This is a genomic window from Kitasatospora brasiliensis (assembly GCF_032654805.1).
In the GTDB taxonomy this organism is placed as follows: Bacteria; Actinomycetota; Actinomycetes; order Streptomycetales; family Streptomycetaceae; genus Kitasatospora; species Kitasatospora brasiliensis.
The window spans coordinates 279295-336028 of sequence record NZ_JAUOOW010000008.1; the positions used below are offsets into that span (position 1 = coordinate 279295).

Annotated in this window: 50 protein-coding genes, 1 pseudogene and 2 CRISPR repeat arrays (2 of these 53 running past the window's edge); of the genes and pseudogenes, 20 read left to right on the forward strand and 31 right to left on the reverse strand. The window is 73.9% G+C overall.

The window, feature by feature from the left end:
* Positions 1 to 178, forward strand: partial view of an alkaline phosphatase family protein gene (locus QWJ13_RS29925; RefSeq protein ID WP_316528395.1) — the end only. 1262 nt of this gene lie to the left of the window's left edge; 178 of the gene's 1440 nt are visible here — the last part of the coding sequence; the start codon falls outside the window, past its left edge; its stop codon occupies positions 176 to 178.
* A gap of 259 nt (positions 179 to 437) precedes the next feature.
* On the opposite strand, the gene QWJ13_RS29930 is transcribed toward QWJ13_RS29925, so the two are convergent.
* The 3 genes from QWJ13_RS29930 to QWJ13_RS29940 all read right to left on the reverse strand — a co-directional run bounded on the left by QWJ13_RS29930 (position 438) and on the right by QWJ13_RS29940 (position 1925).
* On the reverse strand, positions 438 to 836 hold the full coding sequence (locus QWJ13_RS29930; protein ID WP_316528396.1) for a DUF2267 domain-containing protein: 399 nt from the start codon (positions 834 to 836) through the stop codon (positions 438 to 440).
* Between the two features lie 58 nt (positions 837 to 894).
* A complete protein-coding gene (locus QWJ13_RS29935) occupies positions 895 to 1299 on the reverse strand; it encodes a DUF2267 domain-containing protein (protein WP_316528397.1) in 405 nt (134 codons plus the stop codon).
* A 191-nt stretch (positions 1300 to 1490) separates the two neighbouring features.
* Entirely contained in the window at positions 1491 to 1925 is a 435-nt protein-coding gene (locus QWJ13_RS29940; protein ID WP_153463985.1) for an Hsp20/alpha crystallin family protein, read from the reverse strand.
* A 109-nt stretch (positions 1926 to 2034) separates the two neighbouring features.
* Between QWJ13_RS29940 and QWJ13_RS29945 the strand changes: the two genes are divergently transcribed.
* The 7 genes from QWJ13_RS29945 (at position 2035) to QWJ13_RS29975 (ending at position 8740) form a co-directional block, all read left to right on the forward strand.
* Positions 2035 to 2721: a type III effector protein gene (locus QWJ13_RS29945; RefSeq protein WP_316528398.1), complete on the forward strand. Its 687-nt coding sequence runs from the start codon at positions 2035 to 2037 to the stop codon at positions 2719 to 2721.
* Positions 2696 to 3061: a hypothetical protein gene (locus QWJ13_RS29950; protein WP_316528399.1), complete on the forward strand. Its 366-nt coding sequence runs from the start codon at positions 2696 to 2698 to the stop codon at positions 3059 to 3061. The genes QWJ13_RS29945 and QWJ13_RS29950 overlap by 26 nt, the downstream gene beginning before the upstream one ends.
* Positions 3062 to 3344: 283 nt before the next feature.
* The gene (locus QWJ13_RS29955) at positions 3345 to 4490 is read left to right on the forward strand and encodes a polyprenyl synthetase family protein (protein ID WP_316528400.1); all 1146 of its coding nucleotides are present in this window, start codon (positions 3345 to 3347) and stop codon (positions 4488 to 4490) included.
* The gene (mvaD, locus tag QWJ13_RS29960; protein WP_316528402.1) at positions 4487 to 5530 is read left to right on the forward strand and encodes a diphosphomevalonate decarboxylase; all 1044 of its coding nucleotides are present in this window, start codon (positions 4487 to 4489) and stop codon (positions 5528 to 5530) included. The genes QWJ13_RS29955 and mvaD overlap by 4 nt, the downstream gene beginning before the upstream one ends.
* Positions 5527 to 6516, forward strand: a complete 990-nt coding sequence (locus QWJ13_RS29965) for a mevalonate kinase family protein (RefSeq protein ID WP_316528403.1) — start codon at positions 5527 to 5529, stop codon at positions 6514 to 6516. Before mvaD ends, QWJ13_RS29965 begins: the two co-directional genes overlap by 4 nt.
* Complete coding sequence (locus QWJ13_RS29970; protein ID WP_316528404.1) at positions 6513 to 7601, forward strand: terpene synthase family protein; 1089 nt, start codon at positions 6513 to 6515, stop codon at positions 7599 to 7601. Before QWJ13_RS29965 ends, QWJ13_RS29970 begins: the two co-directional genes overlap by 4 nt.
* 23 nt (positions 7602 to 7624) lie before the next feature.
* Positions 7625 to 8740: a terpene synthase family protein gene (locus tag QWJ13_RS29975; RefSeq protein ID WP_316528405.1), complete on the forward strand. Its 1116-nt coding sequence runs from the start codon at positions 7625 to 7627 to the stop codon at positions 8738 to 8740.
* A 292-nt stretch (positions 8741 to 9032) separates the two neighbouring features.
* Here QWJ13_RS29975 and QWJ13_RS29980 read toward each other — a convergent pair whose 3' ends face one another.
* Together QWJ13_RS29980 and QWJ13_RS29985 are read right to left on the reverse strand one after the other, a co-directional pair.
* Complete coding sequence (locus QWJ13_RS29980) at positions 9033 to 11246, reverse strand: catalase (RefSeq protein WP_316528406.1); 2214 nt, start codon at positions 11244 to 11246, stop codon at positions 9033 to 9035.
* Positions 11247 to 11619: 373 nt separating this feature from the next.
* Positions 11620 to 12483, reverse strand: coding sequence for a 2OG-Fe dioxygenase family protein (locus QWJ13_RS29985; RefSeq protein ID WP_316528407.1), 864 nt, complete (start codon positions 12481 to 12483; stop codon positions 11620 to 11622).
* Positions 12484 to 12855: 372 nt separating this feature from the next.
* On the opposite strand from QWJ13_RS29985, the gene QWJ13_RS29990 reads away from it, so the two are divergent.
* Positions 12856 to 13413, forward strand: coding sequence for a hemerythrin domain-containing protein (locus QWJ13_RS29990; protein WP_316528408.1), 558 nt, complete (start codon positions 12856 to 12858; stop codon positions 13411 to 13413).
* Positions 13414 to 13486: 73 nt separating this feature from the next.
* Here the strand turns inward: QWJ13_RS29990 and QWJ13_RS29995 are convergent, their stop codons facing one another.
* Positions 13487 to 15118: a phytoene desaturase family protein gene (locus QWJ13_RS29995; RefSeq protein ID WP_316528410.1), complete on the reverse strand. Its 1632-nt coding sequence runs from the start codon at positions 15116 to 15118 to the stop codon at positions 13487 to 13489.
* Positions 15115 to 15576, reverse strand: coding sequence for an SRPBCC family protein (locus QWJ13_RS30000; RefSeq protein ID WP_316528411.1), 462 nt, complete (start codon positions 15574 to 15576; stop codon positions 15115 to 15117). The genes QWJ13_RS29995 and QWJ13_RS30000 overlap by 4 nt, the downstream gene beginning before the upstream one ends.
* Before the next feature lie 419 nt (positions 15577 to 15995).
* On the opposite strand from QWJ13_RS30000, the gene QWJ13_RS30005 reads away from it, so the two are divergent.
* The gene (locus QWJ13_RS30005) at positions 15996 to 16652 is read left to right on the forward strand and encodes a HemK2/MTQ2 family protein methyltransferase (protein WP_316528412.1); all 657 of its coding nucleotides are present in this window, start codon (positions 15996 to 15998) and stop codon (positions 16650 to 16652) included.
* A 46-nt stretch (positions 16653 to 16698) separates the two neighbouring features.
* Positions 16699 to 16944: a CDGSH iron-sulfur domain-containing protein gene (locus QWJ13_RS30010; protein ID WP_432277631.1), complete on the forward strand. Its 246-nt coding sequence runs from the start codon at positions 16699 to 16701 to the stop codon at positions 16942 to 16944.
* Here QWJ13_RS30010 and QWJ13_RS30015 read toward each other — a convergent pair.
* The 10 genes from QWJ13_RS30015 to QWJ13_RS30060 form a co-directional block, all read right to left on the reverse strand.
* Positions 16918 to 17913 (reverse strand): iron-containing redox enzyme family protein, encoded by a 996-nt coding sequence (locus QWJ13_RS30015; protein ID WP_316528413.1) that lies wholly within the window; start codon positions 17911 to 17913, stop codon positions 16918 to 16920. The genes QWJ13_RS30010 and QWJ13_RS30015 overlap by 27 nt on opposite strands.
* Entirely contained in the window at positions 17910 to 18215 is a 306-nt protein-coding gene (locus QWJ13_RS30020) for a hypothetical protein (RefSeq protein WP_316528414.1), read from the reverse strand. Before QWJ13_RS30020 ends, QWJ13_RS30015 begins: the two co-directional genes overlap by 4 nt.
* Positions 18216 to 18364: 149 nt before the next feature.
* The gene (locus QWJ13_RS30025) at positions 18365 to 18613 is read right to left on the reverse strand and encodes a hypothetical protein (RefSeq protein ID WP_316528415.1); all 249 of its coding nucleotides are present in this window, start codon (positions 18611 to 18613) and stop codon (positions 18365 to 18367) included.
* Positions 18614 to 18665: 52 nt separating this feature from the next.
* The gene (locus QWJ13_RS30030; RefSeq protein WP_316528416.1) at positions 18666 to 18953 is read right to left on the reverse strand and encodes a hypothetical protein; all 288 of its coding nucleotides are present in this window, start codon (positions 18951 to 18953) and stop codon (positions 18666 to 18668) included.
* 411 nt (positions 18954 to 19364) lie between these two features.
* The gene (cas3, locus tag QWJ13_RS30035) at positions 19365 to 22037 is read right to left on the reverse strand and encodes a CRISPR-associated helicase Cas3' (protein WP_316528417.1); all 2673 of its coding nucleotides are present in this window, start codon (positions 22035 to 22037) and stop codon (positions 19365 to 19367) included.
* A 262-nt stretch (positions 22038 to 22299) separates the two neighbouring features.
* Positions 22300 to 22953 carry a type I-E CRISPR-associated protein Cas6/Cse3/CasE gene (cas6e, locus tag QWJ13_RS30040; protein ID WP_316528418.1) on the reverse strand — a complete coding sequence of 218 codons (654 nt, stop codon included), beginning with the start codon at positions 22951 to 22953 and terminating at the stop codon, positions 22300 to 22302.
* Positions 22954 to 23019: 66 nt separating this feature from the next.
* Positions 23020 to 23784, reverse strand: coding sequence for a type I-E CRISPR-associated protein Cas5/CasD (gene cas5e / locus QWJ13_RS30045; RefSeq protein WP_316528419.1), 765 nt, complete (start codon positions 23782 to 23784; stop codon positions 23020 to 23022).
* The gene (cas7e, locus tag QWJ13_RS30050; RefSeq protein WP_316528420.1) at positions 23781 to 24926 is read right to left on the reverse strand and encodes a type I-E CRISPR-associated protein Cas7/Cse4/CasC; all 1146 of its coding nucleotides are present in this window, start codon (positions 24924 to 24926) and stop codon (positions 23781 to 23783) included. Before cas7e ends, cas5e begins: the two co-directional genes overlap by 4 nt.
* A complete protein-coding gene (casA, locus tag QWJ13_RS30055) occupies positions 24926 to 27097 on the reverse strand; it encodes a type I-E CRISPR-associated protein Cse1/CasA (RefSeq protein ID WP_316528421.1) in 2172 nt (723 codons plus the stop codon). Before casA ends, cas7e begins: the two co-directional genes overlap by 1 nt.
* Before the next feature lie 269 nt (positions 27098 to 27366).
* Positions 27367 to 27700: direct repeats of the CRISPR family, unit length 29 nt; unit sequence GTCCGCCCCGCCTGCGCGGGGGTGACCCG.
* A gap of 62 nt (positions 27701 to 27762) precedes the next feature.
* On the reverse strand, positions 27763 to 30402 hold the full coding sequence (locus QWJ13_RS30060; protein WP_316528422.1) for an NB-ARC domain-containing protein: 2640 nt from the start codon (positions 30400 to 30402) through the stop codon (positions 27763 to 27765).
* Between the two features lie 520 nt (positions 30403 to 30922).
* Positions 30923 to 31500: direct repeats of the CRISPR family, unit length 29 nt; unit sequence GTTCGCTCCGCCAGCGCGGAGGTGACCCG.
* 41 nt (positions 31501 to 31541) lie between these two features.
* On the opposite strand from QWJ13_RS30060, the pseudogene QWJ13_RS30065 reads away from it, so the two are divergent.
* Positions 31542 to 32087 (forward strand): annotated as a pseudogene (locus tag QWJ13_RS30065) (DUF7003 family protein); the annotation flags it as partial.
* Positions 32088 to 32141: 54 nt separating this feature from the next.
* On the opposite strand, the gene QWJ13_RS30070 reads toward QWJ13_RS30065, so the two are convergent.
* Complete coding sequence (locus QWJ13_RS30070; protein WP_316528424.1) at positions 32142 to 32885, reverse strand: alpha/beta hydrolase; 744 nt, start codon at positions 32883 to 32885, stop codon at positions 32142 to 32144.
* Between the two features lie 330 nt (positions 32886 to 33215).
* On the opposite strand from QWJ13_RS30070, the gene thpR reads away from it, so the two are divergent.
* Complete coding sequence (gene thpR, locus QWJ13_RS30075) at positions 33216 to 33794, forward strand: RNA 2',3'-cyclic phosphodiesterase (RefSeq protein WP_316528425.1); 579 nt, start codon at positions 33216 to 33218, stop codon at positions 33792 to 33794.
* Between the two features lie 142 nt (positions 33795 to 33936).
* Entirely contained in the window at positions 33937 to 34716 is a 780-nt protein-coding gene (locus QWJ13_RS30080; protein ID WP_316528426.1) for an SDR family oxidoreductase, read from the forward strand.
* 16 nt (positions 34717 to 34732) lie between these two features.
* Here QWJ13_RS30080 and QWJ13_RS30085 read toward each other — a convergent pair whose 3' ends face one another.
* The 5 genes from QWJ13_RS30085 to QWJ13_RS30105 all read right to left on the reverse strand — a co-directional run bounded on the left by QWJ13_RS30085 (position 34733) and on the right by QWJ13_RS30105 (position 40673).
* Positions 34733 to 37339 carry an ABC transporter permease gene (locus tag QWJ13_RS30085; RefSeq protein ID WP_316528427.1) on the reverse strand — a complete coding sequence of 869 codons (2607 nt, stop codon included), beginning with the start codon at positions 37337 to 37339 and terminating at the stop codon, positions 34733 to 34735.
* Positions 37336 to 38145 carry an ABC transporter ATP-binding protein gene (locus QWJ13_RS30090; protein WP_316528428.1) on the reverse strand — a complete coding sequence of 270 codons (810 nt, stop codon included), beginning with the start codon at positions 38143 to 38145 and terminating at the stop codon, positions 37336 to 37338. Before QWJ13_RS30090 ends, QWJ13_RS30085 begins: the two co-directional genes overlap by 4 nt.
* A 194-nt stretch (positions 38146 to 38339) precedes the next feature.
* The gene (locus QWJ13_RS30095) at positions 38340 to 39287 is read right to left on the reverse strand and encodes an SDR family NAD(P)-dependent oxidoreductase (RefSeq protein ID WP_316528429.1); all 948 of its coding nucleotides are present in this window, start codon (positions 39285 to 39287) and stop codon (positions 38340 to 38342) included.
* A 121-nt stretch (positions 39288 to 39408) separates the two neighbouring features.
* Complete coding sequence (locus QWJ13_RS30100; RefSeq protein ID WP_316528430.1) at positions 39409 to 40134, reverse strand: hypothetical protein; 726 nt, start codon at positions 40132 to 40134, stop codon at positions 39409 to 39411.
* A complete protein-coding gene (locus QWJ13_RS30105; RefSeq protein WP_316528483.1) occupies positions 40134 to 40673 on the reverse strand; it encodes a SigE family RNA polymerase sigma factor in 540 nt (179 codons plus the stop codon). Before QWJ13_RS30105 ends, QWJ13_RS30100 begins: the two co-directional genes overlap by 1 nt.
* A gap of 392 nt (positions 40674 to 41065) precedes the next feature.
* On the opposite strand from QWJ13_RS30105, the gene QWJ13_RS30110 reads away from it, so the two are divergent.
* The 4 genes from QWJ13_RS30110 (at position 41066) to QWJ13_RS30125 (ending at position 45135) form a co-directional block, all read left to right on the forward strand.
* The gene (locus QWJ13_RS30110) at positions 41066 to 43240 is read left to right on the forward strand and encodes an NHL domain-containing protein (protein WP_316528431.1); all 2175 of its coding nucleotides are present in this window, start codon (positions 41066 to 41068) and stop codon (positions 43238 to 43240) included.
* A 101-nt stretch (positions 43241 to 43341) separates the two neighbouring features.
* Complete coding sequence (locus tag QWJ13_RS30115) at positions 43342 to 43587, forward strand: hypothetical protein (protein WP_316528432.1); 246 nt, start codon at positions 43342 to 43344, stop codon at positions 43585 to 43587.
* Positions 43574 to 44050 (forward strand): Clp protease N-terminal domain-containing protein, encoded by a 477-nt coding sequence (locus QWJ13_RS30120; protein WP_316528433.1) that lies wholly within the window; start codon positions 43574 to 43576, stop codon positions 44048 to 44050. The genes QWJ13_RS30115 and QWJ13_RS30120 overlap by 14 nt, the downstream gene beginning before the upstream one ends.
* Before the next feature lie 20 nt (positions 44051 to 44070).
* Positions 44071 to 45135 (forward strand): serine hydrolase domain-containing protein, encoded by a 1065-nt coding sequence (locus QWJ13_RS30125; RefSeq protein WP_316528434.1) that lies wholly within the window; start codon positions 44071 to 44073, stop codon positions 45133 to 45135.
* Positions 45136 to 45276: 141 nt separating this feature from the next.
* Here the strand turns inward: QWJ13_RS30125 and QWJ13_RS30130 are convergent, their stop codons facing one another.
* Positions 45277 to 45729 carry a jacalin-like lectin gene (locus tag QWJ13_RS30130; RefSeq protein WP_316528435.1) on the reverse strand — a complete coding sequence of 151 codons (453 nt, stop codon included), beginning with the start codon at positions 45727 to 45729 and terminating at the stop codon, positions 45277 to 45279.
* A gap of 225 nt (positions 45730 to 45954) precedes the next feature.
* A complete protein-coding gene (locus QWJ13_RS30135) occupies positions 45955 to 46398 on the reverse strand; it encodes a VOC family protein (RefSeq protein ID WP_432277627.1) in 444 nt (147 codons plus the stop codon).
* Between the two features lie 346 nt (positions 46399 to 46744).
* On the opposite strand from QWJ13_RS30135, the gene QWJ13_RS30140 reads away from it, so the two are divergent.
* Positions 46745 to 47536, forward strand: a complete 792-nt coding sequence (locus tag QWJ13_RS30140) for an SDR family oxidoreductase (RefSeq protein WP_316528436.1) — start codon at positions 46745 to 46747, stop codon at positions 47534 to 47536.
* A gap of 22 nt (positions 47537 to 47558) precedes the next feature.
* On the opposite strand, the gene QWJ13_RS30145 is transcribed toward QWJ13_RS30140, so the two are convergent.
* The 3 genes from QWJ13_RS30145 to QWJ13_RS30155 all read right to left on the reverse strand — a co-directional run bounded on the left by QWJ13_RS30145 (position 47559) and on the right by QWJ13_RS30155 (position 51571).
* Positions 47559 to 49352, reverse strand: coding sequence for a hypothetical protein (locus QWJ13_RS30145; RefSeq protein WP_316528437.1), 1794 nt, complete (start codon positions 49350 to 49352; stop codon positions 47559 to 47561).
* A gap of 148 nt (positions 49353 to 49500) precedes the next feature.
* On the reverse strand, positions 49501 to 51105 hold the full coding sequence (locus tag QWJ13_RS30150; protein WP_316528438.1) for an alpha/beta hydrolase: 1605 nt from the start codon (positions 51103 to 51105) through the stop codon (positions 49501 to 49503).
* A gap of 256 nt (positions 51106 to 51361) precedes the next feature.
* On the reverse strand, positions 51362 to 51571 hold the full coding sequence (locus QWJ13_RS30155; RefSeq protein ID WP_316528439.1) for a cold-shock protein: 210 nt from the start codon (positions 51569 to 51571) through the stop codon (positions 51362 to 51364).
* A 379-nt stretch (positions 51572 to 51950) separates the two neighbouring features.
* On the opposite strand from QWJ13_RS30155, the gene QWJ13_RS30160 reads away from it, so the two are divergent.
* Positions 51951 to 53753, forward strand: a complete 1803-nt coding sequence (locus QWJ13_RS30160; RefSeq protein ID WP_316528440.1) for a hydroxysqualene dehydroxylase — start codon at positions 51951 to 51953, stop codon at positions 53751 to 53753.
* Positions 53754 to 53780: 27 nt separating this feature from the next.
* Here QWJ13_RS30160 and QWJ13_RS30165 read toward each other — a convergent pair whose 3' ends face one another.
* The 3 genes from QWJ13_RS30165 to QWJ13_RS30175 form a co-directional block, all read right to left on the reverse strand.
* Positions 53781 to 55412, reverse strand: a complete 1632-nt coding sequence (locus QWJ13_RS30165; protein ID WP_316528441.1) for a hypothetical protein — start codon at positions 55410 to 55412, stop codon at positions 53781 to 53783.
* Positions 55413 to 55589: 177 nt separating this feature from the next.
* On the reverse strand, positions 55590 to 56228 hold the full coding sequence (locus tag QWJ13_RS30170) for an ATP-dependent Clp protease proteolytic subunit (RefSeq protein ID WP_316528442.1): 639 nt from the start codon (positions 56226 to 56228) through the stop codon (positions 55590 to 55592).
* Between the two features lie 96 nt (positions 56229 to 56324).
* On the reverse strand, positions 56325 to 56734 hold the 3' portion of the coding sequence (locus QWJ13_RS30175) for an ATP-dependent Clp protease proteolytic subunit (RefSeq protein WP_432277628.1). 229 nt of this gene lie beyond the right edge of the window; 410 of the gene's 639 nt are visible here — the last part of the coding sequence; its start codon lies beyond the right edge, outside the window; it ends in the stop codon at positions 56325 to 56327.

Below are 56734 nucleotides of genomic sequence, written 5' to 3' on the forward strand. Positions count from 1 at the left end.
GACCTCGGCCTTCCAGTTCGAGCGCGGCCCCCGCCGGGCCCCGGCCCTGCCCCCGACCGCCGCCCAGCTCCGACAGGCCGAGTACGAGGTGGCCCACTACCCGGCTCCCGCCCTCCCCGGTGCGGACCAGAAGTTCCCCACCCAGGAGCCCGGCGACCGGCCGCACCTGCCGCGGTAGCGGGCCGGCGGTCCTCGGTCCAGGCCTGGACCGAGGGCCCCTCAGCGGGCCGTGCTCCGCATCCGCAGGTCGCCCGGGCCTGGGGACGAGGACGGGGCGCAGCCGCCCTCGGCCGGGCAGGTGGGCGAGGCTCCGGCGGGCGGTGATGGCGGCGAGGACGAGGGGTGGCCTCGGTCGTCGCGAAGGTGTCGCCGATGCGCTCGCGGGCGCCGGTGGCCGAAACGAAGGCCCGGCTTGCCGGCAGGTCGGACCCGCTGCCTCAGGCGACGGCGGCCAGGTCCGCGCGGCCGAAGAGCAGAGCGTAGCCGCGGGGGAGGCGGGCGAGGAGTCGGTCGGTGAGGTTGTCGTCGGTGAGTGTGATGAGGGCGGCCAGGACGGAGGAAGCGTCCCAGCGGGCGGCGGTGAGGCTGGTGCCCAGGGTGTGGGCGAGGCTTTCGACGAAGGCGGGGGCGGTGACGGGACACGGCAGGGGGATCTGGGCGGCGAAGACGGCACGGGCCCGCTCGGGCAGGACTGCGGCGAGGTCGCAGCGTTCGTCGCCGGTGAGCTGGGAGCCGAGGAGGGCCAGGACGGCGTCCAGGACCCGTTCGGCTTCCTCGTCGGCGGTGTAGCGGCCGAGGGTGCGGACCTGCTGTAGGAGGCGGCGGTAGCGGGTCATGACCGTGGGCCTTCCAGGGTCTGGCCGCCGGCGGGCCGGCGGCGGCGTGCGGGGGTGGTCAGGGTCGTTCGCCTGCGGTCGGTCGGCCGAACAGCAGGTCGTAGCCGGGCGGCAGCTGGAGCAGGACACGCCCGGTGAGGTCGTCGCCCGCGGCCTCGGCCACGGTGGACAGGACGGCGCCGATGTCCCACAGGGCCGTGGCTTCGGTGGCGCCCTCGATCCAGGCCGCGGTCGCGCGCACGAACCGTTCCGGACCGAGCGGCTCGGCGGCCTGCAAGGGGTTGAGCAGGATCAGGGCCATGGTCTCCGGCAGGCGGGCGGCCAGTTCCGCGCGCACGTCGCCGACCAGATGGGCGCCGAGCAGGGCCAGGACGACCCGGGCGGCCCGCTCGGCCTCCTGTGGGGTGTCGTACTCACCGCGCTCCCGGACCTCTTCCAGGAACGCCTCCCATTGAAGAGTCACCGCGGTTCTCCCTTCGTCCCGAGGTCCGGCGGTTGCTCTGGTCGTTCATGACGCTTCCGCTCGTTCATGACGCTTCCGCGTCACCGCGGGTAGGCCGGCCTGGGCGAGGGCGGCCGGCGGTCGGGGGTGTTCCGGCCGCCCCTGATCGAGGGGGACGGATCAGGGGCGGCACGGAACGGCATCGGGGTCGGTCAGGCCTGGATCTGCTTGCGGTCGCCGCTGTGGCTGATCGCGACCTTGCGGGGCTTGGCCTTCTCGGCGACCGGGATCTTCAGGGTCAGCACGCCGGCGTCGTAGTCGGCGGTGATCCCGGCGGGGTCGAGGGTGTCGGAGAGCATGACCTGGCGGGAGAACACGCCGAGCGGGCGCTCGGACAGCTCCCACTTCACGCCCTCGCCTTCCTGGCGCGGGCGGCGCTCGGCCTTGACGGTCACCATGTTCCGCTCGACGTCGATGTCGATCGCCTCCGGGTCGACCCCCGGCAGGTCGAAGCAGATCACGTACTCGTCGCCGGCCCGATAGGCGTCCAGCGGCATCGGCGCCGGACGCGACCAGGTCCCCGTGTTGCCCAGGAACTGCTGGGTCAGCCGGTCCAGTTCGCGGAACGGGTCAGTGCGCAGCAGCATCGCGAAACACCTCCATGGATCGAATGGGTGCCAGTGCGCTTCCTCTGACACCTTTGTAGCGCGTCATCCATCCGATGACAAGTCGGCGTGTCGCCTATAGAGTGACTGCATGAGTGAAAAGCCCCGCAGACCCGCCGCCGGGCCTCCCCAGCCGGTCGAGCCCGCCTCGTTCCTGGCCGCCGCGGCGGCACTGGCCGCCATCGACGACGCCGTGCGCACCGCCCAGAACCCCGCGTCCCCGCCCCCGCCCGCCCCCGGCCGGCAGGAAGGCCCCGAGCAGGCCCTGGCCGCCCTGGTGCTGCTGCGCGAGCTGCGCACCCAGCTCGCCGGCTGGGAAGCCGGCCTGGTGGAGAGCGCCCGAGAGGCCGGCGCCACCTGGGCCGACCTCGCCCAGCCCATGGGTGTCGCCAGCCGCCAGGCCGCCGAGAACCGCTACCTGCGCCTCAAGCCCGCCGGTGGCAAGACCCGGGCCGGTACCGGTGCGGAACGCGTCAAGGCCGTCCGCGACCGGCGGGCCGCCGACCGAACGGTCACCGCCTGGGCCCGCGACAACGCCGCCGAGCTGCGGGTCCTCGCCGCCCGGATCACCACGACCGCACTCGCCCCCGGCGCCCGTCCCGCCCAGGCCGCCCTGACCGCCGCACTCGGCGCCACCGACCCCGCCGACCTCATGGAGCCCCTCGCCGCCATCCGCCCTCACCTCGACACCGGGACGGGCGACCTCGCCGCCCGCCTCGACGCCCTCACCCACCACACCACCCAGCTCCGCGATGACAGCGACCGACGCCGCGCCTGACCCTGTCGCCGACGCCGAGAGGCGCTGGCAGGACCTCCTGGACCGGATCCACGACCTCGAAGCACGAACGGCCGCCACCACGAGCACCGTCACCACCGCCCTCGACCACCACCTCGCCCGGCTCGACGCCCTGCGCCGGCAACTGGCCCATCCCGACTGGCCACTGTCCGTCCCCGATCCAGGCGGCCCTCGGGCCACACCGGCGACCACCCGGGCGGCGGCCGTGACCGCCGTCGGGCCGCTGGTCCCGGACGCTCCCGGTGACCTCCTCGCCGGACAGCGCCTCCAGGAACGCGGCGCAGAGCCGGTCGCCGTCCGGCGGTCCGGGGACGCCCGGTGACTCGTACGGCCGGCAGCCGGTGGCGGCCACCAGTCCGATGGGGGGTGGTGCCCGGTCGATCCCATGGCCGGCCGGGCCGGCCGCCGGCGGAGCACCTGCGGGGCGGGGAAGCGGCCACCCCGGGGCGGCCGGTCGGCTCGCGGCGGACGCTCCCGATGCCCGCCGCCCGATGCCCGGTGCCCGATCCCCGCCGCCCGATGTCCGATATTCGGTTCATCGTTCGGCCGGATGGGGTAGGGGTCGGATGGCCCACCTCCTGACCGGTGGAATCTGGTGACCTCCCGTGGCCTCCGACGGACCGGCCCACACCACCCGCGTACCTCCGCAGCCCGCCCCGCCGCCGCAGCCCCGGTGGCGGCGGCCCGACCTGGACCTCGTACGCCGCCGGGTCGACGGGGTGCTCGACGCGTTCGTCGACCGCAAGACGTCCGCCGCCCGCCTGGCCGGGCTGCCCGACGACGTGCCCGTGGCCCTCACGGACTTCCTCCGGGCGGGCGGCAAGCGGATCCGTCCGCTGCTGTGCGTGCTGGGCTGGCAGGCCGCCGGCGGCACCGGCGAACGGGGGCTGGCGCAGGCCGTCCGGGTGGGCGCCGCGCTGGAGATGTTCCACGCCTTCTGCCTGGTCCACGACGACGTCATGGACGACTCCGACACCCGCCGCGGACAGCCCACCGTGCACCGCGCCCTGGCCGCCCGCTACCGCGCCGGCCGTACCCGGGACCTGGCCGAGGCCGTCGGCACCAGCGCCGCCATCCTCACCGGGGACCTCGCGCTGCTCTGGTCCGACGAGCTCCTCCAGGACCCCGCCGACGGCCTCGATCCGGACCGGTACGCCCGCATCGGTCCGCTGGTCGCCCTGATGCGCGAGGAGGTGATGTACGGCCAGTGCCTCGACCTCATCGCCACCGGCCTGCCCACCGCCGACACCGAGCCGGCCCTGACCGTCATCCGCTACAAGACCGCCAAGTACACCTGCGAGCGGCCGCTCCAGATCGGCGCCGCCCTCGCCGGGGCCGACGAGGCCCTCCAGCGGCAGCTGAGCGCGTTCGCCCTGCCGCTGGGAGAGGCGTTCCAGCTGCGCGACGACGTCCTCGGCGCCTTCGGCCACCCCGAGCAGACCGGCAAGCCCGCCCTGGACGACCTGCGCGAGGGCAAGCACACCGTCCTCGTCAGCCTCGCCTACCAGGCCGCCACGCCCGCCCGGGCGCCGCTGCTGCACGCCCTGTACGGCAACCCGCGCCTGTCGGAGGAGGACGCGCGGACCCTGCGCGCGCTGCTGCGGGACACCGGCGCGGACCGGGCCGTCGAGCGCATGATCGCCGAACGGCACGAGCGGGCGGTGGCCGTCCTGGACGGCCTTGCGATACCCGCCGAGGTACGGGAGCAGCTGCGCGCCCTGGCCGACAAGGTCGCCTGGCGGACGTCATGACCACCGTGGTCTGGGCGGTGGCCAACGCCAACGTCGCCCTGGTGAAGTACTGGGGACGGGCGCCCGGGCCCGGTCACCAGCCGGCCGGTACCAGCCTGTCGCTGACGCTCGAAGGCCTCGCCTCCGGCGCCCGCGTGGCGCGGCGGCCGCCCCGGGCGGGCGCGGACCGCGTCGCCTGGGCGCCGCCCGGGCCGGTCGCGGAGCTGGGCCGGTTCGTGGCGCACGCCCGCGCGCAGCTGGGCATCGAACACCCGCTCGATGTCGTGGTCACCTCGAACTTCCCGGTCGCCGCCGGCCTGGCGTCCTCGGCCTCGGCCTACGCGGCGCTGACCACGGCGCTGGCGGCCCTGGCGACCGGCCGCCCGTCCGCAGACCGGCTCGCCGCCCTCGCCCGGCAGGGCTCGGGCTCGGCGTGCCGCTCGATGCTCGGCGGGTTCGTCCAGTGGCGCCCCGGGGACGACGTCGGGGCCGTCACCCAGGTCGCGCCCCCGGAGCACTGGCCGCTGGCGGTCCTCGTCGCGGTGACGGCCGCCGGCCCCAAGCGCGTCCCGTCCCGCGAGGGGATGCGCCGCACCCGGGCGTCCTCGCCGTTCTTCGAGGCGTGGCTCGCGGCGGGCGAGGCGGACCTGGCCGCCGTACGGGAGGCCGTGCGCTCGCGCGACCTCCCGGCGCTCGGCGCGGTGGCCGAGCGCAACGCCCTGCGGATGCACGCCACCGCGCTGGGCGCCGACCCGCCGCTGCTCTACTGGGAGGCCGCGACCGTCTCGGTGATCCGCCAGGTGTGGCGCCTGCGGGAGGGCGGTGTGCCGGCGTTCTTCACCGTCGACGCCGGGCCGCAGGTGAAGGTGCTCTGCGAACCGGGCGACGCCGAGCGCGTCGGGCGGGCGCTCGCCGACGTCCCGGGAGTCCTGCGCGTGCTGCGCTCGCGGCCCGGCGGCGCGCCCAGGACCGTCCCGCAGCCGCCGTCGTGGGCCCTGTCGGGGGGCTTGTCGCAAAACTTGTCGCGGGACTTGTCGTGGACCGTGGGGGAAGCCGTATGAACGAGGTGGCGGTGTTCGCCCCGGGCAGCCTGTTCGTCGTCGGGGAGTACGCCGTGCTCCACGGCGGGCGGGCCCTGCTCGCCGCCGTCGACTCCGGCATCGGGTGCCGGGCCGCGCCCGCTGCGGACGGCTGGTGGCTCAGCGCGCCGGATCTGGGCGTCGACGCCCCGTTGGAGGAGGTGCCCCGCGATTCGGGCGCCGGCCTGCTCGCCGCCGCCGTCCGGGCCGGGAGCGCGGCGTTCCCCGACACCGGGCAGCTGCGGGTGACGGTCCGGGGCCGGGGCTGGGGCGCCGGTCGGAAGATCGGACTGGGCACCAGCGCGGCCGGCGTGGTCGCCGTCCTCGGCGCTCTCGCGGCCGCCGCGGGCCGTGACCTCTCCTCGCCCGCCCTGCGCCGGACCCTGCTGCCGACCGCCGTCGACGTCCACCGCGCCCACCAGCACGGCCGGGGCAGCGGCGGCGACGTGGCCGCCAGCGTCCACGGCGGCTGGGTCGGCTACCGCACCGTGCACGGCGCCCCGCACGCCGACCCCGCCGCCGTCCCACCCGGGCTGCGCCTCGCCGTCGCCTGGAGCGGGCTCGGCTGCGACACCCCCTCCGGCATCGACGCGTTCCACCGGATGCCCGGGGCGGACGGCTTCGTCAACGCGCTGCACGAGGAACTCGGCCGCTTCTGGGCCGCCTCGCGCGCCGGGGACCGGGCCGGGTTCCAGCGCTCGGTCTGCGCGTACGGCGTCCTGCTGGAGGGCCTGGCGCGCCGCGTCGCCCCGCCGGAGGCCGCCGAGCGGATGGCGCGACTGACGCACGCGGCGGCCGACGGGGGTACGGCCGTCAAGAGCTCCGGCGCCGTGGGCGGGGACTGCGTGATCGCCCTCGGCCCCGACGGCGCGCGGCTCGCCGAGGTCCGCGCGGCCTGGCGCCGGCTCGGCGCCGTACCGCTCGACGTCGCCCTGGACACCGAGGGCCTGCGGGCAGGTGCCCCATGAGCCTCCGGTTCGAGGTGCCGCCGCTGTACTGCCCGCTGCCGCCGTCCCGCCCCCACCCCGACGAGGCGCTGCTGGAGCGGCGCGGCCTGGACTGGCTGGAGGCGTGGGGAGTGCTCGCCGACCCGGTCGACCGGGTACGGGCCGCCGCCACCCGCGCCCCCGAGATGATGGCCCGGATGACCCCCGACGCCCCCGTCGAGCGGACCCAGCTCAGCGTCGACTGGGCCTACCTGGCGTTCTGCTTCGACGACCGGCGCACCGACTGCGGCCCCGCCAGTGCCGGCACCACCGCCCTGTACCTGTGGTTCGCGGGCCTCGCCTACGCCGGCACCACCCTGGACACCGACCCCCTCCCCGACGACCCGTTCTACCCGGCCGTCGCCGACCTCTCCGCGAGGATCAAGGCGGGCAGCAGCCCGGCGCTCTGGCACCGCTGGCTCACCGACACCAGGGCCACCGCCTGGGCCGCCCTGTGGGAGCCGGCCCACCGCACCACCGGCCTGCCCACCGACTTCGCCACCTTCCTCACCGTGCGCCCCGACCTCGGGCTGGGCCCCGGCGCCCTCACCTGCGGCGAGATCGCCGCCGGACTGCGGGTGCCCGAGGACGAACGCCACGATCCGCTCGTCCGCGCCGTCACCCAGGCCGCCGGACTGCTGATCACCCTGGACAACGACCTGTACTCCTTCCCCAAGGAGGACCGGGCGGCCCGGCTGGCCGGCCGCGACCCGCTCGCCGAGCCCTCCCCCATCCCCATCCTGATGCGCCGGCACCGCAGCACCGCCACCGAGGCCGCCCGCCGGCTCACCCTGATCCGCGACCGGATCATGCACCGGGCCGTGCAGCTGGCCGAACGCATCACCCTGCGCCCCTACAGCCACGACACCCGCGCCCTGGTGGACCTCGCGCTCGTCGCCGTCCGCAACGCCCTGGACTGGGCCCGGCACACCGCCCGCTACACGGACCCCGACGGCACCGGCCCCGGCACCATCGACCTCCGGTGGAGCGGGCTCACCGACACCCCGCCGTCCGACGACCGGCCCCTCGCCTACCCGGCGATCTCCTGGTGGTGGGACCTGGACTGACCCCGCGGAGGGAGGTCCCCGCCATGGCCGAGACCGTCCCGTACACGGCCGTGCACGCCGAGCGCTTCGCCCGGCTCCCGGCGGAGTTCGAGCGCCTGTCCTCGCTCGTGGAGAAACCTTTCGCCCTGCGGGACATGTTCGACCACGACGGGTTCGCCATCGAGGACTACTGCCGGGGGTTCACGCCCAACCCGCACACGGAGGCCAGCGGGGCCGCCGTACGGCGCTTCGCCCGGCGGCACGGCATCTGGCTGACCGGCATCAGCGACCACGTCACCGACATGGGCGCCTACCTCAACCCCCGCGCGAGCCGTGAACGCCTCACCTCCATCGGCAAGACCTACGCGATCGACTGGTACCTGGACGACACCATCGGGCGCGAGAAGTTCGCCGCCATGTCCGACGAGCAGCGCGCCCGCGCCGCCCGGAGGCGGGAGCGGATCATCGCGCTGTGCCGCTCGGCCGGTGACGGTGACGCCGCCGGCTCCGGCGACGCCGGCGACTCGGTCGACTCGGTCGAGGAGGCGGTGCTGCTGGTCCTGGCGGAGCTGCGCGACGGCTCGACACCGGAGTGGTACGAGCGGTTCGTCCGGCAGTGGGTCGCGCACCTGGGGATGATGTGCCGGGACCAGAACGCCCGCACCTCCGGGCTCCTGCCCGGCCTCCAGGAGTACACCGAGCGCCGCATCGTCATGTCCGGCATGCCGTACACGATCACCTTCGGCGAGTTCGCCGCCGACCGCTTCCTCGCCCGGCGCGCCCTCGTCGAATCCGGCACCGACGCCCTGGTGCGCCGGGTCTTCCACCGGATCTGCGCCGTCTGCAGCCTGTCCAACGACCTCTTCTCCTTCCCCCGGGAGCTGCGCGAGGGCTGCGACGCCAACGCCGTCGTCGTCGAGGCCCTCAACCACCCCCACCTCACCCTCGTCCAGGCCGTCACCGCCGCCATGGACCGCACCCGCCGGCACACCGCCGCCTTCCTTGAGGAGACGGCCGCCCTGGCGACGGCCGTCTCCCGGCTCGGCGAGCCGGAGAACCTGCGGGAGTTCATGCGCACCACCCAGGACGCCCTGCGCGCCACCTGGGTCTGGCAGACGCACAGCCCCCGCTACCGCGAGACCCGCGCCGTCTTCCGCTGAACCGGCGGGCCTTCGGCAGCACGCGTGCGCGGGTACCGCGCTGCCGCTGCCGTGGAACCGGAGGCCCGGTGTGGTCAGGCACCGGTGAGCAGCTGGGGTGACAGGGTTTTGACCATGGTGTTCGTCCACCGCATCTGCCGCACCGTTCGAGGGTGGCAATCGGTGACGAGCTCCAGCAGGCGCTGGTCGTCGGTGGCTCGTGCGGCCTCCGGCCTCGCCACCACCGGTGTCGCCGGCCCCGCCCGCCCCCACCGGTGGCCGACGGCACGGGGCGGGCGGGCGGGACGAAAGGTCAGCCCGCCGCGGGAAAGCGCTCCCAGACGCGGTGCGTGCCCAGTTGACCGGCCAGCGCGGCGAGGGCCCGCTCGCCGTCCGTCTCGGTGAACACGCCCGGCGCGTGCGGATCGACCCCCGCCGCCGCCCACAGGGCGCGGGCGTCCGAGAGGCCGGCGATGGGCTTGGCGTGCCGGTAGGCCTCGTTCACCAGCAGGACGACCCGGGAGTCGAGCGTCCGCCGGCCGCCCGCGACCGCGCCGGACTTGGCGTCCCGCGCACCACGGTCATCGGCACCCGGCTCGGGAGCGTGGGCCACCAGGAGCGCGTCGAACTCGACGGAGCGGGCGGCGGCGAAGGTCCGTTGCACGCCGAGGCCGTCGGCCAACGGTGCCCCGGTGGGGCCGATGACCAGCGGCAGCAGGCCCTCGGCACGCGCGGCATCCCGCACGCGGCGCACGGCGGCCGCATCACCGCCGGCACCGGCGATGATGCCGAGCACCCGGCCGGCCGCGGGCCACCGCCGCCCGAGCTGGGACAGGGCCGGGCTGGGGGTGACGTCGACGTGCGCGGTGGCGGCCGGTGCCGACAGGCCCAGGCCGGCGGCGACCTCCCGGCAGAGTTCGCCGTCGATCCGTGCCAGGACGGTCAGCACGCGTTCCCTGATCGCCTGCTCGTAGACCTTGGACAGTTCGAAGGTGTAGGCGGCGATCACGTGCTCGCGCTCCACCGGACTCAGGCTCAGCCAGAACAGCCGGGGCTGGCTGAAGTGGTCGCCGAACGAGGCAGGGGCCTCGCGCACCTTGGCTCCGGCCGCGATCGGCACGGGGTGCTCGACGAAGGCGTGCTCGGCGGCACCGGCGAAGAACGGGCAGCCCCCGTCGAGCGAGTTCGGCTTGTACGGCGCGACGCCGCTGTGGACGGCGTCCTGGTGGAAACCGTCGCGCAGCATGTCGTTGACCGGGGCGTGGGTGCGGTTGATCGGGATCTGGGCGAAGTTCGGGCCGCCCAGCCGCGTGATCTGGGTGTCGAGGTAGGAGAAGAGCCGGCCGGAGAGCAGCGGGTCGTCGGTGATGTCGATGCCGGGGACGAGGTGACCGGGGTGGAAGGCGACCTGTTCGGTCTCCGCGAAGTAGTTGGTGGGGTTGGCGTCGAGCGTCATCAGGCCGATCGGCCGGACCGGGGCGAGCTCCTCCGGCACGATCTTGGTCGGGTCGAGCAGGTCGATGCCCTCGAAGGTCTGCTCCGGCCGGTCCGGGAACGTCTGGATGCCGAGCTCCCACTGCGGGAACGCCCCGGCCTCGATCGCGTCCGCCAGATCCCGACGGTGGAAGTCGGGGTCCATGCCGCCGATCAGCTGCGCCTCCTCCCACACCAGCGAGTGCACCCCCGCCTTCGGCTTCCAGTGGAACTTCACCAGCGTGCTCGCGCCCTGCGCGTTCACCAGGCGGAAGGTGTGGATCCCGAAGCCCTCCATCATCCGGTAGGACCGCGGGATGCCGCGGTCGGACATGTTCCACAGGGTGTGGTGGGTGGCCTCGGTGTGCAGGGAGACGAAGTCCCAGAACGTGTCGTGCGCGCTCTGCGCCTGCGGGATCTCCCGGTCCGGGTGCGGCTTGGCCGCGTGGACGATGTCCGGGAACTTGATCGCGTCCTGGATGAAGAACACCGGGATGTTGTTGCCGACCAGGTCGAACACGCCCTGGCCGGTGTAGAACTTGGTGGCGAACCCGCGGGTGTCACGCACCGTGTCCGCCGAGCCGCGCGACCCCAGCACGGTGGAGAAGCGCACGAACACCGGCGTCTCCACCCCCTCGGCCAGGAACGCCGCCTTGGTCACGCCCGCCGCCGTGCCGTAGCCGCGGAAGACGCCGTGGGCGGCGGCACCGCGGGCGTGCACCACTCGCTCCGGGATCCGCTCGTGGTCGAAGTGCGTGATCTTCTCGCGCAGGTGATGGTCCTGGAGCAACACGGGGCCACGGGGTCCGGCCTTGAGCGAGTGGTCGCTGTCCGGCAGACGCACGCCCTGCGCCGTGGTCAGGTACCCGCCGTTCTGGGCCCGCGCCGCCTCGGTGCCGGCGGCCCGGCCTGTCGCCGACACCGCCGCGGGCGCTTCCTGGTCGGGCTTCGGCGGCAACGGCGCCCGCGGCTCGGTCGGTTCCGCCACGGTCGGCGTCTGCGGGCCGGGGGCACCGGGCACCTGTTCCTGGCGTACGGGGTTGGGCTCGTCCATCAGTACTCCGATCAGACACTCGGCCCGCCCCGGAATCGGCGGGGCTCCGGACACGCGGTTCGCCGCCACGGCGCCCGGTCGCTGCCCGGGCGGTCCGCCACCCGGCCCCGCCGCGGGCGGAGCACGCGACCGACTCCGCGAAGGGGGCCACCACTGGCCCGACGAGCCTCCCCCGGATGCGGAGCTCCATCACGCACCGTGTTCGCAGTTCACCCGGGCGCTGCTCGGCCTCGGCCGACCACCGCGGCATCCACGGCCGTTCGACGACGCACGAGAAGCGCCTGGCCGCCGCGCCCGGGCCCTGGCCCCACGTCCGGCAGAGCATCGCTGCCGAATGGTCGGACCACCGGCTCGCGGACGGGAATGCCGATCGCTACAGCCCGGGGGTGTAGGGGGCGATGCCGATGATCAGGATGTCGCGCCGGCCCTCCTGGCCGTCGCCGCCGAGCCGTACCGGACCGACGTAGTGGCTGACGCGGCAGTCGTGCACGCCGTAGCCGTCCAGCGGCTCGGTCAGGACGAAGCGGTCGTGGATGTGCTCGGGCGGCACGGCGTCCGGCTGCCGCCCGGCACTCCCCGGCGTGGCGATGACGTTCTCGCCGCCCTCGACATTCCGACGGCCGATCAGGTGGGCGAAGGTGAAGGTCGCCGGTGAACCGCCGTCCTGGTGCAGGCAGTTCGGCGAGGAGACCGCGATCTGCTGCTGGTCGCGCACGCCGAGCGCGATCAGGTGCACGCCGACGTAGACCGGGACGCGATGGAGGTCCTCCAGCCACAGCGCGTGCCCCAGGTCGGCGCGGATCACGGCGTCGAGCAGCCGGTTGCCGCGCAGGGCGGGCGGGATGTCGGGCAGTCGCCGGAGCACCCGCGGGTACTCCGGGTTGTGCTCGTCCTGCCAGTACTCGGTGACGGTGCCGAACTCCTCGTCGGGCGCGCCGGGAATGTAGGACAGCTCGCCGGTCCACGGCAGGTACACGGCGTGCGAGTAGCGGCGGAACCGGTTGGTCGCCCGCGCGTACGGATCCCGGGGCAGGTCCCGGTAGGCGGCGGCCAGCACGGCGAAGTCCTCCGCCAGGGCTCCGGCATCGATCCCCAGGTCGGCGGCGCGCAGCCGGGCGTAGCCGTCCCGCCGGATCCTCATGGCCTGCCCGGCCGGCTGGGCTGCGCCCTCCGGGCCGCTCGTGCCCGCGCTCTCGTCCATCGGCTGCTCCCGGCGCTCCCGGCCGGGCTCCGACACGGGTCCGATTCCCCGCCCCTGTCCGGTCGTCGCCTTCCACGCTGGCACGCCCCGGGCGGCCGCACCGCCGTGGCGTGCGCCGTGCGGATGAGTGCGGCGGCCGCCTCCGTGGGGGTCGGAGTGCGGAGCCGCCCGCGTCGATCGCCTCGGCGGGCGGGTAGCCGCCGAGGGGCGCGCACCCGGGCCCTGCCGGCGAACTCCGGACCGACGGCGGGGAATGGGGACGCCGATCCCGGGCACCTGCCCGGTACGTCCCGGTTTCGGAAGAACCATCGGGACGGCCGACGTCACCCGGGCGTCCGGGCAGACGCCGAGGTTCCACCGCCTGTCCGTACCCGGCGGTACGGCGACCGGCACGAGACGGAGGCCTCCATGAACGGTGTCGAGGGCTTCCCGAACCGGCTGTCCGCCGAGCACCGGGCCATCGAGGCGTTGCTGCGCCAGCTGACCCGCACCACGACCGGCGTCGGTGACGACAGTGAGGCCCTGCGGCTGCTGGGCTCCTTGCGGCGGCTCCTCGGCCCCCACCTCGTGGTGGAGGAGACCCATCTGTACCCGCTGGCCCGCCGGCGCCTCACGGCCGGTGACGCGCTGGCGGACGCCGCGGGCCGCAGCCACGCCACGATCCGCCGGCTCCTCGACCGGGCCCAGGACGACCGGCTCTACGCCGGCGGGCGCCGGCACACCGTGACCGTTCTGGCCGTCCTGCTCCGGGCCCACCTACGCGGTGAGGACGAACGGTTGTTCCCCGCTCTGCGCGCCCGCGCCGCCGCGGAGGAGCTGCGGACCTGCGAGCGCCGCATGCGCGAGGGGTGGGCCCGGCAGCCGGGCGCACCGCTGTGGGGGCTTCCGCCGGGGACCGGAGCCATCGCCGCGCTCCGGGACCACGTCAGCGGGCACGACACCTCCGGGCAGCAGCACTCGCCCTGACGAGCCCCGGCGCGCGGGACGGCGGGGTCGGCGCGCGGGACGGCGGCCTCGGGGGCCCTTCGTGCCCGGGATCTCAGGTGCCCGTCGGCCGGGCGAGGGCGCGCTGGGCGGCGGTGAGAACGGGCCCCGCGATCCGGCGTACGACCGGCCGGCGCGCCCGCAGTGCGGCGCGGGCGGCGTTGGCCCCGCAGGCGCCGTGGACCCCTCCGCCCGGATGCGCGGAGGAGGAGGCGAGGTAGAGGCCCCGGATCGGGGTCTCGGGCCGTCCGGTGCCGGGGACGGGGCGCAGGACGGCCTGTTGGTGGAGCGCGGTGGTGCCGCCGTTGATGGCGCCGCCGACCAGGTTCTCGTCCAGGGCTTGCAGGGCGGGCGGGGTGAGGATGCGCCGGTCGACCACCCGGGCGCCGAAGCCGGGGGCGAACCGTTCGACCTGGGCCTCCATCCGGCGGGCGAACACGGCGCTCTCCCGCTCGTCCCAGCGGCCGGTGAGGCCGTCCGGGCCGCAGTCGGCCGTCACGCGCTGGGGGACGTGGGTGTACATCCAGGCGGACTCGGTGCCCGCGGGGGAACGGGAGGGGTCGGCGGTGGTCATCTGGCCGAGGAGGCCGAACGGCCGGGCGGGGACGCGCCCGGTGGTGACCTGGAGCGCGTAGTCGCTCAGCTCCGTCATGTCCGCCCCCAGGTGGATCGTGCCGGCGCGGGCGGCTTCGGGGCAGTTCCACGGGATGGGGCCGTCGAGCGCCCAGTCGACCTTCACGGTGGAGAAGTCCCACTGGAAGCGGTGCAGGTCCCGGCGCAGCTGGGCGGGCAGCCGGTCCCAGCCGACGAGGCCGCCGTACAGGGTGGTGACCGCCACGTCCGCCAGCACGGCACGACGGGCCCGGACGGTTTCGCCGCCGGCGGTGCGCACGCCGATCGCCCGCCCGGAGCGGATCAGGACGTCTTCCACCCGGGCGCCGCACCGCACGTGTCCGCCGTGCGCTTCCAGGCGGCGCACCAGGGCGTCGGTGAGCGCGCGGGCACCGCCCGCCGGAGCGGGCCAGCCGTACTGCTGGCCGAGCATGGCCATCAGCCAGCCGAACACGCCGCTGACCGGGGACTCCGGCAGCAGGTCGGCGTGCAGGGCGCAGCCGGCCAGCAGCAGGGCGGGGCCCTGGGTGTCGAACTCCTCCTCGGCGAGGCGGCGCACCGGCAGGGCCGCGAACCTCGCCAGGCGCAGGCCGCCCGCGGCCCGCACCCGGGCGGCCAGCGCGAGCCCGGCGCGTACCGGGGGGAAGGGCGCGAACATCGCCCGGATCAGCCACGGGTCCAGGTGGTCCCACAGCTGCGACAGCCGTTGCCAGGACCGGGCGTCGTGGGAGCCGAAGTCGCGCCCGATCAGCTCGGCCGTCTGCTGCGCGTCCTGGCACAGCTGGGCGCAGCGCCCGTCCGCCAGGGGGTGGGCCAGGACGGTGGGCGCGCGGCTGAAGGTCAGGCCGAAGTCCTGGAGGGCGAGTGCCTGGATGGCCGGGGAGGCCGCGGCGAGCGGGTAGAAGGAGCTGAACACGTCGTGGACGTAGTCCGGGTGCACGCCGCGGTCGCTGTGGACCGCGCCGCCGGGGCGGTCCTGCGCTTCGAGGACTTCGACCTGCCAGCCGGCGTCGGCGAGGACGTTCGCGGCGACCAGCCCGTTGGGTCCGGCACCGATCACGACGGCGTCGTTCATGCCGCGCCTCCTCGGGCCGGTGGCCGGTGGCCGTCCTCGACGGTGTCGGCCAGGCGGGACAGCATGCTGCGGTGGCGCAGGTGCAGCAGCGCCTCGGACGGGGCGGCGTGCAGGGTGCTGCCCGGCCCTCGCAAGGGGTGTTCGTCGACGATCACGAGGGTGCCGCCGCCCCAGGCGAGCAGTTCGATGGCGATGCGTGCGGTGCCCAGGCGACCGGCGAAGGCTTCCAGTTCCAGCCGCTGCGGCTCCTCGCAGCGGCGCACGACGGTGTGCCCCGCCAGCTCCCAGGGGCCGGCCCGGACGGTGTAGCGCAGGCCGGCACCGGTCTCGGGCCAGCTGCCGTCGGCCGGTTCGGTGCGGGAGGTGCCCGGCACCCACCGGGAGTAGCGGCGTGGATCGGCCAGCACCTGCCACACGTCCCTGGGCGGTCGGTCGATCAGGACATGACGGACGGCCATCGTCTCTTCCCCTTCGGTGTGCTGACGAGCGGGCGAGGTCAGGGGTGGAGGACGCCCTCGTCCCTGACTGAGGCATTCCTCGGTCCCTCGGACACGAGCGCTTTCCTGACCACTCCCGGATCGGTCGGAAGACGGCGGTACGGCCCACGCGCCTGCCCGTCTGGCGGCCCACCACACGTCCCGTCCGCCCCGTCCGTCGCGACGGTCCCGATCGGCTCGGGTGGCCCGGGTGGCCCGGGTGGCCGACCGTGGAGGGTACCGGGGGTTGCGTCCGTCCTCGGCCTTCGGGTTTGGCGGGCCGGTGCCCGGCTAACCGCCCCGGTATGGACACCACACCCCCGCACACCCACCGGTGGTCCCGCCGGGCCGTCCCGGCCCGGCGGGACGGGCCCATCCACCACACCGGGAAGTGAACCGCCATGCACCTCGTCCGACCACCCGGGGTCTACCCGCCCCAAGGCGACACCGAGCTCCTGGCCTCGTGCGTGCGCCGGGAGCCGCTGGACGACTCCAGCCGGGTGCTTGACCTGTGCACCGGCACGGGCGCCGTCGCACTCGTGGCGGCCCGGACGGGGGCCCGGGTCACCGCCGTGGACCTGTCGGCCCGGGCCGTCGCGACCGCCTGGGTCAACAGCCGGTTGCACCACCGGCGCGTCCGGGTGCGCAGGGGCGACCTGCTGGCCCCGGTCACCGGCCGGACCTACGACCTGGTCACCGCCAACCCGCCGTACGTCCCGGTCCGCGCCGGGGCCGCCGCTGCGGGCCGCGGTGCCGCCCTGGCCTGGGACGCCGGACCGGACGGGCGGCTGGTGCTGGACCGGATCTGCCGCGAGGTGCCCGGTCTGCTCGCCCACGGCGGCGTGCTGCTGGTGGTGCAGTCCTCGCTCGCGGACATCCGCGCCACGCTCTGCCTGCTGCGCGCGGCCGGGCTGCGCACGGGGGTGGCGGCGCGGCGGCGGCAGGCGTTCGGACCGGTGATGACCGCGCGGGCCGCCCTGTTCGAGCAGCGCGGACTGATCCGGCCAGGCCGGCGGGAGGAGGAGCTGGTGGTGGTGCGCGGTGTCCGCGAACGCTGACCGTCCGGCGACCAGGGTGGTCGTCGTCCCCGGCGGTCCGCTGCTGGTGGAGGGACCGGTGGAGGTGATCCTTCCGGACGGGACGACGCGTGTCTCCGAGCGCCCCGTGGTGGCGCTCTGCGCCTGCCGCCGCAGCCGCATCTACCCGTTCTGCGACACCAGCCACCGGCGGCGCGGCCGCCCGGGGCGGGGTTCCCGGGGACGCGCGGCGGAAGGGGCCGAAGGGGCCGAAGGGGCGCCGGGCCGGGACGCGGACGGGCGGGGCTCAGAGCGGGTCGTCGGGCAGGGGTGAGCGCAGCGAGGTGCGCCCGGCCCGCCAGCGACCGAGCAGGTGGTCCGCGAAACGTCCGTCGACCACCCCGGCCGCGGCGAAGCCGAACGCCACGTCCCGGGCGCACTGCGGTTCGGCGGCGACCAGCTCCTCGATGACCCCGCGGCGCACCAGCTGCTCGTGGACGGCGTCCGCCTCGATGTGCTCGCGGTAGAACAGGGTGCCGTCCGGCCCCCCGCCGAGCCGCTCCAGCGCCGCCGCCAGACGGGCGGAGCCCGGCGAGGAGGTGATCTCGACGGTCGCGAAGTGCCCGACGGCCGCACCGCGCAACGCCCGGTGCAGGCCCAGGAGCGTCATCAGGTTGACCACCGCCAGGGTCGGCGCCGGAACGAGGTCCAGGTAGTGCCCGTAGCCGGGATCGAGGCCGAAGGCGGCCATCATCCGGGCGAACAGCGACGCGTGCGCCCGTTCCGGCCGTCCGGCGCCGTACTCGTCGTAGAGGATCGCCGTCAGCACCGCCTGGGCGGAGCCGTGGATCCTCGGCAGCATCCACAGCTGCGGATCGGCCTCCTTGAGGTGGTAGACCGAGCGGTGCACCAGGTACTCGCGGGCGTGGCGGCGCTCTCCCTCGGCGAGCAGGAAGTACGACGGGCCGGTGCCGTCGGGCGGCTCGGTGAGCAACGCCTCCAGGGCTTCCCGCAGCGGCGGCACGGGCTCCGCCTCCGCGCGCACCGCGGCCAGGAACGGGCGCTCCAGCTCCTGCCGGAACCGCAGGAGTTCGGGATCCCACTCCCAGCCGTCCCAGACCCCGGGCAGTCCTCGGTCGTGGAGTTCGTAGCACAGGTGCAGGGCCAGCTGGTGGTCCTCGCCCCAGGGCTCGGCGAAGGTGCCCGGCGCGGCGAGCAGACGCCCGGCCGCGGGCGGTCCGGCGGTGAGCAGGGCGAGCACCGCCGCCGACAGCGGTCCACGGGCGGCGGGCAGCGCGCTCACCGCGCCTTCCCCCGTCCGTCGGCGCAGGCGCAGAGCACGGCGAAGGCGATCGCGAGCGTCAGGGCCAAGCAGCCGCTGAACGCCCACAGGACGGGCGCGGCCCACGTCCGCAGGCCCACCACCAGCAGGCCGAACGAGAGCACCGCGAGCCCGAGGACGCCCCTGGGCCGCACTCCGCACATCAGCGCCCACACCTTGGCGCGCAGCCCGAACCCGAAACCGCGCAACCGGGCGTCGAGCGCGTGGTCGCGCCGCAGCTCCCGCTCGACCCCGAGCAGTTCCTCCCGCTCCCGCCGGTCCATCGCGTCCTCCTGCCCTCCGGGTCCGCCCCCGCTTTCGTCCGGGGCGGGTGCCCGGACGGCGCGCGTTCTAACGCGCGGATCCCGTCGGCGGCCGGAGGCCCCCCGGGGGGACCCGCGCGGCCCACCGTCGGGTCTTCGTCGGGTCTTCGTCAGGGCCTCTGACCGGCCGGCCTTGGGGGGAAGGTGGCGAAGAGGATCAGCACGGTCGACCGCGGCGTGAGCCGCGCCAGGAGAAGGAGGAGGGCCGGTCCGCCGACGGCCATGGCGCGTGCGAACACGGTGACCAGATAGCCGATTCGAGGGGTGGACGTGCCGAGGTCGGCGGCCATCTCGGGCATCAGGGAAAGGGCGAACCCACCGCTGGCCATCATGAAGATCCGGCCGCCGGAACCGGGCAACGAGACCGCGTCGGGTCCTCCGCGCGCGGGCCACGGAGGACCCGACGGCGGTTCAGAGCAGGTTCAGCCGACGGCGCAGGTCCTCGATGTACAGGTCTCCGTAGGCGGCCGCCAGGTCGTCGAGGTCGATCATCGGGGGAATGTCGATCACCGGCTGCCGCTCGGCGAGGAAGGCCATGGTCTCCTGAACGACCCGCACCTCGTCGGCACCCGGAAGGTCCAGCTGATCGAGCGCGCCCTCACCGGCCTGGAGCCGCGTCGTCGCCTCCTCGGCGCCCTTGCGGACCCTGACGAGGTACTCGTGGTCCCCCAATGATTCGACGTGCACAGTCGCTGTCATGCGTGTCTGCCCTTCCTCCTGGGGCGGCCCGACCGGACGCCGGACCCGGTGGGCACGCCCCAGGGACGCGCCCGGTGGCGGCGTATCAGCACCGCCACTCCGACACCTTAGAACTCCTCCGCACGCCACACGCAGACCCAGGGCCCGCACACGGCAATGGATCATGGAAGCTGGGCATCGCCGGCCACCCCGAGCAGCGAAACCACGGAGCGCACGGGCGAACACCTCATCGCCCACCACCGCATCCGCCGACCGTTCCTCACCGCACTGGCGGGCGCGCCCGTCCTCGCCGGCTCCGACCACTCGACCGCGACCGGCGTGCCCAACAGGTCCGGCCCCTCCGCCTCGGCCAGCGGGTACTCATCACCAGAGGGGCAGCCGGCTGTGCTCCAGCCGACTGATGAAGATGCGCTACTCGCGGATGATGCCGTCCTGGAGGTCCAGGCGGATCATCCGATTGTCCGGGGCGCACCATCCGCCGGTCTCCTGGTCGTGGGGGATGAGGGCGATGTCGCGCAGTGCGGGAATGTCCTGCCACGGGCCTGGCGGGAGCGTCTCGGGTCCGGCGCCGGCGAGCCAGGTCGATCGAACCTGGACGGTGGAGAGGATGATCGCGCGCAGGTCCTCCTTGGTTGGGTGGTCGGCCAGCTTGGTCGGGCCGTCGGCGGTGACGAAGGTCCAGCCGTCGCCGGCGTCGGTGGGCCACACGGGCAGGACGCGCTTCGACTCACCGCCCAGGCGGGTGACGGCGAGGTGAGGGTCCAGGGCTGAGGTCAGCGGGTAGAGGTCCTTGACTCGGGCCGGTGGCGGGATCATCGCCATGTCGGCGGCTGCGGCCTGGGCCTGCTCCCCTGCCAGACGTTGTGCGTCGTCGCCGTCCATTCGGTCCGGATCCCAGGCCGCGTCGTACACATCGGCGATCAGGCCCGGCACCGCCCCCGGGATCGCGATCGGCCCGCCAAGGCCACGAAGCGCCTCGCACGTCCGCCGGAGCAAGGAGGTGTCGTAGACGTCGCCCCAGTGGGGTGCGGGCAGGCCGCCCGGCGGGGACAGGACCACGAGCCGTGGCACCGGCGCCCAGATGGGCCGCGGGTGGTCGTGGCGGTGGCACCGCCCGGCGCGCTGGAGGAGCAGGCTCATCGGGGCGAGGTCGGAGACGACCACGTCGAAGTCCCAGTCGAGGGACTGCTCCACCACCTGGGTCGCCACGACCACGAGCGGCCTGGCCTGGCGGGTGCCCTTCGACCCGACCATGCCCTCGATCAGGGCGGTGCGCTCGATCCGCTGCCACATCGGGAGCCGGGCGTGCAGGAGCACGATCTGCGGGCCGTCCTCACCCCACTGCTCCGCGAGCATCCTGCGGGTGGCCTGGGCGTCGGCGACGACGTTGCACACCACCAGCGCGCAGCCCTTCCCGGTGGCGGCGGGCCGGAGTTCCGACAGAATCCGGGCGGCGCGGCCGACGGGCGCCGCCGGGTCATGGGTGTGCCGGGTGATGTGGTGGTCGACGGCGAGGTCTCGCTCCCTGGTGGTGGGCAGCGGCCCGTGCGCGGTGACCTCCCCGGTCACCGCGGAGACGTGGACCCAGCCTGGGTAGGGTGAGACGATCGGCTCCGTGCCCGGGTGGCCGGCGCCGGCCCGATAGGCGCCGACGAGGTCGGTGGCGGTCCGGCCGGTCAGAGTCGCCGACAGCAGGACGACCGGGATACCCAGGTGGCCGCACCACTCCAGCAACCGCTGCGTCAGCCGGTGCCCGTACGCGTCGGAGCTGTGCGCCTCGTCGATGACCAGTGTCTTACCCGACAGTCCCAGCCAGCGCAGGACGTTGAACCGCACCGGCAGCGCCGCGAGCGCCACCTGGTCCCAAGTGCCGACCGCGACCCCGGCCGCCAGCCCTCGGTGCGGCCCGCGCAGCCACTGCGCGGCCTCGGTCGACACGCAGCCGTCGGCCACCACCTCGTCCCGCTCCGGGTCGTAGTCCTCGTTCAACCACGCCATCGAGTGCAGCAGCGTCACCGGCGTCCCGACCTCGGCGGCGCGGGCGGTGAACTTCTTCACCCGACGCCACATCGCATCAGTGGTCGCCATCGTGGGCAGCAGCACCGCCAGGCCGCCCACCCCCGCTGCCGCGCCGAGGACCCGGGCGGCGAAGAGAGCGGTCTCGGTCTTCCCCTCGCCGGTCGGCGCGGTGACAAGTACCAGCCCGGGCCCGTCCACCAGGTCCTTGAGCCGCTTGGCCACGTCGGCCTGCAACGGGTACGGGTGCTCGATGTCAGGGAACAGGCCGGTGAAGGAATCGACCGGCTTCCACGCCGGCGCCGCGAGCTGGGCGTGCGCGAGAATCCATGGCGCCCGCTGCCGGATCCGCGCGACGTGCGCGGCGAGGTCGCCGTTCCACGCGTCCAGTCGACCCCGCACCTGCCGAGTGTCGGAGGCCAGCCAGTCCGCCAGCACCACCACGCCGGTCACCACCACCGCCGCCCCCGCGGGCAGCAGTCGCTCCGGCGCCGCCGGCGCCCCGCAGACCTCGAACACCGCCCGCACGTGCGCCTCGCGCTGCTCGGCCCAGCCATCCGCACCCAGCCCGCGCAGTGCCTTCACCGGATCGACCATCGCGGCGGGCGACAGCGCCTCACCGAACACGCCGTGGTGGCCGCCGAGGATCTGCGCGAACTGATGCGCCGCAGACCTCCACGGACGCTCGACCGGCGGCCACCCCAGCCCCGTGAGGATCTGCGGCAGCGTCCAGTGGCTCGCCACCTGGTGCGGGATCCACTCGTCGTGCATCCAGCCCGCCGGCGCCGGGAACCGGGGGTCGGCCAGCAGCCCTGCCGTCCCTTCGATTCGTCGCTGGAAGCAGCAGACGGCTTTCCCGGTGTCGTGCAGGCCCCCCGCCAGCATCACCAGCCGCCGCGCCCGCATCAGGTCCACATCCCACCCCTCCGCGATCATCCCCCGTTGGGAGGACGTCAGGTAGGAATCCCACAACGTGCCCGCGATCACTGCGGTGTCGGCCAGGTGACACACCAACGGGTACGGCCCCGACAGGCCACGCCGCTTACCGGCAACGCGCGGATCGAACACTGAACTCCTCCCCAGAACTGGGTTCCCCCTTCTGCACGGGGCTCCTCGCCGTAGACCTCGCCCGCGTCACCCATCGGACCACCTCCGCACAGGCGGAGCGGACCGTGTGCTGCCCGATCGCGGGAACCGCCGTGACGGGTCACCTCCGCGCGGGCGGAGCGGGCCCCCGGTGGTACCCGTCCTAGCGGCCGGAATCGGGCCACCTCCGCGCAGCGGAGCGGACCTTTCTGACCTGCGGCGGGTTGGCGGCTTTGCGGTTTCTTTACTCACGATGGGGGGCGATGCTGAGAAGGCCCGCACCGTAGGCGAGACCGCGGCCGATGCCGTCGGTGACGGCGGTGCGGAGCGCGTGGTGGTCGGTGATGGTGGCGATGCCTTCGAAGCGGGTGAGGGTGTGACGGATCGGTCCAGTGGCGCGGTGGCCAGTAGCGGGTGCCTGAGGGATGTCGAGGATGCCGTGGAGGTCGAGGCCGGCGGCGTGGGCTTTGCGTTCCCACCAGGCGATCGCGTCCTTCCCGTGGAGAGGAGCGGGCTTGCCACGGTTGAGGCGGCCTTCGGTGTCGCGGGTGCCGTCGCGCATGGAGCGGGTGGGGGAGCCGTCGATGCGGTAGCGGACCTTGTGGCCGTCGGCGAGCCAGTCCAGCAGCGGCGTCAGGTTGCGCTGCTGGGCGGTCGCGTAGCGCGGGGGAAGGGTGGTCGGGTCGGCCGTCAGGGCGGACTGAACGAGGACGGTGGTGCTCTGGACGGTGCGTTCGATTCGGTAGAGGACACCGAGGCTGCGCCGGGCGGCCTCGCCGCTGGTGAGGGCGTCGGGGTACATGCCCATGATCCGCTGGTGCATGCGGCTGATGTTGCGCAGGTCGTCGGCGGCGTCCCTGGATCGGGGTTCAAGGCGCAGGAGGGTCAGGTGGGTCACGGGATTCGCTCCGGATGGGGTGGCGTCAATTCCCCCGCTGGGGCGGGGCCGGTGCTGTCGGGAGGGTCAGGTGCGGGTTCGGGTGTAGGTCGTGAGGGCGGCGATCCAGGCGGTGCCGGTGCCGGCGTGCTGGGCGTAGGTGAAGGTGTGGCGGGTCTCCCACAGCGGTCGACCCGCGAAGCGGCGGCCGCCGTCGGCGGGGAGCTGGTCGCGGACCTGGGTGACGGGCGGGTGGCCGGTGCCGGGGTCGGTGTCGTGGACGAAGACGACCTCAACGGCCCCTTCCGCCGGGTCGGAGCCGGGGCCTTTGCCGGGTTCGCGGTGGAGCGGCAGGCGGTACAGCTCCGCGACGGGGTCGTCGACGGCCGCGATGAGGATCGGGCTGGTGGGCGGGCAGGAGCGGCGTCCCAGGTAGGGGTGCCACACCGGCTCGCGCAGGGCCCCGACCAGCACGTCAGTGATGGCCGGGGCTCCGGTGACGGCAACGGTGAACGCCGCGTCCCCCAGGTAACAGCGCTCGGACTGCATCGTGGCCTCCCTCAGCGGGCGGCGACCGCCGGACGCGGTGATCACCGTCTCCTCCCGTGGGTAGCCGCCGCCGACGGTGTGGTAGTCCCGCGTGAGCCGACCCGGCCGGTCGATGCGCACCGTGTACCGCAGACCGGCCAGCTCCCCGAGGCCCGAGCCGCGCGGCAGACCGAGCACGCACCCGAACAGGCCGGTCAGACCGGACCGAGTCGGGTACGGGTAGGTCAGACGAGTACCGAACTGCGAGGGGCTGCCCCAGGACTGCAACGGCGCGGCCAGGTGCAGCAGCAGGCCGCCGCTCACAGACGCTCACCGATCGCCGCGTCCACGGTGGCCAGGAGCTTCTCCAGCGAACCCGCGTCCTCACCCAAGTGCTCCACCTCGCCTGCGCCCAGGCCCGTGTAGGCGGAGGCGAGGACGCCGGCCTCGCCGAGGAAGCCGTTCACCGCGGCGGCGTACTCGTCCAGCCGCCGGACCGACGGCTCGACGAACCCGCTCCCCCGCTCCGCGGCGACCGGCCGCTCGAACGCCCCGCCCAGGTTCACCGGCTGATCCCCGCGCAGCACCGCGTGCACCAGCGACGGCGGCGTGAACGGCGCCGTCGAACCCTGCCGCGCGGACGGCACCACGACAGCGAACGCCCGCGCGAACTCCACCGCCACACGCCGCGCACCCTCCGCGTCATCGCCCAGGTTCCCCGCCAGCTCCGGCAGGTTCACCGAGCTGTACCGGTAGTACGTCCCGGAGGTGTGGAACGCCGTCCCCAAGTGCGCCGACCCCGACTCGTCCTCCTGACCGCGGGTGATGTCGTCGACCGCCGTGAAGTAGTCCGGCTGCACCGCCAGCGCATGGGTCGTCAGCTGGTGCGCGACCTGCACCGCTCCCGCCACAGCCGACCCCGGCTCGTTCGCCAGCATCCGCCCGAACGCCGCGATGCTCGACGTCCGGCCCCGCAGGACCCCCAGCACCCGCTCCCCCGCGGCCTTCACCAGCTTCGCCTGCGCCGCCTCCTCCTTCTTCTTGTCGACGCCGGCCTCGATCAGCTCCCGCTGCTCGACGGCGACCGCGGCGAGCTCCGCGATCCCCGCCTTCGGCAGCAGCAGCATGCTGTTCGTGTCGTTGTCCCCGTCCACGGCCACGCCCTTCACGCCCGCGGCCAGGACCACCATCCGCCCCGCCCGCTGCGCGAGCTCCTCCTCCCAACCACCGGCGCGCACCAGCTCGGCGGCGATGCTCTCCGGCAGCCGCTTCGTGCGCACCGCCCACTCTCCCAGCCGGTCCTCCACCTCCACCCGCACGTGCCGCTTCCCCGACTGGGAGGAGATCCGGCCGCGCTGCTCACCGCCGTAGAACGCGGTCTTGGGGACGTTGAGGTCGTCGCGGTTGAGGCAGGACAGCGGGTAGGAGTGGATGACGTGCAGGTCGAGGTACAGGCGGCGCTTCATCAGGAGGTCTCCTTGGCGGTCTTGGCAGTGGGGTCGTACTGGTAGTAGGCCCGGACCCAGGCGCGGGCGGTGTCGGTCGGGTAGTCGACCCAACGGGTCAGGTCGCGCAGCAGCAACGGCCACACCACGGGGACGTCGCCGGAGCGCAGGCGGGCGACGAGAGGCGGCAGGTCGCGGGTCAGGGCATCGGCGTCCTGGCGGGACATCAGCAGCAGCCGGGCCTTCACCGTGTCGGCGTTCAGCACGTTGACCCGGACGGCGCGGGCGAGGGACCAGCCGAGATTGCACCAGCGGTCCCCCTCGACAGGGGCGGTCAGGCCGGCGGGCGGCTTCGGCTTCCTGTCGAGACGGGGGTTGGGGGCCTGGTCGGCGGTCAGGGTGTAGGCGCGCTCGGTGTCGCGGTTCGTCCAGCGCGGAATCCGCTTCAGCAGGTACTCGTAGGCGCGGAACGGCTTTCCGGGGTCGACCAGGACGGAGCGGACCGCGGCGCGGCCGCCGGGGGTCGAGCACTGCTGGTGGACGTGCAGCATGAAGGCCCGCTGGTGCTTGAGCGGGTCGTTCTCCATCGAGGGCGACGATTCGATGGACATGGGCTTCCCCGGTGAGGTTGAAGTCGGCATGGAATGGGAGTCTCCGCAGGTCACGGGAGACGGGGTTGGGTAGGCCCGGACCGGCGGCACCTGCTTCTTGCGCGGGCCCCGGGGCGGCGTGAGCATCGCGGCACGGGCCTCCTCCACCGCCTGCATCCCGCGCGGCGTGAGCGCGGCGGCTTCCGTCACAGCGTCGAAAACCCGGGTCGCGACCTTCTGGAACCCGGGCTGCGGCCGATCCCCCGCGCCGTCCGGGACGACGGCCTTCCAGAACTCGGCCTCGGCCTCCGACCAGTACACCGGCAGCGCCGAATCGACCCACGGGCACACCTTGGTGTCACCGGTGAATCCCTGCCACGCCGACCGCAGCGCCTTCGCGAGCCCGGAGGCGGTACCCTCGGCGCGCGCACGGGCCCCCGAGACCGCCGCCGCCCCGTTCTCGTCCAGCTCCTCCAGGAAGCCCAGCACCGGCGGCGTCACCGCCGTGAACCAAGCGGTCTCCGGATCCCGCCGCTCCTGATGCAGCCCGTACGCCCGCAGCCGCAGCCCCGCCGCCGTCTCCCGGGGCAGGCTCGCGATCGACGCCAGGACAGCCGGCCGGTACCGCGGTGTCTTCCCCGGCACGGTCTTCAACAGCAGCGCGTCCAGGTCCCTCCACGCCACCCGCGCACAGTTCGCCCGCACCGGACCGCCCTCGTCCCGCCTGATCACGTACGGGTCGTCGGCCTCCGGCAGCTCGTTCTCCCACGCCCACGTCACCCACGAATCCGTCACGTGCCCGCCGTCCGCGTCGGGCTCCAGCAGCACCGCGTGAGCGGCGCGCGCCGTCAGCAGCGACACCGGCCCGGCCGGCGCCGCAGGCCGTCGCGGGTCCGACAGCTGCCCGGCCTCCCACGGGGCCTCGTCCCTGCCGGGATTCGTCGGCCAGGTGTCCGGCGACGGCACCCCCAGCACCAGCGTCTCCGCGAGACTGCGGCCCGCCGGGAACCACGACACCAGCGCCCGAATCGGCCCCGCCACCGTGTAGTGGCTGTTCTTCCCGTCCGAACGCCGCCGGTTCGCCGCCGTCCCCGACGGACCCGCGAACAGCCACGTCAACAGCCCGAACGCCGCTGTCACGGTGGGAATCGGTCCGCCCAGCCCGCCCTTCTCCAGCGGCCACCACACGTGGTTGTTCCCCGACGGACTCGTCATCAGCAGCCGCCCGGTCCCGCTGCTGCCAGTGCACTCCCCCGCCAACCGCGGCTCCTGCAGCCACGGCCGCGCCGCGTCGAACAGGTCGAACCGGTCGGTATACCGGCCGAAGTACGCGGCGATCCGCTCTCTGTCCAGGCGGCCGGCCTCCAGGGCGTCCCAGCGGTGGTCGTCCCAGTCCCCGGCCTCGTCCAGACCGGTGACCCGAGCTGTGATCGCGATCAGGATCCGCAACAGCGCGGACTCCGAAGCCGGATCCGGGCAGTCGACGTGCTCCAGCAGATGCGCGAACGTCAGTACCTCCCCCAGCCCGAGGACGACCGGTTCCCCCGGCCCACCCCGTACCGGCAGTTCGGCGACCTGTTCAGGAGTCAGATCGGCACGCACACGAGCCGTGATCCACGGCCTCACCACCACATCGAACAACGGTCGCGTCACAGAGCGGCCCCCAGTACTTGGGCACGGATAGTAGCCACCTGGTGACGCTAGACCCAGGGACTGACAACCAGACCCTGAACCCCAATCAGGCTCCGCACCCAGCACCCCGGCGCTAGGATCAGCCGCTGCTCCTTGACACCCACGACAGCCACAACCGACGGGCTTGGCGGCACAGTCAAGAAACAGCAAAGGCCGCGCTCCGGCGCAGGTCAGAAAGTGTCCGCCCCGCCTGCGCGGGGGTGACCCAGTGCCACCGCTCGGCTTCAGCCGAGCGGGGGCGTCCGCCCCGCCTGCGCGGGGGTGACCCGGTCGTCATCGTCATTCAGCAGAAGGGCGGCGCGTCCGCTCCGCCTGCGCGGGGGTGACCCGATCTCGGCAATGCCTACAAGTCGTTTAAGGGCGTCCGCCCCGCCTGCGCGGGGGTGACCCGGCACGGCGGAGGCAGCTCACCCCACCCCCCTGGTCCGCCCCGCCTGCGCGGGGGTGACCCGACGGGATCGCTGTCCGCGACGATCGACATCCCGTCCGCCCCGCCTGCGCGGGGGTGACCCGTTCGTCACGCGGCACGTGGACGGCGACCACTGGTGCACCCCTCCTGCGCCCGACGCCGCAGGTCACCCCAGGACCGGTGCCGAGCCGATGATGATCTCCCGTTCGTCGTTGAGCCGGGCCTGCCAGTCCCTCAGCGCCGTGTGGGCCGCGGCGGTCAGAGGGTGGCTCATCCCGAGCGCCCGCCGGGTCTCCGCGTAGTGCGCCAGGTGCTCGGCGACCGCGTCGTCCAGGCTGCTCTCCTCCGCCCGCCATCCCAGGTACTCCTGCCACAGGGCGAGCGCCCGCGGGTGGTCGTCCCCCAGGACGGCCGAACACTCTTGATGAAGTTCCCGGAACGCGGCGGCGGCACCACGACGGTCACCGCCCGCACCGGCGGCGTGCGCACTGCGCCGGCGGGCCTCGAAGGCGTGCGGATGCCGTGCTCCGAGCGCAGTGGTCAGCTCGGTCGCGAGAACCTCCAGGAGCCGTGCTCCCTGGGCCTCGTCGCCCGAACTCACCAGCCAGTTCGCGTGTTCGAGCCGGGCGCGGACGGTGTCCGGGTGGTCGTCCCCCAGGACGCGTCGCATCTCGGGGAGCATGGCCTCAAGATCGGTGATCGCCCAGTCGACCTCGCCGACGACCCCCATCCAGTGCGCGTGGTCGAGGCGGATCGCCAGTGTGCGCGGATGGTGCTCTCCCGCGCTGCGGCGGCTGGCGTCCAGCAGCGAGCGCAACCGGTACACGGCGGACAACGGATCACCCGCCTTGCCCAGCCAGTGGGCCGCCCGCGCGGCGACGGCGAAGGTCTGCGGCGCGTCCTCACCGAGTGCGGAGGCGCTGTGCGCGGCCAGTTCGCGCAGCGCTCTCGCGGCCGCGTCCGGCCGTCCCGACTCGCCCTTCCAGTGCGCCAGGTTCGCCAGCGACGCGATGGTGTCGTGCCCGCGGGGGCTGGTGTGCGAGAGACGGCTTGCCACGGCGTCGTAGACCTCGGTGGCCGTCGCGAAGTCGCCGGCCTTGCCGAACTGCTCCGCTAGGGCCGCCTGGGCGGACAGCGTGGCGGGGTGGTCCGGGCCGTGGACGCGCAGCATGTCCCTGAGAACGTCTTCCAGGCCCCGGATCGCCGCGAGGTCGTCACCCACCGTGCCGAGGCAGCGGGAGTGCTCCAGACGGATGGTCAGCAGCGTGGGGTGCTGGAAACCGACGTGGGCGCCGGCCTCCGAGGCTAGCTGCTCGAAGTACCGTACGGCTGCCGTGCTCTGGCCGCTGTCGGCGAGACTGACGCCCGCGCGCAGCAGCATGGTGGCCGCTTTGCCGGTGGGGTCCGCCCACAGGTGCCGTCCCGCCTTGCGGTGGAGCGCGGCCGTGCAGGCGCGCAGGGCCTGGGCCAGCGCCTGGCTGGTCTCGACAGGAGGCCACGCCTCCTGGACCGCGAACGCGGTGGTGCGCGCGAACAAGGCCAGGCCCGGACCGAGCGTGTCCTGGGCCGCGTGCTGGACGAGGGCGTGGACGCGGAGCATGCCGAACGGTCGGTCGCTGCCGGCCGGAAGGTGATCGGCGAGGCTGAGCCGGTGGAGGATCCTGAGGACGACCCCCACGCGCTGGGCGCTGATGTCCGGAGCGGGGACGGGAGGGGTCTCGGGGGCTCTGCGGAACCGTAAGAAACGCCTCCTGGGAGCTGGCACGGGCTCCTCTGCGGCTTCCGCCCGACGGGCCTGTCGCGCGATGAAGGCGCGAGCGGAGGGGGCAGTGAGGATCCTCTCGGGTATGCCGTGGGGGTCGAGCCAGGACGCCAACTGGAGTACGGCGGTGGCCTGCCCGAGCGAGTAGTGATCCGCGCGCTCCAGGCTCAGGGCGAGGACGACCGCGAGCGTCGCCGTCTGATCGTCAGGCAGGGAGTTCGGCGCGAGCTCGGTGAGCGGCAGCCTGGAGCGGACCATCTCACGGTAGTGACCACTCCTCATGCCGGAGTCGGCCGAGTCGATGATGAACGACGCGGCCTGGGCAAGAGCCAGCGGCAGTCGGCCGAGTTCCTCCCCGAGCGCCATCAGGTCGTCGTCGACCTCGCCTGGGCACCACCGATCGAGGCGACGCCGAAGATAAGCCAGCGCCTCGGCCGGGGTGAAGAGTCCGACCTCGATCTGGGTCCTGCCATCGGCGAACCAGAGCGGATCGCGTCGACGGGTCGTCACGACCACCTGCCCCGAAGCCCGTCTCGGCGGCCACAGACGGGCCAGGTCCCCGGCGTCCTGGACATCGTCCAGCACGACCAGCCACCGCTTCGACGTGGTACTCAGCCAAGCCAGGAACAGCTCCGGGGCCGTGTCGAAGTCGGCCGGGTCGCCATCGGCCACCTGCGCGGCCGCCTGGGTGTACGCCTGCCGCACCGCCTGGCGGCTGCTCGCGGTCACCCACAGCAACAGGTCCAGCGATCCGTCGTCGAGCAGGGTGTGCGCGTGATGGGCAGCCAGCTGGGTCTTACCCACCCCGCCCATTCCCGCGAGGACCTGACACAGGACCACGGGCTCGCCAGTGCCCGCCGCGTCCGCCACTGTCCGCGTCAGGCCCCGGTTCTGGAACGCATCCGCGATGGCGGGCATCACGCCGACCTGCAACGGCCAGGAACGCTCCGTCATGGACAACGTGACCTGGCCGCCCTGCAACACGGTACCGGTGAACGTGCCACCGTTGATCACGTTGCTCACCGGACCGTCGATGCTGGCCACAAGCCCTCCCGAAGCTCCCCCAGGGACCGCCCCATCATGCCGGGTCGCGAGGGTGCATACTGCTCCCTCCGCAGAGGGCCCCGGGAGCGGTCAGCATCCCTACGACAAACGCGGCTACGTTAGCCTCGGCGCCACAACCGCAGCAGCCCTCGGCAGTGGCCTGGTCCACCTCGGGTAGGACGGCCGGGGCACCGATGTACGAGCCGATGCCCTCGACTTCGCCGAGGACGCCTTCCATGACGTCGGCCATCGGACGCGCCTCGACCCAGCTCGGGCCGCGGCTGGTGGTCACGGCGCGCACCTCGGACTGGACCTGGTCGATCAGGTCGGGGCGAGTACCAGGCCGTCGTCTTCCCCAACATGCAGGTGCCCCTGTCGGGGAAGCCGAGTCCGAAGCCGTTGTCCGTAGCACGTGGCACGATGAACGCACGCTCCTTGACACCACAACAGCACAACCGACCAGCCTCTCCAGCAGGGTCAAGAAATGGCAAAGGCTCCGCTGCGCCGCAGCTCAGAAAGGGTTCGCTCCGCCAGCGCGGAGGTGACCCTCCATCCAGGCCGCCGACGCTGATGCGGCCTCCGTTCGCTCCGCCAGCGCGGAGGTGACCCGTACCACTCGCCGCGCTCGGTGAGCGGGGTGCCGTTCGCTCCGCCAGCGCGGAGGTGACCCACCCTTGCCCGGCGTTTCTGCGCGCACCAACGCGTTCGCTCCGCCAGCGCGGAGGTGACCCGATGGTCGGCAGGATGCCGGTCTGGCTCCGGGTGTTCGCTCCGCCAGCGCGGAGGTGACCCGGGAGTTGGTCGGAGGAGTTAGAAGGGGCGGCGGTTCGCTCCGCCAGCGCGGAGGTGACCCGTCGCCGGGCGGTGCCAGGGGCGCGTTCTTGGGGTTCGCTCCGCCAGCGCGGAGGTGACCCGGCCGGCTCACGCACGGCTACGCGATGACGATCGTTCGCTCCGCCAGCGCGGAGGTGACCCGACGGCGGGCTTGCGGACGGTGACGGTGTCGCCGTTCGCTCCGCCAGCGCGGAGGTGACCCGAGTGAGGGGGGCTTTCCCGGGGGCCTCCTTCCGTTCGCTCCGCCAGCGCGGAGGTGACCCGGCCCAGTTCCCGGATCTGGACAACGGCTACTACTATCCGGTCGGATCCACTTGTTCGGCGACAGCACACGCTGGGCCATGATCGCCGAGCTGCTGGGGTACAACCCCCGCGGCGGCAACCTCGTCGACGTCGTCCACCGCTACGGCAACTTCCTGACGCACGGTGAGCCCGGGGTCAGTGGATTCCTGGCGCGGGTGGACAACGTGGAGGAGATCGATCCCGACGGCGCCGAGCTGTACGCGGGAGCGGGAGGAGTTCCGGTCGTCGTCCGCGGCACCGCGTTGGGAGTCGACGCTGCCGCCGGCACCCCGCTCCAGGACGTGTTCCGGCTGCTGACGCCTGCGAACCATGGGCTTCTACTGGCTGACGAGACGGAGCTGCGGGCCGGCCTTCCGTCCGATCTGCCGGAGCTGCTGCGACTCGACGAGTGGAACCAGCCGGAGGGCTTCTGGGGTGTCAGGCCCAGCGGGCACGGGACCTTCCGGGTGATCGCCGAGGTGCTGGACTCCGGGGACCCGGCCCGGTACCGGCCGGCGCTTCCGGCGAACACCCCCTGGTCCCACTGGCCGGATGCCGGGAGCCTGTGAGGTGTCTGAGCTCGGCCCTGATCGGGGCGGGGGCGCCCCGATCAGGGGGTTCGGCTAGCTCAGGTGGCGGGCGAAGAAGCGGGCTCCGGCGTCGAGTTCGTACTGCGGGACGCCGGTGTGGCCGCCCATGTTGGCGTGGAGGGTCTTCTCCTTGGAGCCGAAGGCGTCGAAGAGGTCCAGGGAGGCCTGCCGGGGGTTGCCCTCGTCGTCCCACTGGAGGAGGACGTGCAGCGGGATGGTGACCTGCCGGGCCTCGTCGAGGATGGCGGCGGGCACGAGGCTGCCGGCGAACAGGTTGGCGGCGGTGATGCGCGGCTCGACGGTCGCCAGCCGGACGCCGATGGAGATGATTCCCCCCTCGTAGCCGACCGGGCCGCCGATCCCGGGCAGCGCGAGGAGGGTGTCCAGGGCGGCCCGCCATTCCGGGACGGCCTTCTCGACGAGCGGGAGGATCAGGGCGTCGATGATCTCGCCGGTGACCGGCTCGCCGGCCTCCATCGCCCGGCGCAGGTCGGCGCGGGCCTGGTCGGCGGCGGCCCAGCGGGGGCGGTCACCGCTGCCGGGGAGTTCGATGGTGGCCGCGGCGAAGCCGTACTCCGACGCGTAGTACCGGGCCCGCCCCGCCAGCCGGGAGTACACCTTGCCCAGTCCGAGCGGCGGGGGGCAGATGAGGATCAGCGGCGCCGGTGCGGACGCGGAGGCGGATGCGGGCGTCCACAGGATGCCGGGGATCTCGCCGAGGGTGAACTCGCGTTCGAGGACGCCGTCGTCGAAGCGCTGCTCAGAAGTAATGTGCATGGTCGTGCCTTTCGGGAGTGCTCAGGAAATGGCGCTCCCGGACGACGACCTATCGCCCGACCGTGACCCCGGAGGGGAGCACCCATGTCGATACTGCGTTCACGGGTACCACCTCCTTGTTCTCTCGCACGGCCTCCGGAAGAGTAGCAGGCCGCCGACCACGCGTCACCCGGTTTCCTGGCTCAGGGGTTCACGGTGACGGTGAGGGTCTCGGGGTTGCCGGCTTACCCGGCGTTGCCGCCCGGGGTGTCCGCTACGCCTCGATGCCTGGGCCGGCCGGTGTTCACCCGAGCAGAGCGGGCGGTCCGCCCTCGGCTAGCCTCCCTCTCCGTGGACGATCACCCCGAACCCTCGACCCTGCGTGTCTTCGTGGCCCTGGCTCCGCCCGACGAGGCCAAGGACGAACTGGCCCGGGCCCTGCGGCCCGCCTACGACGGGTACCCGCGGCTGCGGTGGAACCGGATCGAGGACTGGCACATCACCCTCGCCTTCCTCGGCGAGCAGCCGTCCACGGTGGTGCCGCCGCTGAGGGCGGCGCTGGCCGGTACGGCCGCCTCGCACTCCGCCCTTCGCCTGGGCCTGCGGGGCGGCGGCCACTTCGACCAGCGGCTGCTGTTCACCGGGATCGACGGGGACCTGGAAGGGCTCCACCGGCTCGCCGCCGACGTCCGGGACCTGGTCAGGTCCTGCGGGGTCGAGTTCAGGGAGCGGCCGCTGCGCCCCCATCTGACGCTGGCGCGCTCCCGCCGCGACGACCCCGTCAGCGTGCCGTCGGTCGCGGCGGGCCTCACCGGGTTCACGGGCCGGCCGTGGCCGGCCGAGCGCCTCCACCTCGTCGGCAGCAACGTCGGCCGTGGGCCCGGGCCGATCCGCTACCGCGACATCGAGGCGTGGCGCTTCGCCCGGTGACGCGCCGACGGCGTGGACAGCGCCGCCGTGAGGCATCAGTTCGTGGACCCCGGGCATGCATGAAGTAGTCGTCCGGAATCAGACCGTGACGATCCGGCATCCGCCCCGGCTCCGATCGGGGCGACACCAGGGAGTGGCGGCCATGGGCGAATCGCACGGCAGGACGGCATTGGTGACAGGCGCGTCGCGCGGGATCGGGCGGGCGGTCGCACAGCGGCTCGCCGCCGACGGATTGCTGGTCGCCGTGCACTACGGCGGCAACGAGGAGGCCGCCGCACGGACGGTGGAGCTGATCGCCGAGTCCGGCGGACGGGCGTTCACGGTGCGGGCCCGGTTCGGCGAGAGCGGCGCGCTGGACCGGTTATTCGACGGCCTCGCGGCCGGGCTGGCGGAGCACGGCGAGGACGGCCTGGACGTCCTGGTCAACAATGCCGGCATCAATCTGATGGCCTCGATCGGGCAGCTCACCGAGGAGGAGTTCGACCGGGTGATGGCGGTGAACGTGCGCACCCCGGTCTTCGTGATCCAGCGGGCCCTGCCGCTGCTGCGGGACGGCGGGCGGATCGTGAACATGGCCTCGACGGCCACCCGGATCGGCGCTCCCGTCCAGCTCGGCTACATCGTCAGCAAGACCGCTCTGGCGGCCCTCGCCGCCCCGCTCGCCAATGAGCTCGGCCGGCGCGGGATCACCGTGAACACCGTCAACCCCGGTGTGATCCTCACGGACATGACGTCCCCATGGGTGACCGGAGAGGAGACCAGCGCCTGGGTGGAGTCGATCACCGCCCTGGGCCGGATCGGCCTGCCGGAGGACGTCGCGGACGTGGTCGGCTTCCTGGCGGGCCCGCAGGGCCGCTGGGTGACCGGCCAGAGCGTCGACGCCTCCGGCGGCACCTACCTCGGCCCGATCCCGCAGGCCTGAGCCTCAGGCCGAGGGATCAGCCGTTCGCCCCGAGCGGGCGGGTCCGCAGCAGGGCCCGGGCCGGCAGGGCCGTCGCGGTCAGGCAGAGCGCCACGGCCGCGGCGGCCAGCGGCAGGGCGGTGCCCGGCGGGACGTACGGCGCGGTGCGGGCGAGGCCCCGGGCGATCGGCACCAGGGTGATCCAGGCGATCACGCTGCCCAGCAGCAGCCCGGCGGCGGCCACCAGCAGGGCCTCCCAGCGCATCATGCCGCGCACCTGGCGGCGGGTGGCGCCCGCGAGGCGCAGCAGGGCCACCTCGCGGCGGCGGTCCAGGACGGTCATCACCAGGGTGTTGGCGGCGGTGATCGCCGCGAAGCCGCCGAGCACGCCCGCCATCACGGAGTTGACCCAGTCGCCGGCCTCGCGCTTGCGGTCGGTCTGGGCGACGTATCCGGCGCGGTCGGCCACGGTGAGTCCGGACACGGTGGCTCCGGACACCGTGGCTCCGGCCGCCGTGGCTCCGGCCGCCGCAGGTCCGTCGGCCGGGAGCTTCGCCAGCCGGGCGGCGACCTCGGTACGGTCGGCGCCGGGGGTGTCCGCGACCAGGACCTGGCTGTCGTAGGCCACCCCGGCGTGCGCGGCGACGGCCGCCCGGGGCAGGATCAGCTGGCCGAAGCCGAGGCCGCGTTCGTACGTGGCGACGACCGTCAGCTGGGCCTGGGTGCCGTCGCCGAGCCAGAAGGAGGCGCGGTCGCCGGCCTTGAGGCCGAGCTTGTCGGCGAGGGCCGTGTCGACGGCGACGGTGTCGGTGCCCCGGGCGAGGTCGGCGAGCGAGCCGGTCCGCACGCCCAGGTCGAGGACCCGGGGCAGGGTCGCCGGGTCGCCGGAGACGCCGAGGGCGGCGGCGGAGCGGAGCTTGCCGTCGCTGCGGTAGACGGCGCCGGTGCGCAGCAGGCCCACGGCGGCGTCGACGCCGGGCGTCCGGGCGGCCTGTTCGGCGATGCCGGCGGGCAGGCCGGGGCCGGTGGAGCCGAGCACGTGGTCGGCGCGGATCCCCGCGCGGACCTGCTCGCCGGTGGCGTGCTGGACGGTGCTCTGGATGAACAGCATGGTGCCGCAGAAGGCCGTCACCATCGCGATGGGTGTGAGGACGGAGGTCAGCCGGCGGGCGTTGGCGCCGGCGTTGTCGGCGGCCAGCGAGCCGGACGCGCCGCCGACGCCCGCCCGCAGCGGCAGGCCGAGCACCCCGGCGGCGGCCCGGGCCACCCAGGGGCCGAGCAGGGCGATGGCGACCAGGAGGCACATGACCACGCCGAGGGCGGTGTTGGCGGCGTTCTCGCCGTCCAGCGTGGACGCGACCACGCTGAGCACCACGCCGCCGATGATGGCCACCACACCGAGGAGGGTCCGCACCACGCCCGCCCGGGCCGGCGGCACCGATGCCTCGCCGAGGGCCTGGCCGGGCCGCAGGTTGGAGGGCCGTCGGGCGGCGAGGTAGCCGGCGGCGAGTGCGGCGAGCAGGCAGGTGGCCACGGCGATGAACGCGGGGAGCGGGCCGACGTCCAGTTCGACGCCCTTGGGGACGGCGCCGCGCGAGGAGAGGCCGTCGAACCACCAGCGGGCCAGGGCCACGCCCGGGATGAGGCCGAGCACCCCGGCGAGGGGGGCCACCAGCATCGCCTCGGTGGCGATGGTGCGGCGGATCTGGCGGGGCGTCGCGCCGACGGCGCGCAGCAGGGCGAACTCGCGGGCTCGCTGGCCGGTGGCCAGCGCGATGGTGGACACGACGACGAAGACGACCGTCATGGTCGCGGTGCCGCCGAAGGATCCGCCGATCGCGGTGAGCATGGTCCGGCTGTAGCCGAGCGACGGCTGTTCGACGGAGCCGCGGGCGTCGCCGGTGACCACCCTGATCCCGGTGGGGGAGGCTCCTGACGTGGCCGCTGTGTCGCGCAGCCGGCGGGCGAGGTCCCCGGCGCTGACGCCTTCGCGCGGTTGGACGGCGATGGCGTCGGCGCGGCCGGGGTGGCCGGAGAGCCGGCCGGCCGTGTCGTCGGCGAACCAGGCGGTGGGGCCGGCGCTCTGCGGCGCGGCCAGGCCGGAGATCCGGTAGGTGCCGCTGCCGCCGGGCGCGACCAGGCTCAGGCTCGCGCCCGGGGCGAGGTGGGCCTCGCGCGCGGTGGCGGCGTCGAGGACGACCTCGCCGTCGCCGGGTGCGTGGCCCTCGACCAGGGTGTCCGCGCCGCCGGCGATGCCGAGCGCCGCGTACCCGCGCCCCGTCAGGCCCGGCGTCGCCGGACCCGGCTGGATGGGGAAGGCGGAGTCCGCGCGGGCCGCCGCCACGCCCGGCTGCGCGGCGATGCGCTGGGCCAGGGCGGCGTCCAGGCGGGCCCGGTCGGAGACGGGCCGGTCGTAGGTCTTCTCCTTCTTGTCGGACCTGCGGATGATCTCGATGTCCGGCTTGGCCGCGACGACGACCGGCGCGTTCGCGTAGCGCACCGGCGGCGCGGTGGCGGTGATGCCGGTCTGGAGCATGGTGCCGCAGGCCATGATGACCGCCGCGCCGAAGAGCAGGGCGATGAAGGTGCCCGCGAAGGAGGCGGGCCGAAAGCGCACCGAGGAGCGCGCGAGTCCGTTGCTCACGCCGCCGCCCCCAGTCGGCGGGTGGCGAGCGTGACCATCCGGTCGGCGACGGACTGGGGGTCCGGGTGGGGCAGCTCCCCCGCCAGGGCGCCGTCGGCCAGGAAGACCGCGCGGTCGGCGAACGAGGCCGCCACCGGATCGTGCGTCACCATGACCACCGTCGCGCCCATGGTGTCCACCGCGCTCCGCAGCAGCCCCAGCACCTCGTGCGCGGTGCGGGTGTCCAGGGCGCCCGTCGGCTCGTCCGCGAACACCACGTCCGGGCGGGTGATCAGCGCCCGCGCGATCGCCACCCGCTGCTGCTGACCGCCGGACAGCTGGCCCGGCCGGCGCGAGGCGTGCTCGCCCAGGCCGACCTGGGCCAGCAGCTCCAGGGCCCGGCCGCGGTCCGGACGCTCACCGGCCAGCCGCAGCGGGAGCAGCACGTTCTTCACCACGCTCAGCGAGGGCAGCAGGTTGAAGGACTGGAACACGAACCCGACCCGGCTGCGCCGCAGCACGGTCAGCCGGTTCTCGCTGAGGCCGGTGATCTCCTCGCCGCCGAGGAACACCTGACCGGACGTCGGCTTGTCCAGACCCGCGGCGCACTGGAGGAAGGTGCTCTTGCCGGAGCCGGACGGGCCCATCACGGCGGTGAAGGTGCCGTGCCCGAGGACCAGGTCGATGCCGCGCAGCGCGTGCACCGTCTCGTCGCCGCGCCCGTAGCTGCGCCGCACCGCCCGTAACTCGATCGCGGCCCCTCCCTGGCCCGAGGGTCCGTACGGCCCGTTGGGTCCGTGCTCGGAACGTTCGTGACGGGGTGCCATGTGCTGCCTTCCCTCGTGGATCGTCGCTGGTCATCGACGTGTTCCAGGCTAGGAACGGCGGGTTCGGCGAACCATGGAGGCTGCTGGCGAAGGCGGGGTGGGGTTATCCCCACCCCGCCTTCGTGGCCCGTCGGCGCGACCGGAGGGGCCGGAGGCGACCGGAGGCGACCGGAGGCGACCGGTCGCCCGGTTGGCTACCCGGCGAACGAAGGGTCGGTGCCCGTCAGTTCGCGGCTGGCCGCCCACAGTCGCGCCGCCGCCGCGGTGTCCCTGAGGTGGCCCCAGACGGGTTCGGTCCGGGGGGTGCCGCGCAGTCCGAACGCGCGCGGGCCCCACAGCTGGCCGCCGCGCACCGCCGGGTCGAGCACGGCGCGGACGGCGGGCCAGGCGCCGGCGTCCTTGCCCTGCACGACGAGGCCGAGCGGCAGGTGGCGCAGCCGCGCGCCGGCGGTCCTGACGTGGACCGGCGGGCGCGACGGGGTGAGGGAGTCGAGCGCGCCCCCGGGGTGGACGAGCACGCTCAGCGTCGTGCTGCCGGCGGCGCGCAGACGGCGGTCGAGTTCGAGGGCGAAGAGCATCTGGGCCGTCTTGGAGCGCGCGTAGGTGCGCTTGGGCCGGTAGTCGCGGGTGCTCTGGAGGTCTTCGAGATCGAGGGGTTCGGACTTGGCGGCGAAGCTCCCGGTGGTGACGATCCGGCTCCCCGGCGTGGCCGCGAGCAGCGGGGCCAGGTGGTGGGTCAGCGCGAAGTGGCCCAGGTGGTTGGTGGCGAACATCAGCTCGTGGCCGTTCACGCTCTCGCGGCGCGGCGGGTGGTCGAGTGCCACGCCGGCGTTGTGGACGACCGCGTCGAGTCGGTCCAGCCCGAGGGCGTCCACGGTGGCCGGCAGCGAGGCGAGGTCGGCCAGGTCCAGGGGTGCGTGCCGCACGTCGGCGCCGGGGACGCGCGAGCGGATGGCGGCGCTCGCGGCCCCGGCCCGCGCCGGGTCGCGGCTGCCGAGGACGACCGTGGCCCCGGTAGCGGCCAGCTGCTCGGCGACGAAGTACCCGATGCCCGCGTTGCCGCCGGTGACCAGGAAGCACCGCCCCTCGGCGCGGGGCAGCCGGTGGACGTCCCAGTGCGGGGTCTCGGGTACGGAGGACATGGCGGGCTCCCGGGGGTTCGGTGTCGTGCGGTGCGGTTCGGTACGGCGCGGTTCGCGCGGTCCGTACGCTCCCAGGCGCCGCTCACAGGTCACCGGCAGCCCGCTGTCGAGTGCTGTCGGGTCAGGACGGCGGCAGCGTCTTGCTCGCCAGCACCCCGCCCTGGGCGTCGTACGCGGCGAGCCTGATGTCCCCGAGCCGGTGCGGCGCCTTCGAGTCGCCGGAGGCCTTCGGATCGCCCGAGGCCTTCTGTGCGGGCCCCCAGACGTAGCCGGTGGCGTAGCCCGGGTCGCCGGGGAGCGAGGCGACGGTGGCCCAGTACGCCCGGCCGTCCACCTCGATGGCCATCCGGGCCACCGGGCCGGGCCCGTGGTAGACGAGGTTGTACAGGCCCTCGTCGCCCTGCCCGGGGTTGCCGTAGTACTGCACGGTGATCCCGGTCGTTCCGCTCGCCCAGGAGGATCCGCTGCACCCCGGAGCGCCCTTGTACGCGGGGGCGTCGTGGATGCAGATCTCCTGGTCCGCCAGCCGCATCCACCAGTCCGGGCGGTCCAGCGACAGCTGCCGGCCGGGCTCCACCACCACGGGCTGGGGAGCCGGCCCCTCCGGTAGGCGCGGAGCCTGCGCGGCCGGCCCGACGGCCTGGCCCCCGTGCCGCGCGGACAGCACCGCGCCCGTACCGGCCAGCACCGCGAGCGCGGCCGCCAGCGCCGACGCGCCCATCGCCACCCGGCGCCCGCGCCGCTGCCGGCGCACGTGGACCCGTACGGGCCCGGCCGACCAGTCCGGCACCGTGAGCCGGTCCGCCTCGTCCCGCAGCGCGCCGCGCACCATGTCCTCGGTGTCCATCACCCGTTGCCTCCGTCCGTGCCGTCGATCGTCGAGCCGCCGTCCGTCCCGTACAAGGCCAGCGCCGGGTGGCCGCGCAGTTTCGCCAGACCCCGGCTGGCCTGGCTCTTCACGTTGCCGGGCGAGCAGCCGAGCACGTCGGCGACCTGGCGCTCGCTCATGTCCTCCCAGTAGCGCAGCACGACCACGGCCCGCTGGCGCTGCGGCAGCTCGGCCAGTGCCTGGAGCAGCGCCGAGCGCTCCTCGACCTCGCGCTGGCCGCCGTCCGCGCCGTGCGCCCGGTCGGGCAGGACGGGCACGAGCAGCTGCCTGACCCGGCGCCGCCGGTGGCGGCTCAGGTTGTTGTTCACCAGGGCCCGGTGGACGTAGGCGTCCGGCTCGTCCAGGCGGCTGATCCGGGACCAGTTCCTGAAGACCTTCGCGAAGGTCGCCTGCACCACGTCCTCGGCCTCGTGGTGGTCGCCGGTGAGCAGGTAGGCGGTGCGCACCAGCCGCCGCCAGCGGGTGGCGGCGAACGCCTCGAAGTCGGCCTCCCGCAGGCCGGGGCCGCCGGCGGCGGCCGGCTCCGGGCCAGGGCGGGGCCGTTCCTCCAGGGGGACGTGCAGTGTGCTCGCGGTCATCCGATTCCTCTTCGCGTCCACGCGACGGCCCGACCGGACCATCGTTCTGCCCTACTCACCGCCGCGTCGACGAAAGGGTTGCACGGCTCCGCGGACCGCAACCGTCCCCGCCGTCCGACACCGGCCGGCTTGCCCCGCGGTCCGTCTTCCGGGAGCGGGGACGGCTGTTGGGGTTCCCCCGTGAGCTGTTCGCCGCAATACGGGTGAGGCCGCCGCAGACGGTAGGTACACATCCCGTCCAGGCCCGGCGCAGCCGGATGCGGACAGAACGGGAGCGTGCAGTGACGACAGCGCGGGAACGCCCTGCGGCGGTGACCGGAGCCGCTCTGGCCCAGGGGTACATCACGACGGTGGCCGGGAACGGCACGGAGGGGTTCTCCGGCGACGGCCACGCGGCACCCGCCGCGCAGCTGAACGGGCCGACCGCCGTCACGGTGGACGGCCAGGGGAACCTCTACATCGGCGACAGCCACAACGACCGAGTACGGAAGGTCGCCACCGACGGCACCATCACCACCGCTGCCGGCGGCGGCACAGCGTGCGACCCGCCGTTCGGCGACGGCGGAGCGGCGACGCGGGCCTGCCTGGACCACCCCTACAACGTGCAGGTGACGCCCGAGGGGGAGCTGCTGATCACCGACTGGGAACATCACGTCGTCCGGAAGGTCGACACGAAGGGGATCATCGGCACCGTCGCCGGCACGCCGACCGACAAGGGCAGCGACGGCACCCCGCTGGGCACCTACCTGGGGGGCGCCCAGGCGGTGGCGCAATCCCCTGACGGAGGCTTCTACGTTGCCACCAAGGACGAGCTGTGGAAGGTCTCCCCGGACGGCAGGACGATCAAGCGGATCGCCGGAGGAGGCACCTCCGCCGACGACGGCGTGCCGGCCACCGAAGCGCGGCTCAAGGAGCCCACCGGCCTGGCCGTCGACGCCTCCGGCGCCCTCTACCTCGTCGACAGCGGCGACAACCGCGTGCGCAGGATCGGGGCGGACGGGAAGATCACCACGGTGGCGGGCACCGGAACGGCGGGCTTCTCCGGGGACGGCGGCCCGGCGACCGAAGCGCGGCTCCGCTCGCCGTGGGCCGTGGCCATCGACGGCGCGGGCGCCCTGTACATCTCGGAACAGGGCAACGGACGGGTACGGAAGGTGGCCGCCGACGGGACCATCTTCACCCTGGCCGGCACCGGCACCCCGGAGTACTCCGGGGACGGCGGACCGGCGGCCAAGGCCGGGCTCAACAGTCCAGCCGGTCTCGGACTCGACCAGGGCGGCAACCTCTGCATCGCCGACTTCGAGAACCACCGGATCCGGATGGTGGCCGGGGCGACGAAGGTGCGGCCGCCGTCACCCGAGGACGCCGACCTGTCCGTGGAACCCGTCTTCCCCGCGGCCGCCCAGCAGCAGGGAGTGTCCTTCCTCCTGGGCGCGCGCGTGAGGAACCGGGGCCCGGCCACGGTGAAGGGCGACCGGGTCACCGTGACGCTGACCCTGCCGGAGGGACTGGTCGGTGACGCCGGATGCCTCCAGAACATCTGCACCCGCACGTTCCCCGGCACGGAGCTCAGCCCCGACGTCGGCAGCCTGGACGGCACCTTCCGGGTCCACGCCACCGACACCGCCCCTCCCGGCACCCGCACCGCCACGGTCACCGTCTCCTACGCGTACGAGACCAACCCGTCCGACAACACCGCGCAGCTGCCGATCACGATCGTCAAGCCCGAACCGAAGCCCCGGGACGAGAGCGCGCTGACGATCGTCCAGAGCGTGGAGGCGAGTGCCGGGCCGGGGAAGGAGACCGCGATCCAGGTCCAGCTCAGCGCATCCCCCGCGGTGCGGGTCAGCCCGGGTGTGATCACCCAGACGTTCAAGGCCCCGAAGGGATTCGTCTTCACCAACGCGCCGACCTGGGCCTACCCGGGCGGGAGCACCGGGCACCCGGACCACTCGATCGAGGACCAGGGCAAGACCCTCGTCGTCAAGAGCAACCCCCACGTGAACACGGGCGCCGACGACCAGAGCCCGTTGACGTACACCCTGCCGATGCGCGCCGAGTCCGACGCCTCCCCCGGCCACTCCACCGACGGCTCCGCCACCATCGGCAAGGACGCCCCGATCCCCCTGTCCGGAACCGTCCTCGGCACGGCCGTGAAGCCGGTGAGCACCATCGGCTCCACCGCCGGCGACGACTTCCACCAGAAGCGGAACACCGACTTCACCCAGATCCCCACCGTCGAGGCCCGCGACGTGAACGGCACCGCCGTCGACGGCGCCCGCATCCACTTCGCCATCGTCGACCCCAACGGCACCGGCTCCACCTTCGCCGACGGCACGTCACTGACGTACGACACCACCACCCGCAACGGCGGGATCGCCCACAGCCTCGCCGTCAAGGCGGGCCCCCATCCCGGGGACTTCACCATCGACGTCACCACCCTCGACGGCTCGGGCAAGGCCGTCTTCCACCTCACCGTCGACTGACCCGGGCCCGGGACGACGACCACCGCATCGCCCTGAGCGGCCGTCGGATCTCGTTGGCAACTCTGGTTGACTACCCTCGTTAGTCAACTACAGTTGCCTCCATGTCCGGCGCCGAGAACCCCCTCCCCCACGACCCCGCTGACGCCCTGGCAGCCGTCGCGGCGCTGCGGCGCCTCGCCGACCAGCTGGAGGACGCCGCCGTCGAGCAGGCCATGCGGGCGGGCTGGAGCTGGCCGCAGGTCTCCGAGGCGCTCGGGGTCACCCGCCAGGCCGTTCACAAGAAGCACGCCAAGCGGCTCATCGCCGCCGGGGTCCAGCTGAGGAGGCGCGGCAATGAGCGCGTTTGACCGGTATCTGCACGCGGTCCTCGTGCGGGCGACGCACGAGGCCCACGAGGACGGCTCGGCAACGACGGACGCCCACCACCTGCTGCTGTCCCTCGCCGCCGACCAGGGGTCCACCGCGCAGCGGGTCCTGGCCGCGGCCGGGCTCGACCGGGCCGCCGTCCGCGCGGCGCTGGACCGGGAGTTCGAGCACAGCCTGAGCGTGGTCGGCGTGTCCGCGGCCGCCTACGACCTGCCCCGGCCCAGCCGCGGCGACCGGCAGCCCAAGCTGGGCGCGTCCGCCCGACTCGCCCTGGAGCGGAGCTTCGCCACCGCCCGCAAGAAGGACCTGCGCTCCTCGCACCTGCTGCTGGGCGTCCTGGAGGCGCAGGTCGGCACCGTGCCCCGCGCCCTCGCCCTGGCCGGGATCGACCGGGCCGAACTGGCGGACCGCGTACGGCAGGCGCTCGACAGCCCGGATCAGTGACCACGCGAGAGGTGAACCCCATGCACCAGCGCACCGCCGAACCGACCGAGGACCACGCCGCGATCCAGCGCGTACTCGAACAAGCCGTGGACCACGGCGGCCTTCCCGGAATCCTCGCCGAGGTCCGCGAGGGCGACCATCGGTGGTTCGGGACGGCCGGCGTGGCCGACACCCGGACCCGCCGCAAGCGCTCACCGCACGACCGGTTCCGCATCGGCAGCATCAGCAAGACCTTCGTGGCCACCGTCGTGCTCCAGCTGGCCGCCGAACGCCGGCTGGGCCTGGACGACACCGTGGAGCGGTGGCTGCCCCGCCTGGTCCAGGGCGGCACCTCGGTCACCGTCAGGATGCTGCTCGGCCACACCAGCGGGATCTTCAACTACACCGACGACCAAGCGGCCCTGAACAGCCTGGAGGCCCACCGGCCCGAGTCGCTGGTGCGGATCGCCATGGCCCATCCGCCCACGTTCGCCCCGGGCTCGGGCTGGGCGTACTCCAACACCAACTACGTCCTCGCCGGCCTGCTCGTCGAACGGGCCACCGGCCGCGCGCTCGCCGAGGAGATCGCCGAGCGGATCGCCCGCCCGCTCGGGCTGACCGGCACCTGCCTGCCGCACGGCAGCGACCCGACGATCCACGGGCCGCACTCCCGGCACTACACCAAGCTGTTCCGCACCGACCCCGGCGCGCCCGTCCACGACGCGACCGAGCTCGACCCCGCCATGTTCTGGGCGGCCGGCGGCATGATCTCCACCGCCGGGGACCTCAACCGGTTCCTCGCCGCCCTGCTGGGCGGCCGCATCCTGCCGCCGGACCAGCAGCACGCCATGTTCACCACCGTGCCCACCCGCGACTGGATCGCCGACTCCGCCTACGGCCTCGGCGTCTCCTCCGTACGCCTGCCCTGCGGGGAGACGCTCTGGGGCATGGGCGGCGCGCTGTTCGGCTCGTGGTCCTACGCCTACGGCACCCGCGACGGCGGACGAATGCTCACCGCCAACGTCAACGGCGACTGGTGCGACGGCGGCTGGAGCGACCCCATCGGCGTCTTCACCGACCTGCTCCAGGAGGCGTTCCGCCGCTGACGTCGGCGCTGCGGGCCGGGGAGCGCCCGGCCCGCGGTTCCGTCAGCCGAGGAGGTTCTCGTGGACGCGGCCGTCCTTGACGATGACGGCCTGAAGCGCCGCCGTTCCGGCTGACGCCGTGACGGCGTCGTCACCTCGTCGTCACGCCTCGTCGTGCAGCGCGTACATGCAGCCGAGGGCATCGATGAACTTGGCGGCCTGGCCGTGGAACGCGACCACTCGGCCCTCGGGCACCTGCCAGTCGAAGGCCGTCCCGCCCTTTCCGCCGAAGGGCCCGTGGCTGTGGCCGAGGTTGGTGATGAAGGTGATCTGGTCCAGGTACTTGGAGGCACGGCCGGTGATCCTGACGATGTACTCGTCCGGGCCGAGGGTCACGTTGTGGGGTGTTCCGCCGTCGCGACCGTGCTGGGGGCCGGGCTCCACCGTCCCACCGGGCATTTTCCAGAAGCATTGGATGGCGTCGACGTACGTCGCGGAGCGGACGGTGATGGACGTGAGGCGCATGACGTCGGCCGCGGGATCCCGGAAGCGATCGCCTCCGCTTCCGCCGAACGTCGGTCCGTCGAGAAGAGTGGTGTCATCGGTTGTGGACATGAGTCGTCCTTCGCTGTCTAGGGCCGGTACGCCCGGGGATGCGGCAGCATCACCCGGTCGCGGGGGCCCTGGGGGAAGATCCCTTCTCCGTGCCCGCACCGGTCTCCTACGAAGTCACACACGAACCTCATTCACGCGATCGACGACGAGCTTCACTCCACCGCCCTCCAGCACGACGGGCCGGCCGTCAGGGTGCTGACGGCCGGCCCGAGGGGTGGGTGGGGCTCAGTCGAGGCAGAACTCGTTGCCCTCGACGTCCTGCATCGCCAGGCACGACTCGTTGACGCCGTCGGCGCGCAGCAGGTACAGCCGGACTCCGCCGAGGGCGACCAGGCGGGCGCACTCGGCTTCGAGGACGGCCACCCGCTCCTCGCCGACGAGGCCGGTGCCGGCCCGCACATCGAGGTGCACCCGGTTCTTGACGACCTTGCCCTCGGGGACGCGCTGGAAGAACAGCCGCGGGCCCGCGCCCGAGGGGTCGGTGCAGGAGGCCCAGTCCGGGCCCCGGTAGTCGGTGGGCCGGTCGCGGTCGAAGTCCTCCCAGGTGGCGAACCCCTCCGGCGGCTTCGGTCCTTCGTATCCCAACACCTCGGACCAGAAACGGGCGACGCGCTGCGGCTCGGCGCAGTCGAAGGTGACCTGGACCTGCTGGACCTGCTTGATCGACATCGGGCCATCCTAGGAGCGGGTCGCTCGCCGCCGCCACGGAGTTTTCCCCGGCCAACTCGCTTCGGCGCGCAGTGCTTTGATTGGTGGTCACACGTTCGGCATCGGAGCGGGTGAGAGCGGCGCCGGTGACGGCGGCGCCGAGGGCGATCGACGGGCCGGTGGCCCCGCAGCAGGGTGTCCACGATCAGGGTGGCCAGGGCGTCGGCGTTCGTCTCCGCGTCGGCATCGGCAGTTTCGCCGTGGGCCGCCTCGTGGATGAGCGCGTAGTAGCAGCGCCGCGCCCACGCGACGTCGGCGTCGGGCCGCAGGAGTCCGGTGTCCCGCGCGCGGAGGGGGGAGGCATGGAATGGACCTGCGACTGAACGGACGAACCGCCCTCGTGACCGGGGCCGGCAAGGGGATCGGGCTCGCCACCGTCGCCGCGCTGACGGACGAGGGGATGCGCGTGGTCGCCGCCGCCCGGACGGTGACACCGGAGCTGGCGGACCTTGAGGCCTCGGGCGCGATCGCGATCCCGGTGGACCTGGCGATCCCCGACGGGCCGGCCCACCTGGTGGAGGCGGCGCTGACGGAGCTGGGCGAGCTGGACGTGCTCGTCAACAACGTGGGCGGTGGCGACGGCGACCTGACCGGCGGTTTCCTGTCCTGCGGCGACGAGCAGTGGGCACGGGTCTACGAACTGAACCTCTTCGCCGCCGTCCGCACCACCCGGGCCGCGCTGCCCAGCCTGCTGCGCCGCGGCGGCGCCGTCGTCAACGTCTCCTCCAACGGCGCGCGCATCCCCCACGCCGGCCCGGTCCCGTACACCACGGCGAAGGCCGCCCTGACGGCCTTCGGCAAGGCCCTCGCGGAGGAGTTCGGCCCCCAGGGCGTCCGTGTCAACACGGTGTCACCGGGCCCGGCGCGCACGGCCATGTGGGAGTCGCCGGACGGCTACGGCGCCCGGCTCGCCGCCTCGCTGGGGCTGACCCGGGAGCAGCTGGTGGCCGCCCTGCCCGCGACCATGGGCATGACGACAGGGCGGCTGGTGGAGCCAGCCGAGGTCGCCGCCTTGATCGCCTACCTGGCCTCGCCGCTCGCGGCGAGCACCACCGGCGCCGACCACATCATCGACGGCGGGGCGGTCAAGACGGCGTGACCCCCGGGACGACGACGGCCGGTCAGCCGCCGTACGGCCAGGGGTATCCGAGTTCCTCGGCGCGCTCGCGGCTGCCGCCGCACACCCGCCCGTAGGACTTCGGGTCCTCCTCGGCCAGCCGTCGCAGCGCGGCGGCCGCCTGGGCCTCGGGCGGGCTGCCGTCGTCCGGAATGTCCCAGCGGAACTGGAGCGGGATGCCGTCCCGTTCCGGTCGGCCGGGCGCCGGCGGCCCCGGAGCGTAGGAGAAGGTGACCACGGCGGTGTCGGGGTCGTCGAAGTCGCTGCTGATCCAGCCTCGGCTGGCGTCCCACCGGCTCAGCAGGTCCGGCCGCCCGATCAACCCGGCCTTGATCAGGCGGGCGACGGTGCGGGCCCGCCAGGACCAGGAGCAGTCGCCCTCCGCCCTGGCGACCTCCGCGTCGTAGGCGCGGGCGTCGAAGCGGTGGGCGGGCAGCTCGGGTACGGCTCCGCGGGAGCCGGGCATGGTCTGGCGCCAGTTCTCCCACACCACCTGGTCCCCGTCGCGCCGGATGGTGACGTAGAGCGCCCCGCAGCACCCCTCCGCGCAGGAGGCGGTGGCGAGTCGCACCTCACGGGGCTCGGGCCCGGCCCGCAGCCCGCCCCCGTCCAGCAGGTCGTCGGGCTGGGCGGCGGGCCCGCGAGCGAAGGCGGCCGGGACGACCGGACGGCCGTCGATGAGCACCCTGGTCTCGACGGGTGCCTTGTCCGCCGGGTCGCCGGCCACCACCTCGATGCGGAACGCGGCGGGCCGCGGCCGGAACGGCCGGCGTCCGGTGCGGCGGATCCAGTCGGCCCGCCGCCCGTCGGCGCCGGCACCTGCCGCCACCCACCTGGGCTCGGCCAGCAGCGCCCCGAGCGATGCCAGCAGTGCCGCGCGCCGCCCGGGTGGCCAGTCCAGCAGCACGCCGGTGCCGCTGCCCAGGTCCAGGGCGAGCGAGAGCAGCATGGCGGCGTGGTCGAGGGTGGGCGGCAGCTGGGCGGCCCGACCGACCACGGTCGCGTAGGCGCGCGGCGCGTCCCGGTAGCCGAGAAGGTCGGCCGGGCCGTCCGGTGAGCTCCCCATCCGGACGAGCAGCGTGCCCGCACGGGCGAGCAGGTCGGTGTCGCGGGAGTGGTCGAGCAGGTCGGCCAGCCGGGTGGCCTCCGCGATCCGACGGGCGACGTCGCCGCCGACAGGAGACGGCGCGGAGACCAGCTCCCGCCGCACGGCCGGCCGGTCACCCGCCCACAGGGCGCGCACAAGCGGTTCGAGCCCGTCACGGCGGGCGTGCACCGCGAGCCACACGACGGCGGCGGTCCGGGGGTCGAGCGCTTCGAGCGCGCCGACCGCCGGGCCGGTGAGGCCCTGGAGCAGGCCGAGGACGCGAAGGTACGGGACGTCCTCCGGCCCGCCGACGCGGCCGAGCAGGGCGATGCCCGCGATGACGGTGGCCGCGGTCGTCCCCTCCCGGATCAGCCGCCGCCCCAGTGCCCGGGCCGCATCCGCCCGCTCGTCGGGCAGCGGCAGCCCGGCGACGACGGGCGCGACCAGGTGCTGGTGGCGGTCCCTGACCCCGAGCCGCTCGAAGCGGCGGAGCAGGGTGACGGGGTCGTCCGGCAGCGGGGTCAGTGCTTCCCGTAGGGCCGGCTTGGCCGCGTCCCAGGAAAGCGGCTCCCCGCCCGGCGCGGCCTTCCGGGGCAGGGCGTAGCCGCGCGAGGGCGGGAGGCCGTCAGCGGACTCACGCGTCCGCTGCCGGGCGTAGTCGTACAGAGCGGCCGAAGGAGTGAGCGCGCCGCGCTCGTCCCGGGCGCTCACCGGGTGAAGTGGGACTCGATTCCGTAGGTCATGGGGGGAGCCTGCCAGCTCGGCCGGCCCGCTGTCGAAGGGTTTTCCGGCCCCTGACGGCCCCTGACGGCCTCCGACGGCCCTGACGGCCCTGACTGCGCCTCCACTCCGTGCCCCGCTACTCGAACGGCTGGTGGTCCGGTGCGCAGACCGTGCCCCGCGGCGGGAGTTCGCCGTCGAGCAGGTAGCGCTCCTCGTGGGCGGCGGCGCAGGCGCTGGGGTTGCCGAGGACGGTGTGGCCGTAGCCGGCGACGGTCAGGAGGCGGCCGCGGGCGAGGGAGTCGGCCATGGCGCGGGAGCCCTCGTAGGGCCAGGCCGGGTCGCCGGTGTCGGCGACGACGAGGACGGGTGCGGCGGTGGGGCGGTCCCAGGGGCCGTCGTAGCGGTCCCGGGCGGCTTCGGACGGCCAGGAGGCGCAGCGCTGCGTCTGCCACACCCAGAACGGGCCGACGGCTCCGGACCGTGCTTCGGCGCGGTCGGCCAGCGCCCCGTAGTCGGCCCCGGTGGGCGAGGCGGCGTCGGCGCACAGCACGCCGAGGACCTGCGCCTGTCCCCGCGGTCCGCCGGTCGGCGGCAGGGCCGACGGCGTGCCGGGGGCGGTCCACAGCTGCTGCAGCCAGCCGCCCAGGGCCGCCCAGCCCGTGCCGGGGACACCCGGGACCGGCGACGCCGCGTACAGCATCGTGGCCGCGGTGGAGGCGGCGGACGCGTAGTCGTACGCCACCGCCCCTTGCGCGGAATCGACCGTGACCGGCCCTTCGCGCAGCCGGTCCAGGAGCCGGGCGTACTTGGCGCGGGTCGCCTCGGCGCCGCCCGCCGAGAAGGCGCAGGCCGCAGGGCCGGCCGCGCCGCAGCGGTCGAGGAAGGCGTCGAGCGTGCGGGCCGAGGCGAGGTCGCTGCCGGTGCGCAGGAACGGGGGCAGGGCGCGGTCCGCCGGCCCGCGGCCGGTGGACCAGGCGACGGGGTCGAGGGCGCTGTCCAGGACCATCGCGCGCACCCGCCGGGGGAACAGGTTGGCGTAGGTGGCGCCCAGCAGCGTCCCGTACGAGGTGCCCAGGTAGCTGAGCCGCTCGTCGCCGACGGCCTGGCGCAGCACGTCCAGGTCGCGGGCGACGTCCGCGGTGGACAGGTGGGCCGCCAGGCCCGCCGTGTCGCTGTCCGCGCACTGGCGGCCGAAGCGCGCGTAGGTGTCGGTCCAGAGCGCCTGCTGCTCCGCGCCGACCGGGAAGCCCGCCGGGAGCCGGTCGAGCAGGTTCTGCTCGGCGGTCTGGTCGGGGAAGCAGTGCAGGGTGGTGGAGGCGCCGACGCCGCGCGGGTCGAAGCTGACGATGTCGAACCGCTCGCGCACCCGCTCAGGGAACAGCCCGTACACGGCGGGCAGGGCCGCGGTGCCGGAGACGGCCGGGCCGCCCGGGTTGAAGAACAGCGTGCCGATCCGGTGCGCCCGGTCGGTGGCGGGGCGGCGGACGACGGACAGGTGGATCGACGGCCCGCGCGGCTCGCGGTAGTCGAGTGGCACGTCGACGGTGTCGCACTCGAAGCCGGCGGCCGTACAGGGCTGCTTCCAGTCCGGTCTCGGCACGGCCGGGGAAGGCAGGGCGGAGGAAGGTCCGGCCGGGAAAGGTCCGGCCGGGGAGGCCATGGCTGCGGCGGGGGTCAGACCGGCCAGCACAAGGGCGGCGGCCGCGACCCGGAGGGTGGCGGTGAGGCGGGTACGGGGCACGGGGCGGCCCTCTCGTTCGGTCTCCTGTTCGAGCGGTCCCGAGTCTTCCGACGAGCGCTGTCAGCACACCGACACATCGCTGTCCGGCCACCGGCACGCTGCCGACAGCGACCCCTCCGGCCCCGTCGGCCGGGCTGCGCACCATGGTTCCCCGTCCGGACGAATGGCCCTGGACAAAGAACGGGGCCCGTACCGCCTGCGCGGTACGGGCCCCGTTTTGCCTGGCGAATCGAAAGGAGTCGCGCGGCAGGAGTTATCAGAGAGCGACGGGGCGGATGTTCTCCGCCTGAAGGCCCTTCTGGCCCTGGGTGACGTCGAACTCGACCTTCTGGCCCTCGATCAGCTCACGGAAACCCGAGGCGTTGATGTTCGAGTAGTGGGCGAAGACGTCCGGGCCGCCGTCCTCCTGCTGGATGAAGCCGAAGCCCTTTTCGCCGTTGAACCACTTCACGGTACCGAAAGCCATAGGAAAATCTCCTTCGAAGGCGCTATAACCCGCACTGCGCGGGCTATCCGTCGCCGCACTGATGACCCGCCGGGACCTCAGAAAAGAAATGCGCCTGCGCTGGAAACCAGCAGGCGCACACAGAGTTCATGGGAACCAAAACTGCAACTTCTACGACCGTATCAGGCTCCGACGCGAAACGGTAACTTTCGCGGGGGCATCTTCTACCAGGTCGGCGGCTCCGCGGAATCCGGTCGAGCGGGCGGGGCCGGCCGCGCCGAACGCCGCGTACCGGCCGCCGTCCGACACCGACGGCGGGTGACCGGTGCCGACCGCGCTCGTTGCACACCCCGGGGTCTCACCCGCTCGGGGTGGGCAGGGAGCCGGAGGTGCGCGCATCGTGGGGTCGGCAGCGGGAGTGCGAGAAGGCGGCACTCGGCGCCAGTTCCTGGCCCGCGCCGCGGCGCTGGGCGGGGCCCTGACGGTCGGGCCCGCGGCCGCCGCGAACGCCACCGCCCGGGGCGGCACCGGGCGTACGGTGGCGGTCCTCGGCGGCGGGGTCTCCGGCCTGAGCGCCGCGCACGAACTGGCCGAGCGCGGCTACCGGGTGGCGGTGTACGAGTACTACGCGGCGCTCGGCGGCAAGGCCCGGAGCATGGACGTGCCGGGCAGCGCGAGCGGCGGCCGGCGGGCGCTGCCCGGCGAGCACGGCTTCCGGTTCTTCCCCGGCTTCTACCGCAACCTGCCGGACACCCTGCGCCGCATCCCCTGCGCCGGCCGGCCCGGCGGCGTCCACGACAACCTGCGCGACGCCACCCAGGCGCTGCTGGCCTACGACGCCCCGCGCCCGGGCCTGCTGCTCCCGTTCCGGACCCTCACCCGCCCGCTCGACCTGGGCGACCTCGCCCCGGACGCCCTGCGGCGGACCCTGGTCGGCGCGCTGGACGAGGTGCTGCACCTGCCCGCCGACGAGCTGGCCTACTTCGTCGACCGGGTCCTGGTCCACCTGACCAGCTGCGACCTGCGCCGCGAGCAGCAGTGGGAGCGGGTGCCGTGGTGGGAGTTCATCGGGGCCGGTCGGATGTCCCACGACTACCGGCGCTTCCTCGGGGTCGGCCTGACCCGGGACCTGGCCGCGACCAAGGCCGAACAGGCCAGCACCCGCACCGTGGCCCGCACGATCATCGAGGCCTTCCTGCTGAACGGGCTGCTCGGCCGCGGCGTCGACGGACAGCCCGACCGGGTGCTCGACGGCCCCACCAGCGAGGCCTGGATCGACCCGTGGGCAGAGCACCTGTCCTCGCTGGGCGTCGAGTTCCGCACCGGCACCGAGGTCCGGGAGGTGCTGTACGACGGGGGCCGGATCACCGGTGTCCGGGTGGCACCGGCCGGCGGCGGCGCCCCCGAGACGGTACGGGCCGACTACTACCTCAGCGCCCTGCCGGTCGAACACGCCCGCACCACCTGGGGCCCGGCCCTGCGCGCCGCCGACCCCCAGCTGGCCCGCTGCGACGCGATCCGCACGGACTGGATGACGGGCATCCAGTTCTACCTGCGCCGCCCGATGCGCCTGGTGCACGGCCACGCCGTCTGCCTGGACTCCCCCTGGTCGCTCACCACCGTCCACCAGGCGCAGTTCTGGGACCGGGACTTCCCGGCCGCCTACGGCGACGGCACCGTACGCGACTGCCTCTCGGTCTGCGTCTCGGAGTGGGACCGGCCTGGCGTCCTCTACGGCCGGACGGCCAAGGAGTGCACCCGCGAGGAGGTGGCCCGCGAGGTCTGGGCGCAGTGCCGGCTGGCCCTCGACCGGCCGGGCGCCGCCTGGCCGTCGGAGGCGGACGTGCACTCCTGGTTCCTCGACCCGGCCGTCACCGGACTCGGCGGCCCGACGCCGGCCAACCGCGAGCAGCTGCTGATCCACCCCGCCGGCACGCTCTACAACCGCCCCTCCGCCACGACCGCGGTCGGCAACTTCTTCCTGGCCGGCGACTACGTCCGCACCGAGGTCGACCTGGCCACCATGGAGGGCGCCAACGAGTCCGCGCGCCGCGCCGTCAACGCCCTGCTGGACGCCGACGGCTCGACCGCGGAACGCTGCCGCGTCTGGGGCCTCTTCCGGCCCCCGGAGCTGGAGCCGCTCAAGCTGGTCGACGAGGCCCGCTACCGCCTCGGCCTGCCGAACACCTTCGACCTCGGCTGACCCGGGGCCGCCGCCGGCGACCGGGCGTCAGTTCCTGTCGTACGCACCGACCCGGTCGACGATCAGGTCGATCGGCTCCCAGCCCCGGTTCCAGACGTCGATGCCGGTGGTGAGGAAGATGTCCGCCTGGACCAGGTTCGAGACGGTGGCGCCCTTGGTCCAGTTCAGGACGGAGGAGTCCGGCGGCGTCGGCGTGACGGTGGCCGAGTCGAGCGGGTCCGGAGCGACCGACAGGTGCCCGCTGCCCTGGGTGTCGGTCACCGTCGTGTTCAGGACGACCGCCTCCAGGCGCCGGCCCGGCTGCCACATCCCCAGGCTCTTGTACTGCTGGCCGGCCAGCGGCCCCCAGAGCCGGGAGTCGTACGCGCGCTTGGGGTTCTCCGGCAGGTAGGCGGCCTCGCTGTCGGCGCTGTAGTAGCCGGTGACGTCGACGATCACGTCCGTTCCGGCCCAGGCGCCGTTGCGGAGGCTGATCCGGCCGTCCGGACCGACCGGCACGATCACCGCGTTGGCGACCGTCTGGCCGGTGGTGAAGTTCAGGTTGGACGTGGACGGTGCCTGCCCGCCGCTCGGGAACACGGTGAGGTGGCCGGGGCCCTTCGGGTCGGTCACGGTGACGTTGAGCGCCACGGCCGCGACGCCCTGGGCCGGAACCCCGCCCTGGCCCGCGACCTGTACGGCGAAGGTGCTCTGGCCGGCGACCTGCCCCCGCGCGGTGCCCCGACCGTCCCGGGTGTCGGCGATCCTGGACGGCTTCACGGAGGTGTAGCCGTTGGCCGCGGACTGGGTGAAGTAGCCGGTCACGTCCGCGATCAGGTCCACCGTGCCGCCGCTGCGGTTGGCCAGCTCGACGTACCCGTCCGCGCCGACCGGCACGATCGCCAGGGTCGGCACGCTCTGTCCCGCCGTGAAGTTGACGTTCGAGGTGGTCGGCTGCGGCGTACCGGAGGCGTACGCGATGAGGTGCCCGGCGTCCGTCGCGTCGGTCACGGTGAGGTTCAGCGCCACCGCCGTCACCCCGGCCGGGATGCCGGCGCTGCCCGCGATCCTCACCCGGGTCGTGGCGTACGGGGCGACGGCCTTCGCGGCCGGGGCCCCCGTCCCGTCGCGGGTGTCCAGCAGCCGGGCCGGTGTCCGCGGGACGAACTCGGAGCCGTTCACCAGGACGTCCCGGACGATGGTGGCGGTCCGCTTGCTGGTCTGCTCGGTCGCCGTGATGGTGATCCGGTGCGAGCCGACCTCGGCGAACAGGTGCTCGAAGAGCCTGTCCTGTGTGACGTCGCCCGTGCTCTGGAGGATCCTGCCGTCGCCCCAGTCGATGTCGTAGACGATCCGGCCCTCGGTCAGGTCGGTCGCGACACTGACCGCGATGTCGACGCCGTGGCCGTAGAAGGCCGTCGAGCCCATCGCCAGCTCGAAGTACGGGTCCTGCGGCGCGGCACCGGGCCCGGCCACCGCCTTCGGCGCCCCGGCCCGCGCCCCGGCCTTGGCGGCGCGGTCCTTCGCGAGGGCGTCCTTGGCGGCCTGCTCGACCGCCGCCGGCGCCGGCGCCGAACCGGCCCCGGTGGTCGGCGAGGCCCCGGCGGCGGACGGGCCGGCCGCCTGTGCCACGGCGGGCACCAGGCCCACGACGGCCGCGACGACGGCGGCGGAGATCATGACGCGGTGACGGTACACCGGCCCCCCATATCCCTGAACTCGTTCAAAATCTGGCCGGAGCCTACCGGAGCAGGGGGTTCGGAGTACATCGTGAATCCGGCCGCCGTACCGGCAGCGCTGCGATCAGCCGGTCGGTTCCGCCGTCGTCGAGCCGGCGTGCCCCAGCCAGTGGGAGCCTCAGTGGATGCGCGGACCGCGCTGGGGGTGGATGTCCCGGGGAGCGACGATGTGGTCCACCAGGCCGAACTCCAGCGCCTCCTGGGCGGTGAGCACCTTGTCGCGCTCGATGTCCTCGCGGATCTGCCCGATGTCCCGGTTGGAGTGCCGGGACAGCAGGCTCTCCATGCGCTCGCGCATCCGGATCAGGTCGCGAGCCTCGACTTCGAGGTCGGAGATCTGACCGCGCCTGCCCTCCGAGTGCGGCTGCTGGAGCAGGATCCGGGAGTGCGGCAGGGCGATCCGCTTGCCCTTGGCGCCGCCCGCGAGGATGACCGCCGCGACGGAGAGCGCCTGCCCGATGCAGACGGTCTGGATGTCGGGCTTGATGAACTGCATGGTGTCGTACACCGCGGTGAGGGCCGTCAGCGACCCACCGGGCGAGTTGATGTAGAGCGAGATGTCCCGGTCCGGATCCGATGCCTCCAGGCACAGCAGCTGCGCCATGATGTCGTTGGCGGCGGTGTCGTCCACCGCGCAGCCGATGAGCACGATGCGTTCTTCGAACAGCTTGCTGTAGGGGTCGTACTCACGGATCCCCTGCGAGGTGCGTTCCGTGAACCGGGGCACGATGTAGCGGCCTTGGGCTGCCGTTGACATGGCGGTGACCTTCCGGAAGTTCGATCTCGACAGGGCAGTGCTTCTCAAGATCGGGGGGGGGTCGCCCCTTGGGGACGACCCCCGTCGGCGGCGTGCTCAGACGCCGATCACGCCGCTGACGCCCGGGAGTTCGGACGCGCTGAGCATCACCTCGTCGATCAGGCCGTACTCCTTGGCCTCCTGCGCGGTGAACCAGCGGTCGCGGTCGGAGTCCTTGGTGATCTTCTCGACGTCCTGGCCGGAGTGCAGGGCGATCAGCTCCGCCACCTCCCGCTTGGTGCGGAGCAGCTGCTCGGCGTAGATCCGCACGTCACTGGCGGAGCCTGCGAGGCCGGCGGAGGGCTGGTGCATGAGGATCTTCGTGTGCGGCAGCGCGTAGCGCTTGCCCTTGGCGCCGGCGGTCAGCAGGAACTGTCCCATCGAGGCGCAGAATCCCATGGCGATGGTCACGACATCGTTCTTGATGTGGTGCATCGTGTCGTAGACCGCCATGCCGGCGGTCACCG

Coding starts and splice junctions, on each gene's coding strand:
- QWJ13_RS29930 (WP_316528396.1), bottom strand. CDS start 836: ATGACCCGCTACCGCCGCCTCCTACAGCAGGTCCGCACCCTCGGCCGC.
- QWJ13_RS30165 (WP_316528441.1), bottom strand. CDS start 55,412: ATGATCTCCGCCGCCGTCGTCGCGGCCGTCGTGGGCCTGGTGCCCGCC.
- QWJ13_RS30030 (WP_316528416.1), bottom strand. CDS start 18,953: ATGACAGCGACTGTGCACGTCGAATCATTGGGGGACCACGAGTACCTC.
- mvaD (WP_316528402.1), top strand. CDS start 4,487: ATGACCACCGTGGTCTGGGCGGTGGCCAACGCCAACGTCGCCCTGGTG.
- QWJ13_RS30135 (WP_432277627.1), bottom strand. CDS start 46,398: ATGTCGATCAAGCAGGTCCAGCAGGTCCAGGTCACCTTCGACTGCGCC.
- QWJ13_RS29945 (WP_316528398.1), top strand. CDS start 2,035: ATGAGTGAAAAGCCCCGCAGACCCGCCGCCGGGCCTCCCCAGCCGGTC.
- QWJ13_RS29970 (WP_316528404.1), top strand. CDS start 6,513: ATGAGCCTCCGGTTCGAGGTGCCGCCGCTGTACTGCCCGCTGCCGCCG.
- QWJ13_RS30100 (WP_316528430.1), bottom strand. CDS start 40,134: ATGGACACCGAGGACATGGTGCGCGGCGCGCTGCGGGACGAGGCGGAC.
- QWJ13_RS30090 (WP_316528428.1), bottom strand. CDS start 38,145: ATGGCACCCCGTCACGAACGTTCCGAGCACGGACCCAACGGGCCGTAC.
- QWJ13_RS29950 (WP_316528399.1), top strand. CDS start 2,696: ATGACAGCGACCGACGCCGCGCCTGACCCTGTCGCCGACGCCGAGAGG.
- QWJ13_RS29965 (WP_316528403.1), top strand. CDS start 5,527: ATGAACGAGGTGGCGGTGTTCGCCCCGGGCAGCCTGTTCGTCGTCGGG.
- QWJ13_RS29980 (WP_316528406.1), bottom strand. CDS start 11,246: ATGGACGAGCCCAACCCCGTACGCCAGGAACAGGTGCCCGGTGCCCCC.
- QWJ13_RS30130 (WP_316528435.1), bottom strand. CDS start 45,729: ATGTCCACAACCGATGACACCACTCTTCTCGACGGACCGACGTTCGGC.
- QWJ13_RS30080 (WP_316528426.1), top strand. CDS start 33,937: ATGGGCGAATCGCACGGCAGGACGGCATTGGTGACAGGCGCGTCGCGC.
- QWJ13_RS30120 (WP_316528433.1), top strand. CDS start 43,574: ATGAGCGCGTTTGACCGGTATCTGCACGCGGTCCTCGTGCGGGCGACG.
- QWJ13_RS30070 (WP_316528424.1), bottom strand. CDS start 32,885: ATGCACATTACTTCTGAGCAGCGCTTCGACGACGGCGTCCTCGAACGC.
- QWJ13_RS30020 (WP_316528414.1), bottom strand. CDS start 18,215: ATGGACCGGCGGGAGCGGGAGGAACTGCTCGGGGTCGAGCGGGAGCTG.
- QWJ13_RS30155 (WP_316528439.1), bottom strand. CDS start 51,571: ATGGCTTTCGGTACCGTGAAGTGGTTCAACGGCGAAAAGGGCTTCGGC.
- QWJ13_RS30095 (WP_316528429.1), bottom strand. CDS start 39,287: ATGTCCTCCGTACCCGAGACCCCGCACTGGGACGTCCACCGGCTGCCC.
- QWJ13_RS30140 (WP_316528436.1), top strand. CDS start 46,745: ATGGACCTGCGACTGAACGGACGAACCGCCCTCGTGACCGGGGCCGGC.
- QWJ13_RS30005 (WP_316528412.1), top strand. CDS start 15,996: ATGCACCTCGTCCGACCACCCGGGGTCTACCCGCCCCAAGGCGACACC.
- QWJ13_RS30170 (WP_316528442.1), bottom strand. CDS start 56,228: ATGTCAACGGCAGCCCAAGGCCGCTACATCGTGCCCCGGTTCACGGAA.
- QWJ13_RS29995 (WP_316528410.1), bottom strand. CDS start 15,118: ATGAACGACGCCGTCGTGATCGGTGCCGGACCCAACGGGCTGGTCGCC.
- QWJ13_RS29940 (WP_153463985.1), bottom strand. CDS start 1,925: ATGCTGCTGCGCACTGACCCGTTCCGCGAACTGGACCGGCTGACCCAG.
- QWJ13_RS29975 (WP_316528405.1), top strand. CDS start 7,625: ATGGCCGAGACCGTCCCGTACACGGCCGTGCACGCCGAGCGCTTCGCC.
- QWJ13_RS30115 (WP_316528432.1), top strand. CDS start 43,342: ATGTCCGGCGCCGAGAACCCCCTCCCCCACGACCCCGCTGACGCCCTG.
- cas7e (WP_316528420.1), bottom strand. CDS start 24,926: ATGAAGCGCCGCCTGTACCTCGACCTGCACGTCATCCACTCCTACCCG.
- QWJ13_RS30125 (WP_316528434.1), top strand. CDS start 44,071: ATGCACCAGCGCACCGCCGAACCGACCGAGGACCACGCCGCGATCCAG.
- QWJ13_RS30000 (WP_316528411.1), bottom strand. CDS start 15,576: ATGGCCGTCCGTCATGTCCTGATCGACCGACCGCCCAGGGACGTGTGG.
- QWJ13_RS29990 (WP_316528408.1), top strand. CDS start 12,856: ATGAACGGTGTCGAGGGCTTCCCGAACCGGCTGTCCGCCGAGCACCGG.